General features: G+C 59.5%; 55 protein-coding genes. 41 read left to right on the top strand and 14 right to left on the bottom strand.

The window, feature by feature from the left end:
• From ACYVI2_RS28925 to rplQ, 30 genes are all read left to right on the top strand, one after another.
• Positions 1 to 66, top strand: a 66-nt coding sequence (locus ACYVI2_RS28925; protein WP_199734358.1) for an EF-Tu C-terminal domain-related protein, incomplete at its 5' end; no start/stop codon positions are given.
• A 71-nt stretch (positions 67 to 137) separates the two neighbouring features.
• Positions 138 to 449, top strand: coding sequence for a 30S ribosomal protein S10 (rpsJ, locus tag ACYVI2_RS28920; RefSeq protein WP_012251770.1), 312 nt, complete (start codon positions 138 to 140; stop codon positions 447 to 449).
• Between the two features lie 382 nt (positions 450 to 831).
• Positions 832 to 1,521: a 50S ribosomal protein L3 gene (gene rplC, locus ACYVI2_RS28915; RefSeq protein WP_415806903.1), complete on the top strand. Its 690-nt coding sequence runs from the start codon at positions 832 to 834 to the stop codon at positions 1,519 to 1,521.
• Between the two features lie 5 nt (positions 1,522 to 1,526).
• On the top strand, positions 1,527 to 2,144 hold the full coding sequence (gene rplD / locus ACYVI2_RS28910; RefSeq protein ID WP_415821050.1) for a 50S ribosomal protein L4: 618 nt from the start codon (positions 1,527 to 1,529) through the stop codon (positions 2,142 to 2,144).
• Entirely contained in the window at positions 2,141 to 2,437 is a 297-nt protein-coding gene (gene rplW / locus ACYVI2_RS28905; protein ID WP_094823931.1) for a 50S ribosomal protein L23, read from the top strand. Before rplD ends, rplW begins: the two co-directional genes overlap by 4 nt.
• Positions 2,438 to 3,265, top strand: a complete 828-nt coding sequence (rplB, locus tag ACYVI2_RS28900; RefSeq protein WP_094823930.1) for a 50S ribosomal protein L2 — start codon at positions 2,438 to 2,440, stop codon at positions 3,263 to 3,265.
• Between the two features lie 12 nt (positions 3,266 to 3,277).
• Entirely contained in the window at positions 3,278 to 3,553 is a 276-nt protein-coding gene (gene rpsS, locus ACYVI2_RS28895) for a 30S ribosomal protein S19 (protein WP_415821051.1), read from the top strand.
• A gap of 3 nt (positions 3,554 to 3,556) precedes the next feature.
• Entirely contained in the window at positions 3,557 to 3,886 is a 330-nt protein-coding gene (rplV, locus tag ACYVI2_RS28890; protein WP_066124713.1) for a 50S ribosomal protein L22, read from the top strand.
• A 9-nt stretch (positions 3,887 to 3,895) separates the two neighbouring features.
• Entirely contained in the window at positions 3,896 to 4,687 is a 792-nt protein-coding gene (rpsC, locus tag ACYVI2_RS28885) for a 30S ribosomal protein S3 (protein ID WP_415806904.1), read from the top strand.
• A gap of 2 nt (positions 4,688 to 4,689) precedes the next feature.
• Entirely contained in the window at positions 4,690 to 5,106 is a 417-nt protein-coding gene (gene rplP / locus ACYVI2_RS28880; protein ID WP_029579982.1) for a 50S ribosomal protein L16, read from the top strand.
• A 10-nt stretch (positions 5,107 to 5,116) separates the two neighbouring features.
• Positions 5,117 to 5,308, top strand: a complete 192-nt coding sequence (gene rpmC / locus ACYVI2_RS28875; RefSeq protein WP_094823927.1) for a 50S ribosomal protein L29 — start codon at positions 5,117 to 5,119, stop codon at positions 5,306 to 5,308.
• A 2-nt stretch (positions 5,309 to 5,310) separates the two neighbouring features.
• A complete protein-coding gene (gene rpsQ, locus ACYVI2_RS28870; RefSeq protein ID WP_094823926.1) occupies positions 5,311 to 5,592 on the top strand; it encodes a 30S ribosomal protein S17 in 282 nt (93 codons plus the stop codon).
• A gap of 468 nt (positions 5,593 to 6,060) precedes the next feature.
• On the top strand, positions 6,061 to 6,429 hold the full coding sequence (gene rplN, locus ACYVI2_RS28865; RefSeq protein ID WP_003806916.1) for a 50S ribosomal protein L14: 369 nt from the start codon (positions 6,061 to 6,063) through the stop codon (positions 6,427 to 6,429).
• A gap of 10 nt (positions 6,430 to 6,439) precedes the next feature.
• Complete coding sequence (rplX, locus tag ACYVI2_RS28860; protein ID WP_415821052.1) at positions 6,440 to 6,760, top strand: 50S ribosomal protein L24; 321 nt, start codon at positions 6,440 to 6,442, stop codon at positions 6,758 to 6,760.
• 12 nt (positions 6,761 to 6,772) lie between these two features.
• Entirely contained in the window at positions 6,773 to 7,312 is a 540-nt protein-coding gene (rplE, locus tag ACYVI2_RS28855; RefSeq protein ID WP_094823924.1) for a 50S ribosomal protein L5, read from the top strand.
• Between the two features lie 12 nt (positions 7,313 to 7,324).
• The gene (gene rpsN / locus ACYVI2_RS28850; protein WP_415806905.1) at positions 7,325 to 7,630 is read left to right on the top strand and encodes a 30S ribosomal protein S14; all 306 of its coding nucleotides are present in this window, start codon (positions 7,325 to 7,327) and stop codon (positions 7,628 to 7,630) included.
• Positions 7,631 to 7,640: 10 nt separating this feature from the next.
• On the top strand, positions 7,641 to 8,036 hold the full coding sequence (gene rpsH / locus ACYVI2_RS28845; protein ID WP_415821053.1) for a 30S ribosomal protein S8: 396 nt from the start codon (positions 7,641 to 7,643) through the stop codon (positions 8,034 to 8,036).
• Positions 8,037 to 8,048: 12 nt separating this feature from the next.
• Entirely contained in the window at positions 8,049 to 8,582 is a 534-nt protein-coding gene (gene rplF, locus ACYVI2_RS28840) for a 50S ribosomal protein L6 (protein ID WP_415821055.1), read from the top strand.
• Between the two features lie 21 nt (positions 8,583 to 8,603).
• The gene (gene rplR, locus ACYVI2_RS28835; protein WP_094823921.1) at positions 8,604 to 8,969 is read left to right on the top strand and encodes a 50S ribosomal protein L18; all 366 of its coding nucleotides are present in this window, start codon (positions 8,604 to 8,606) and stop codon (positions 8,967 to 8,969) included.
• A 15-nt stretch (positions 8,970 to 8,984) separates the two neighbouring features.
• Positions 8,985 to 9,506 (top strand): 30S ribosomal protein S5, encoded by a 522-nt coding sequence (gene rpsE / locus ACYVI2_RS28830; RefSeq protein ID WP_012251752.1) that lies wholly within the window; start codon positions 8,985 to 8,987, stop codon positions 9,504 to 9,506.
• A gap of 3 nt (positions 9,507 to 9,509) precedes the next feature.
• The gene (rpmD, locus tag ACYVI2_RS28825; RefSeq protein WP_094823920.1) at positions 9,510 to 9,695 is read left to right on the top strand and encodes a 50S ribosomal protein L30; all 186 of its coding nucleotides are present in this window, start codon (positions 9,510 to 9,512) and stop codon (positions 9,693 to 9,695) included.
• 9 nt (positions 9,696 to 9,704) lie between these two features.
• A complete protein-coding gene (gene rplO / locus ACYVI2_RS28820) occupies positions 9,705 to 10,145 on the top strand; it encodes a 50S ribosomal protein L15 (protein WP_415821057.1) in 441 nt (146 codons plus the stop codon).
• Positions 10,146 to 10,159: 14 nt separating this feature from the next.
• Entirely contained in the window at positions 10,160 to 11,488 is a 1,329-nt protein-coding gene (secY, locus tag ACYVI2_RS28815; RefSeq protein WP_094823918.1) for a preprotein translocase subunit SecY, read from the top strand.
• 8 nt (positions 11,489 to 11,496) lie between these two features.
• Positions 11,497 to 11,715, top strand: coding sequence for a translation initiation factor IF-1 (infA, locus tag ACYVI2_RS28810; protein WP_003806927.1), 219 nt, complete (start codon positions 11,497 to 11,499; stop codon positions 11,713 to 11,715).
• A gap of 33 nt (positions 11,716 to 11,748) precedes the next feature.
• On the top strand, positions 11,749 to 11,862 hold the full coding sequence (gene rpmJ, locus ACYVI2_RS28805) for a 50S ribosomal protein L36 (RefSeq protein WP_003806928.1): 114 nt from the start codon (positions 11,749 to 11,751) through the stop codon (positions 11,860 to 11,862).
• Positions 11,863 to 11,904: 42 nt separating this feature from the next.
• Entirely contained in the window at positions 11,905 to 12,270 is a 366-nt protein-coding gene (gene rpsM, locus ACYVI2_RS28800; RefSeq protein WP_012251748.1) for a 30S ribosomal protein S13, read from the top strand.
• 16 nt (positions 12,271 to 12,286) lie between these two features.
• Entirely contained in the window at positions 12,287 to 12,688 is a 402-nt protein-coding gene (rpsK, locus tag ACYVI2_RS28795) for a 30S ribosomal protein S11 (protein ID WP_006216516.1), read from the top strand.
• Between the two features lie 11 nt (positions 12,689 to 12,699).
• A complete protein-coding gene (gene rpsD, locus ACYVI2_RS28790; protein ID WP_415821058.1) occupies positions 12,700 to 13,323 on the top strand; it encodes a 30S ribosomal protein S4 in 624 nt (207 codons plus the stop codon).
• 231 nt (positions 13,324 to 13,554) lie between these two features.
• Positions 13,555 to 14,541, top strand: coding sequence for a DNA-directed RNA polymerase subunit alpha (locus ACYVI2_RS28785; RefSeq protein ID WP_094823916.1), 987 nt, complete (start codon positions 13,555 to 13,557; stop codon positions 14,539 to 14,541).
• 115 nt (positions 14,542 to 14,656) lie between these two features.
• The gene (gene rplQ / locus ACYVI2_RS28780) at positions 14,657 to 15,052 is read left to right on the top strand and encodes a 50S ribosomal protein L17 (protein WP_094823915.1); all 396 of its coding nucleotides are present in this window, start codon (positions 14,657 to 14,659) and stop codon (positions 15,050 to 15,052) included.
• A gap of 129 nt (positions 15,053 to 15,181) precedes the next feature.
• Here the strand turns inward: rplQ and ACYVI2_RS28775 are convergent, their stop codons facing one another.
• The gene (locus ACYVI2_RS28775) at positions 15,182 to 15,622 is read right to left on the bottom strand and encodes an HIT family protein (RefSeq protein WP_415821059.1); all 441 of its coding nucleotides are present in this window, start codon (positions 15,620 to 15,622) and stop codon (positions 15,182 to 15,184) included.
• A 156-nt stretch (positions 15,623 to 15,778) separates the two neighbouring features.
• Here ACYVI2_RS28775 and cutA point away from each other — a divergent pair, with 156 nt between their 5' ends.
• On the top strand, positions 15,779 to 16,120 hold the full coding sequence (cutA, locus tag ACYVI2_RS28770; protein WP_415821060.1) for a divalent-cation tolerance protein CutA: 342 nt from the start codon (positions 15,779 to 15,781) through the stop codon (positions 16,118 to 16,120).
• 90 nt (positions 16,121 to 16,210) lie between these two features.
• Complete coding sequence (dsbD, locus tag ACYVI2_RS28765) at positions 16,211 to 18,130, top strand: protein-disulfide reductase DsbD (RefSeq protein WP_415821061.1); 1,920 nt, start codon at positions 16,211 to 16,213, stop codon at positions 18,128 to 18,130.
• Between the two features lie 499 nt (positions 18,131 to 18,629).
• On the opposite strand, the gene hemB is transcribed toward dsbD, so the two are convergent.
• Together hemB and yihA are read right to left on the bottom strand one after the other, a co-directional pair.
• Positions 18,630 to 19,643: a porphobilinogen synthase gene (gene hemB / locus ACYVI2_RS28760; protein WP_415821062.1), complete on the bottom strand. Its 1,014-nt coding sequence runs from the start codon at positions 19,641 to 19,643 to the stop codon at positions 18,630 to 18,632.
• The gene (gene yihA, locus ACYVI2_RS28755) at positions 19,640 to 20,263 is read right to left on the bottom strand and encodes a ribosome biogenesis GTP-binding protein YihA/YsxC (protein ID WP_415821063.1); all 624 of its coding nucleotides are present in this window, start codon (positions 20,261 to 20,263) and stop codon (positions 19,640 to 19,642) included. The genes hemB and yihA overlap by 4 nt, the downstream gene beginning before the upstream one ends.
• Before the next feature lie 282 nt (positions 20,264 to 20,545).
• On the opposite strand from yihA, the gene ACYVI2_RS28750 reads away from it, so the two are divergent.
• The 3 genes from ACYVI2_RS28750 to ccsB all read left to right on the top strand — a co-directional run bounded on the left by ACYVI2_RS28750 (position 20,546) and on the right by ccsB (position 24,805).
• Positions 20,546 to 21,247, top strand: coding sequence for a c-type cytochrome (locus ACYVI2_RS28750; protein ID WP_415821064.1), 702 nt, complete (start codon positions 20,546 to 20,548; stop codon positions 21,245 to 21,247).
• A gap of 121 nt (positions 21,248 to 21,368) precedes the next feature.
• On the top strand, positions 21,369 to 23,456 hold the full coding sequence (locus ACYVI2_RS28745; RefSeq protein ID WP_415821065.1) for a cytochrome c biogenesis protein ResB: 2,088 nt from the start codon (positions 21,369 to 21,371) through the stop codon (positions 23,454 to 23,456).
• A gap of 8 nt (positions 23,457 to 23,464) precedes the next feature.
• A complete protein-coding gene (ccsB, locus tag ACYVI2_RS28740) occupies positions 23,465 to 24,805 on the top strand; it encodes a c-type cytochrome biogenesis protein CcsB (RefSeq protein WP_415821066.1) in 1,341 nt (446 codons plus the stop codon).
• Positions 24,806 to 24,837: 32 nt separating this feature from the next.
• Here ccsB and ACYVI2_RS28735 read toward each other — a convergent pair whose 3' ends face one another.
• From ACYVI2_RS28735 to lptM, 4 genes are all read right to left on the bottom strand, one after another.
• The gene (locus ACYVI2_RS28735) at positions 24,838 to 26,058 is read right to left on the bottom strand and encodes an acetate/propionate family kinase (protein WP_415821067.1); all 1,221 of its coding nucleotides are present in this window, start codon (positions 26,056 to 26,058) and stop codon (positions 24,838 to 24,840) included.
• Between the two features lie 48 nt (positions 26,059 to 26,106).
• The gene (locus tag ACYVI2_RS28730; RefSeq protein WP_415821068.1) at positions 26,107 to 27,525 is read right to left on the bottom strand and encodes a bifunctional enoyl-CoA hydratase/phosphate acetyltransferase; all 1,419 of its coding nucleotides are present in this window, start codon (positions 27,523 to 27,525) and stop codon (positions 26,107 to 26,109) included.
• A 198-nt stretch (positions 27,526 to 27,723) separates the two neighbouring features.
• Positions 27,724 to 29,016, bottom strand: a complete 1,293-nt coding sequence (gene lysA / locus ACYVI2_RS28725; RefSeq protein WP_415821069.1) for a diaminopimelate decarboxylase — start codon at positions 29,014 to 29,016, stop codon at positions 27,724 to 27,726.
• Positions 29,013 to 29,189 carry an LPS translocon maturation chaperone LptM gene (gene lptM / locus ACYVI2_RS28720; protein ID WP_141217731.1) on the bottom strand — a complete coding sequence of 59 codons (177 nt, stop codon included), beginning with the start codon at positions 29,187 to 29,189 and terminating at the stop codon, positions 29,013 to 29,015. Before lptM ends, lysA begins: the two co-directional genes overlap by 4 nt.
• Before the next feature lie 55 nt (positions 29,190 to 29,244).
• Here lptM and cyaY point away from each other — a divergent pair, with 55 nt between their 5' ends.
• Positions 29,245 to 29,574, top strand: a complete 330-nt coding sequence (gene cyaY, locus ACYVI2_RS28715; RefSeq protein WP_415806926.1) for an iron donor protein CyaY — start codon at positions 29,245 to 29,247, stop codon at positions 29,572 to 29,574.
• Positions 29,575 to 29,610: 36 nt separating this feature from the next.
• Here the strand turns inward: cyaY and ACYVI2_RS28710 are convergent, their stop codons facing one another.
• On the bottom strand, positions 29,611 to 32,070 hold the full coding sequence (locus ACYVI2_RS28710) for a penicillin-binding protein 1A (protein WP_415821070.1): 2,460 nt from the start codon (positions 32,068 to 32,070) through the stop codon (positions 29,611 to 29,613).
• Positions 32,071 to 32,184: 114 nt separating this feature from the next.
• Here ACYVI2_RS28710 and ACYVI2_RS28705 point away from each other — a divergent pair, with 114 nt between their 5' ends.
• The 3 genes from ACYVI2_RS28705 to ACYVI2_RS28695 are packed head-to-tail and all read left to right on the top strand — an operon-like array spanning position 32,185 to position 35,025.
• Positions 32,185 to 32,805 (top strand): shikimate kinase, encoded by a 621-nt coding sequence (locus ACYVI2_RS28705; protein ID WP_415821071.1) that lies wholly within the window; start codon positions 32,185 to 32,187, stop codon positions 32,803 to 32,805.
• Positions 32,802 to 33,878, top strand: coding sequence for a 3-dehydroquinate synthase (gene aroB, locus ACYVI2_RS28700; RefSeq protein ID WP_415821072.1), 1,077 nt, complete (start codon positions 32,802 to 32,804; stop codon positions 33,876 to 33,878). The genes ACYVI2_RS28705 and aroB overlap by 4 nt, the downstream gene beginning before the upstream one ends.
• Before the next feature lie 22 nt (positions 33,879 to 33,900).
• Complete coding sequence (locus ACYVI2_RS28695; protein ID WP_415821073.1) at positions 33,901 to 35,025, top strand: deoxyguanosinetriphosphate triphosphohydrolase; 1,125 nt, start codon at positions 33,901 to 33,903, stop codon at positions 35,023 to 35,025.
• Positions 35,026 to 35,079: 54 nt separating this feature from the next.
• On the opposite strand, the gene uvrA is transcribed toward ACYVI2_RS28695, so the two are convergent.
• Positions 35,080 to 37,932 (bottom strand): excinuclease ABC subunit UvrA, encoded by a 2,853-nt coding sequence (gene uvrA / locus ACYVI2_RS28690; RefSeq protein WP_415821082.1) that lies wholly within the window; start codon positions 37,930 to 37,932, stop codon positions 35,080 to 35,082.
• A gap of 70 nt (positions 37,933 to 38,002) precedes the next feature.
• On the opposite strand from uvrA, the gene ACYVI2_RS28685 reads away from it, so the two are divergent.
• Positions 38,003 to 39,187, top strand: coding sequence for an MFS transporter (locus tag ACYVI2_RS28685; protein WP_415821074.1), 1,185 nt, complete (start codon positions 38,003 to 38,005; stop codon positions 39,185 to 39,187).
• A gap of 210 nt (positions 39,188 to 39,397) precedes the next feature.
• On the opposite strand, the gene ACYVI2_RS28680 is transcribed toward ACYVI2_RS28685, so the two are convergent.
• The 5 genes from ACYVI2_RS28680 to cyoA all read right to left on the bottom strand — a co-directional run bounded on the left by ACYVI2_RS28680 (position 39,398) and on the right by cyoA (position 44,333).
• Positions 39,398 to 40,183, bottom strand: a complete 786-nt coding sequence (locus tag ACYVI2_RS28680; protein ID WP_415821075.1) for an SURF1 family protein — start codon at positions 40,181 to 40,183, stop codon at positions 39,398 to 39,400.
• Positions 40,183 to 40,590 (bottom strand): cytochrome o ubiquinol oxidase subunit IV, encoded by a 408-nt coding sequence (cyoD, locus tag ACYVI2_RS28675; protein ID WP_415821076.1) that lies wholly within the window; start codon positions 40,588 to 40,590, stop codon positions 40,183 to 40,185. Before cyoD ends, ACYVI2_RS28680 begins: the two co-directional genes overlap by 1 nt.
• Positions 40,587 to 41,228, bottom strand: coding sequence for a cytochrome o ubiquinol oxidase subunit III (gene cyoC, locus ACYVI2_RS28670; RefSeq protein ID WP_415821077.1), 642 nt, complete (start codon positions 41,226 to 41,228; stop codon positions 40,587 to 40,589). Before cyoC ends, cyoD begins: the two co-directional genes overlap by 4 nt.
• Positions 41,221 to 43,224, bottom strand: coding sequence for a cytochrome o ubiquinol oxidase subunit I (gene cyoB, locus ACYVI2_RS28665; protein WP_415821078.1), 2,004 nt, complete (start codon positions 43,222 to 43,224; stop codon positions 41,221 to 41,223). The genes cyoC and cyoB overlap by 8 nt, the downstream gene beginning before the upstream one ends.
• A 65-nt stretch (positions 43,225 to 43,289) precedes the next feature.
• Entirely contained in the window at positions 43,290 to 44,333 is a 1,044-nt protein-coding gene (cyoA, locus tag ACYVI2_RS28660; protein ID WP_415821079.1) for a ubiquinol oxidase subunit II, read from the bottom strand.
• A gap of 222 nt (positions 44,334 to 44,555) precedes the next feature.
• On the opposite strand from cyoA, the gene ACYVI2_RS28655 reads away from it, so the two are divergent.
• Positions 44,556 to 45,890 (top strand): MFS transporter, encoded by a 1,335-nt coding sequence (locus tag ACYVI2_RS28655; RefSeq protein ID WP_415821080.1) that lies wholly within the window; start codon positions 44,556 to 44,558, stop codon positions 45,888 to 45,890.
• Positions 45,891 to 46,088 lie beyond the last annotated feature (198 nt).

The raw sequence follows: 46,088 nt of genomic DNA, 5'->3' as shown, positions 1-46,088 counted from the left end.
CGCTTCGCTATCCGTGAAGGCGGCCGTACCGTCGGCGCTGGCGTCGTCGCCAAGATCATCGCCTAAGGCGACCCCCCACCAGCGAAGGCAGTACTATCCTCTGAACTGCCTTCGCTTTTCGTTCTTTAGGAAACACCATGAAAAACCAGAAGATCCGCATCCGCTTGAAAGCCTTTGACTACAAGCTGATCGATCAGTCTGCCGCCGAGATCGTCGACACCGCCAAGCGCACTGGCGCTGTGGTTCGTGGTCCGGTGCCCCTGCCCACGCGTATCCGTCGTTACGACGTGCTGCGTTCGCCTCACGTGAACAAGTCGTCGCGCGATCAGTTCGAAATCCGTACTCATCAGCGCCTGATGGACATCGTGGATCCCACCGACAAGACCGTGGACGCTCTGATGCGCCTGGATCTGCCGGCTGGTGTCGACGTGGAAATCGCACTGCAATAAGCTGTCTGGCCCTGTTGGGCTTGTGCCAGGTTTTCTACCTGGCATTGAAAATAGCCACATTCGTCGAGAGTGTGGCTTTTTTCTTTTGGGCATAGCGGTGATATGTGACCTTCGCCGCACAGCAATGCTGTTGCATAGATGCGCCAGAATTCCTCGCCTTCGCACGGCCATATGCGGCTAACTACTTGTGTTGCCAGGAAAAATCATGCTAATATGCGAAGCTTGCCATTTTGTGGCAACAGCAACCCTGGCCGCATGCTAGTGCAGTAGCAATAGCGCAGTAGTAAAGCACGCGGTTTTGGTTACTTGGCCCTGTAGGGTGAAAGCCTTTACCTTTCGCCTGATTAGCCCCGACCAATCGCAGTCGGGAATGGAGAAAACAATGTCGAATTCGACGCCCACGCCCGCCGCGCATCGGTTGGGTCTGGTGGGTCGCAAGGTCGGCATGACCCGCATTTTTACCGAGGAAGGTGAATCCATCCCGGTGACCGTGCTGGACGTGTCGAACAACCGTGTGACCCAGATCAAGTCTCTGGAAGCTGACGGCTACGCCGCAGTTCAAGTGGCTTATGGCACCCGTCGTGCCTCGCGTGTTGCCCAGCCTCAAACTGGTCACTACGCCAAAGCTGGCACCGAAGCCGGCAGCATCCTGAAAGAGTTCCGTCTGGATCCGGCCCGTCTGGCCGAGTTCACGCCGGGCGCCGTCATCGCTGTGGAATCGGTTTTCGAAGCCGGCCAGCAAGTCGATGTCACGGGTACCACCATCGGTAAGGGTTTCGCCGGTACGATCAAGCGCCACCACTTCGGTTCGCAGCGCGCGTCGCACGGTAACTCCCGTTCGCACCGTGTTCCGGGCTCGATCGGTCAGGCACAAGATCCGGGCCGTATTTTCCCGGGTAAGCGCATGTCTGGTCACTTGGGTGATGTTACCCGTACCGTTCAAAACCTCGACGTCGTGCGTGTTGACGCCGAACGCGGTCTGCTGTTGGTCAAGGGCGCTGTCCCCGGCCACGCTGGCGGCGATGTCGTCGTGCGTCCGGCCATCAAGGCGCCGGCCAAGAAGGGGGCGTAAGCAACATGGATCTCAAGCTCCTGAATGACCAAGGTGAAGCCGCGACGTTTAGCGCGCCTGACACCATTTTCGGTCGCGATTTCAACGAAGCGCTGGTTCACCAAGTCGTCGTGGCCTACCAGGCCAACGCTCGCAGCGGCAATCGTGCTCAGAAAGACCGTGCCGAAGTCAAGCACTCCACCAAGAAGCCCTGGCGTCAAAAGGGTACCGGCCGCGCTCGCGCTGGTATGACTTCGTCGCCGTTGTGGCGTGGGGGTGGTCGCACCTTCCCGAATTCGCCTGAAGAAAACTTCAGCCAAAAAGTCAACAAGAAGATGTATCGCGCGGGTATCCGTTCGATCCTGTCCCAGTTGGCTCGCGAAGACCGCATCGCTGTCGTCGATACGTTCGACCTCGAATCCCCCAAGACCAAGGTTGCAGTGTCCAAGCTGAAGACCCTGGGTCTGGATTCGGTGTTGATCATCACGGACAACGTTGATGAAAATGTTTACCTCGCCACCCGCAACCTGCCGCATGTTGCCGTGGTCGAGCCCCGTTATGCCGATCCGTTGTCGCTGATCCACTACAAAAAAGTGCTGATCACCAAGCCGGCCATCGCTCAACTCGAGGAGATGCTGGGATGAACGCCGAACGCTTGATGCAAGTCATCTTGGCTCCGGTGGTGACCGAAAAGGCCACCTTCGTTGCCGAAAAAAATCAGCAAGTCGCTTTCCGTGTCGTGGCTGACGCTACCAAACCGGAAATCAAGGCTGCCGTCGAACTGCTGTTCAAGGTGCAGGTCGAGTCCGTGCAGGTCCTCAACCGTAAGGGCAAAGTCAAGCGCTTTGGCCGTTTCATGGGCCGTCGTCGCACTGAGCGCAAGGCTTATGTTGCGCTCAAAGAAGGCCAGGAAATCGACTTTGCGGAGGTGAAGTAAATGGCCCTCGTCAAAGTAAAACCGACCTCGGCAGGCCGCCGTGGCATGGTGAAGGTTGTCAGCCCGAACCTGCACAAAGGCGCGCCGCACGCTGCGCTGCTCGAAAAGAAGACCCGTGGTTCTGGCCGTAACAACAACGGTCACATCACGATTCGTCATCGTGGCGGTGGTCACAAGCAGCACTACCGTATCGTCGACTTCCGTCGCAACAAAGATGGCATTCCGGCCAAGGTCGAACGCCTCGAGTACGACCCCAACCGTACGGCGCACATTGCTTTGCTGTGCTACGCCGACGGTGAGCGTCGCTACATCATTGCGCCGCGCGGTCTGGAAGTGGGTGCCACGCTGGTCTCGGGTATCGAAGCCCCGATCCGCGCCGGTAACACGCTGCCTATCCGTAACATCCCCGTGGGTACCACGATCCACTGCATCGAAATGATCCCCGGCAAGGGCGCCCAAATGGCGCGTTCGGCTGGCGCATCGGCGGTGTTGCTGGCCCGTGAAGGCACCTACGCTCAAGTGCGTCTGCGTTCGGGCGAAGTCCGTCGCGTTCACATTGAGTGCCGTGCCACCATCGGTGAAGTCGGTAACGAAGAACACAGCCTGCGCCAGATCGGCAAGGCCGGTGCAATGCGTTGGCGCGGTGTGCGTCCGACGGTTCGTGGTGTTGCCATGAACCCGGTGGATCACCCGCACGGTGGCGGCGAAGGCCGTACCGGCGAAGCACGCGAACCGGTCAGCCCGTGGGGCACGCCCTCGAAGGGTTTCAAGACCCGTCGCAACAAGCGGACGAACAATATGATCGTCCAACGGCGCAAGCGCAAGTAAGAGGCGAACACTATGTCACGTTCGATCAAGAAAGGCCCGTTTGTCGATGCTCACCTCGTCAAGAAGGTGGACAAGGCTATCGCGGGCAAAGACAAGAAGCCGATCAAGACCTGGTCGCGCCGTTCCACGATCCTGCCCGATTTCATCGGTCTCACGATCGCGGTGCACAACGGTCGCCAGCACGTTCCCGTTTATATCAACGAGAACATGGTCGGTCACAAGCTCGGCGAGTTCGCGCTGACCCGTACGTTCAAGGGCCACGCAGCGGACAAGAAGGCGAAGAGGTAAGCGATGGAAACTACTGCCATTATCCGTGGGGTTCACATCTCGGCCCAGAAAACCCGTCTGGTTGCGGACCTGATCCGCGGCAAGTCGGTTGCTCAGGCGCTGAATATCCTCACCTTTTCCCCCAAGAAGGCTGCCGGCATCCTGAAAAAGGCTGTCGAGTCTGCCATCGCCAATGCCGAACACAACGACGGCGCTGATATCGACGAATTGAAAGTCACCACGATTTTCGTCGACAAGGCGCAATCGATGAAGCGTTTCTCGGCTCGCGCCAAGGGCCGCGGTAACCGCATCGAGAAGCAGACCTGCCATATCACGGTCAAGGTCGGAGCCTAAGGAGTCACGATGGGTCAGAAAATTCACCCCACTGGGTTCCGTCTCGCGGTCACCCGTAATTGGTCTTCACGTTGGTTCGCAGACGACAAAGCTTTCGGCACTATGTTGGCCGAAGACATCCGCGTCCGCGAATACCTGAAGAAAAAGCTCAAGAGCGCTTCTGTTGGTCGCGTCATCATCGAGCGTCCCGCCAAGAATGCACGTATCACGGTTTACTCGGCTCGTCCGGGCGTCGTGATCGGCAAGCGCGGCGAAGACATCGAAAACCTGAAGGCTGATCTGCAGCGTCTGATGGGCGTGCCTGTGCACGTCAACATCGAGGAAATCCGCAAACCGGAAACCGACGCTCAGTTGATCGCTGATTCGATCTCGCAACAGCTCGAAAAGCGCATCATGTTCCGCCGTGCCATGAAGCGCGCCATGCAAAACGCCATGCGTTTGGGCGCCCAAGGCATCAAGATCATGAGCTCGGGCCGTCTGAACGGTATCGAAATCGCTCGCACCGAGTGGTACCGCGAAGGCCGTGTGCCGCTGCACACGCTGAAAGCCAATATCGACTACGGTACCTCCGAAGCCCACACCACCTACGGTGTGATCGGCATCAAGGTCTGGGTCTATAAGGGCGATATGCTGGCCAACGGCGAATTGCCGCCGGAAACCGCAGCCCCGCGTGAAGAAGAGCGCCGTCCGCGTCGCGCGCCGCGTGGCGATCGTCCTGGTGGCGATCGTCCGGGTCGTCCGGGTGGTCGTGGCCGTGGTCCCCGCAAGGCGGATGCGGCTCCGGCTCCTGAAGGAGAATAACCATGCTGCAACCCTCTCGCAGAAAGTATCGCAAAGAGCAGAAGGGCCGCAACACCGGTCTGGCCACGCGCGGCACGAACGTGTCGTTCGGCGAGTTCGGTCTGAAGGCCACCGGCCGTGGCCGTCTGACCGCCCGTCAGATCGAAGCCGCTCGTCGTGCTATCAACCGTCACATCAAGCGTGGCGGCCGTATCTGGATTCGTATTTTCCCGGATAAGCCGATCTCGCAAAAGCCTGCCGAAGTCCGGATGGGTAATGGTAAAGGTAACCCGGAGTACTGGGTTGCCGAGATCCAACCCGGCAAGGTGCTCTACGAAATGGAAGGGGTCAGCGAAGAGCTGGCGCGCGAGGCGTTCCGCCTGGCCGCTGCCAAGCTGCCGATCTCGACCACGTTCGTCGCGCGTCATATCGGTGCTTAAGGAGTACACAATGAAAGCTAGCGAACTCCGTTCGAAAGACGCCGCCGAGCTCACAACCGAGCTCGAGAGCCTGCTGAAGGCACAATTCGGTCTGCGCATGCAGAAAGCCACGCAGCAGCTTGGCAACACCACCCAGCTGCGCAATGTACGTCGCGACATCGCTCGCGTTCGTACCTTGCTGACCGAGAAGGCAGGGAAATAATTATGAGCGAAACTCAAACCACTCAAGTCGCCAAGCGCCAGCGTACGCTGGTCGGCAAGGTCGTCAGCAACAAGATGGACAAGACGGTCGTCGTTCTGGTCGAACGCCGCGTCAAGCACCCCATCTATGGCAAGATCGTCATGCGCTCTGCTAAATACAAAGCACACGACGAGTCGAACCAGTACAACGAAGGCGACACTGTCGAAATCGCTGAAGGTCGTCCGATCTCCCGCTCGAAGTCCTGGAGCGTGGTGCGCTTGATCGAAGCAGTCCGCATCATCTAATGATGCAAGCCAGGTGGGCGGGCAACCGGGACTCCCAGTTGTTCACCCTCATGGAAAAAAGCGGTGAGGATGCTTTTGTCCTTGCCGCTTTTTGTTGCAGGGCCGCCTCAAAAGAAAAACGCCCCCTCGGTGGCAGCAAGCCGAAGGCGCAGCGCCGGGGCTTTTTTTGCTGGTGTGGCGGTATTGCACACTTTTTACACAAAAGGCTTGCATCCAATCTGGGAGCGAGCTAGAATTACAGACTTTCCCGAGTTGCCTGTACCGGCGATGTGCTACAGCGTGATGGCTGAGGTAGGCCGATAAGGGTACCGGGGAAAGTATCCGCAGGATTTCAACCCAGGGTCGCTGCAGTGTTTTGAAGATGTCTTCAAGGCGTTCGGCGGACCTGACGGGACCAAAACTGGCAGGAATCGCGCTATCCCCTGGTCGGGAAATCGTAATTCCAGTTAAGTTGGAACAGGAAAAATCATGATCCAAATGCAGACCACGCTGGACGTGGCCGACAACACCGGTGCGCGCGCTGTTATGTGCATCAAGGTGCTCGGTGGCTCCAAGCGCCGTTATGCCGGTATCGGCGACATCATCAAGGTGAGCGTCAAAGATGCGGCTCCGCGCGGGCGCGTCAAAAAAGGCGAAATTTACAACGCCGTGGTGGTTCGCACCGCCAAGGGTGTGCGCCGCAAAGACGGTTCGCTGATCCGCTTCGGTGGCAATGCCGCCGTGTTGCTCAATGCCAAGCTGGAGCCCATCGGCACCCGCATCTTCGGACCCGTTACGCGCGAATTGCGTACCGAGCGTTTCATGAAGATCGTGTCGCTGGCCCCCGAAGTGCTGTAAGGAGCCCACGATGAACAACATCCGTAAAGGCGACGAAGTCATCGTCCTGACCGGCCGCGACAGAACCCGTCGTGGCACCGTGCTGGCTCGCGTTGATGCCGACCACGTTCTGGTCGAGGGCGTTAACGTCGTCAAAAAGCACGTCAAGGCCAATCCCATGGCCAACAACCCTGGCGGTATCGTCGAAAAGACCTTGCCGATCCATATTTCCAACGTGGCGCTGTTCAACCCGGCCACCGGCAAGGGCGATCGCGTCGGCGTGAAAGAAGTCGACGGCCGCAAGGTCCGCGTGTTCCGTTCCAATGGTGCCGTTGTCGGCGCCAAGGCGTAAGGGGCGACAGACATGTCTCGTTTGCAAGAACTCTACAAGAGCAAAGTTGCTCCTGACCTGAAAGAGAAATTTGGCTACAAGAGCCAAATGGAAGTGCCGCGCATCACCAAGGTCACCCTGAACATGGGTGTCTCGGAAGCGGTTGCTGACAAAAAGGTCATCGAGCACGCTGTTGCTGACCTCACGAAGATCGCCGGCCAAAAGCCCGTCATCACCAAGACCCGTAAGGCTATCGCCGGTTTCAAGATCCGCGAAAACTACCCGATCGGTTGCATGGTGACGTTGCGTGGCCAGCGCATGTACGAATTCCTGGATCGCCTGGTGGCGGTTGCGTTGCCTCGCGTGCGCGACTTCCGCGGTATTTCCGGTCGTGCATTCGACGGTCGCGGCAATTACAACATCGGGGTGAAAGAGCAGATCATTTTCCCCGAAATCGAGTACGACAAGATCGACGCGTTGCGTGGGCTGAACATCAGCATCACCACCACCGCCAAGACCGACGACGAAGCCAAGGCACTGTTGACCGCCTTCAGCTTCCCGTTCCGTAACTAAGGGGCTGATGACGTGGCTAAACTTTCCCTCATCAATCGCGATATCAAGCGCGCCAAGCTGGCTGACAAGTTCGCCGCTCGCCGTGTCGAATTGAAAGCGATCATCGACGACCAGTCGAAGACCGACGAAGAACGTTACCAAGCTCGGCTGAAGCTGCAACAACTGCCGCGCAATGCCAACCCGACTCGCCAGCGTAACCGCTGCGTGGTCACGGGTCGTCCGCGTGGTGTCTTCCGCAAGTTTGGGCTGACTCGCCACAAACTGCGTGAAATGGCGATGAAGGGTGAAATCCCCGGCATCACCAAGGCCAGCTGGTAGGAGAAAAAACATGAGCATGAGCGATCCCATCGCCGATATGCTGACTCGCATTCGCAATGCGCAGCAAGTTGACAAAATTACGGTGAGCATGCCCTCCTCGAAGCTGAAGGCGGCTATTGCCGCTGTGCTGCAGGATGAAGGCTACATCGACAGCTTTGAAGTCAAAGGCACGCAGGCTAAGCCTGAGTTGGAAATCACCCTGAAGTACTACGCTGGCCGTCCGGTTATCGAGCGCATCGAACGCGTTTCGCGCCCTGGTCTGCGTATCTACAAGGGCCGTAGCAGTATTCCTCAGGTCATGAACGGCCTGGGCGTGGCCATCGTTTCGACCTCGCGCGGCGTTATGACCGACCGCAAGGCCCGTGCAAACGGCGTCGGCGGCGAAGTCCTGTGCTACGTGGCCTAAGGAGAAATTCTAATGTCACGTATCGCTAAATATCCGGTAGACCTGCCCAAGGGTGTTGAAGCCAACATCCAACAGGATCAGATCACCGTCAAGGGCCCGTTGGGCACCTTGAGCCAAGAGCTGACCGGTCACGTTACGATTGGTCAAGACAACGGCAAGCTGACGTTCGTTGCTGCTGACGACTCGCGCCACGCTGGCGCCATGTCGGGCACCGTGCGCGCTCTGGTCGCCAACATGGTGACTGGCGTGAGCAAGGGCTTCGAGCGCAAGCTGACGCTGGTGGGTGTGGGTTATCGTGCCCAGATCCAAGGCGACGCTGTCAAGCTGCAGTTGGGCTTCTCGCACGACGTTGTGCATAAGCTGCCCGCTGGCATCAAGGCCGAGTGCCCCACCCAGACGGAAATCGTCATCAAGGGCTCCAACAAGCAAGTCGTCGGTCAAGTGGCCGCTGAAATCCGCGCTTATCGCGAACCCGAACCCTACAAGGGCAAGGGCGTGCGCTATGCGGACGAACGCGTCGTCATTAAAGAAACCAAGAAGAAATAACGGCGCACGCAAGGACGAATCATGGACAAAAAAGTTTCCCGTTTGCGTCGTGCGGTTCCGACCCGCCGGAAGATCACCGAGTTGCGCGTTCACCGCCTCTCGATTTTCCGCTCGAACCTGCACATCTACGCCAACATCATTTCGCCGGAAGGCGATCGCGTGCTGGTCAGCGCTTCGACGCTGGAACCCGAAGTGCGTGCGCAACTGGCCGGCCAAACCGGTCAGGGCGGCAACACCGCCGCTGCCACGCTGGTGGGCAAGCGCGTAGCCGAAAAGGCAAAGGCTGCCGGTATCGAACTGGTCGCTTTCGATCGCTCGGGCTTTCGTTACCATGGCCGCGTGAAAGCGCTGGCCGATGCCGCGCGTGAAGCCGGTCTGAAGTTCTAAGCGAGGATTTGTCAAATGGCTAAAGTACAAGGCAAAGGCGCCGCGGAAAAAGAGAACGACGACGGCCTGCGCGAAAAGATGATCGCGGTCAACCGCGTCAGCAAGGTGGTCAAGGGTGGTCGCACCATGAGCTTCGCCGCGCTGACCGTGGTGGGTGACGGCGATGGCCGTATCGGCATGGGCAAGGGCAAGGCGCGTGAAGTGCCGGTGTCCGTCCAGAAAGCCATGGAACAGGCCCGTCGCGGCATGTTCAAGGTTGCGCTGAAGAACGGCACGCTGCATCACACCGTCGTGGGCAAGCATGGTGCTTCCACCGTGCTGATTTCCCCGGCAGCCGAAGGTACCGGCGTGATCGCCGGCGGCCCGATGCGCGCTATCTTCGAAGTGATGGGTGTGCGTAACGTTGTTGCCAAGAGCCTCGGCTCGAGCAATCCCTACAACATGGTCCGTGCCACGCTGAATGGGCTACGCGCTTCCCTGACTCCGTCGGAAGTCGCTGCCAAGCGCGGCAAGACTGTCGAAGAGATCCTGGGGTAAATCATGTCTCAGAAGCAGATCAAAGTTACCCTCGTGCGCTCGGTCATCGGCACCAAGCAATCCCACCGCGACACCGTTCGTGGCCTGGGTCTGCGCCGTCTGAACAGCAGCAGCATTCTGGTCGACACGCCCGAGGTGCGCGGGATGATCCGTAAAGTGGATTATCTTGTCTCCGTCTCGGAAGCCTAAGGAATCACGATGTCGGATATTCAACTTAATTCGCTGAAGCCCGCTGAGGGCGCCAAGCACGCCAAGCGCCGCGTTGGCCGTGGTATCGGTTCGGGTCTGGGTAAAACCGCCGGCCGTGGCCACAAGGGTCAAAAATCGCGTTCGGGCGGTTTCCACAAAGTCGGCTTCGAAGGCGGTCAAATGCCGCTGCAGCGTCGTCTGCCCAAGCGTGGTTTCACGCCCCTGGGTCAGCACCTGTACGCCGAAGTCCGCTTGTCGGAACTGCAAGCCCTGCCCATCGACGAAATCGATGTGCAAGCGCTGAAGGCTGCTGGAGTCGTGGGCCAACAGGTCCGCTACGCCAAGGTCATCAAGTCGGGTGAACTCTCGCGCAAAGTGACGCTCAAGGGCCTCACCGCGACGGCTGGCGCTCGCGCCGCCATCGAAGCCGCGGGCGGCTCGCTTGCTTGATTGCGAGGTAATACGTGGCTAACGCACAGGCACTGGGCAAAACCGGACCGAAGTACGGCGATTTGAAACGCCGTCTCGTGTTCCTGGTCCTGGCCTTGGTGGTTTACCGGCTGGGGACTCACATCCCCGTGCCGGGTATTAATCCGGACGCACTGGCGGACCTGTTCCGCCAGAACCAGGGCGGTATCCTGGGCCTGTTCAACATGTTCTCGGGCGGCGCGTTGTCGCGCTTTTCGATCTTCGCCTTGGGGATCATGCCGTACATCTCTGCATCGATCATCATGCAGTTGATGTCTGTCGTGGTTCCGTCGCTGGAAGCCCTCAAAAAAGAGGGCGAGGCCGGCCGCCGCAAGATCACCCAATACACCCGCTACGGCACGGTCGTGCTGGCGCTGGTGCAGGCGGTGGGTATTTCGGTGGCGTTGGAGTCGCAGCCTGGCCTGGTCATTGATCCAGGTATGCTGTTCCGCTTCACGACGGTCGTGACGTTGCTGACTGGCACCATGTTCGTCATGTGGCTGGGTGAGCAAATCACCGAGCGTGGCCTGGGTAACGGTATCTCGATCTTGATTTTCTCGGGTATTGTTGCTGGGCTGCCTTCGGCGCTGGCTGGATTGCTGGATCTGGTTCGTACCAACGCAATGTCGGTGGTGTCGGCTTTGTTTATCGTGGCCTTGGTGGTGTTGGTCACTGCTTTTGTGGTGTTCGTGGAACGCGGACAACGCAAGATCACAGTGAATTACGCCAAGCGTCAGGTGGGCAACAAGATCTACGGTGGTCAAAGCTCGCACTTGCCGTTGAAGCTGAACATGGCTGGGGTGATTCCGCCGATCTTTGCGTCGTCGATCATTCTGTTCCCGGCCACGATTACCAGCTGGTTCTCGACGGGTGACAGCATGTTGTGGTTGCGTGACCTGGCGGCGGCTCTTGAGCCTCGTCAACCGCTCTACATCACGTTGTACTCGGCTGCGATTATTTTCTTCTGCTTTTTCTACACGGCGTTGGTGTTTAACAGCCGCGAAACGGCAGATAACCTGAAGAAAAGTGGTGCGTTCGTTCCTGGCATCCGCCCGGGCGAGCAAACAGCGCGCTACATCGACAAGATCCTGATGCGCTTGACGCTGGTGGGTGCGCTGTATATCACCCTCGTGTGTCTGCTCCCAGAGTTCTTGGTGATGCGTTGGAATGTACCGTTTTATTTTGGTGGCACGTCCTTGTTGATCATCGTAGTGGTGACGATGGATTTCATGTCCCAGGTTCAGGCCTACATGATGTCGCACCAGTATGATTCGCTCCTTAAAAAGGCGAACTTCAAGGGCTCCTCAGGTTTGCCGATGCGGTAGCAAAGAGAATGTCTAAGGACGACGTCATCCAGATGCAAGGCGAGGTTCTAGAGAACCTCCCCAACGCGACTTTTCGCGTCAAGCTCGAAAACGGCCACGTGGTGTTAGGCCATATTTCCGGCAAGATGCGTATGCATTACATCCGGATTCTGCCGGGCGACAAGGTCACTGTGGAGCTCACGCCCTATGACCTGACAAGGGCAAGAATTGTGTTCCGCTCGAAATGAGCAACCCGGATTACGGAAAATTAGGAGTCAACCATGAAAGTAATGGCATCGGTTAAGCGGATTTGCCGCAACTGCAAAGTTATTAAACGTCACGGCGTGGTGCGAGTGATCTGCACCGACCCGCGTCACAAGCAGCGTCAAGGCTAACCCTGGTTAGCGACACGCAACGGATTTATTCAAGGAACAGTCATGGCCCGTATTGCTGGCATTAACATTCCGCCGCAACAGCACGCCGAGATCGGCCTGACCGCCATTTTTGGCATCGGTCGTACGCGCGCTCGCAAGATCTGCGAAGCTGCAAATGTACCCCTTTCCAAAAAGGTCAAGGATCTGACCGACGCTGAACTGGAACGCATCCGCGAACACGTTGGTGTGTTCACGGTCGAAGGTGACCTGCGTCGCGAAGTGCAACTCTCGATCAAGCGTTTGATCGATTTGGGCACCTACCGCGGCATGCGTCATAAGCGCGGTTTGCCCGTGCGCGGCCAGCGCACTCGCACCAACGCTCGCACCCGCAAGGGACCGCGTCGTGCTGCTGCGTCCCTGAAGAAATAATCGAGGAACTTAGATTATGGCGAAAGCTTCTACCAGCGGCGCCTCGCGCGTACGCAAAAAGGTCAAGAAGAACGTCTCGGACGGCATTGCGCACGTTCACGCGTCGTTCAACAACACCATCATCACCATCACCGACCGTCAGGGCAATGCCCTGTCGTGGGCGACTTCGGGTGGCGCGGGCTTCAAGGGCTCGCGTAAATCGACGCCGTTCGCCGCTCAGGTGGCTGCCGAAACGGCAGGCCGCGTGGCGCTGGAATACGGCATCAAGACTCTCGAAGTGCGTATCAAGGGCCCCGGTCCTGGTCGCGAATCGTCCGTGCGTGCGCTGAATGCGCTGGGCATCAAGATCTCGAGCATCGCCGATATCACGCCCGTGCCGCATAACGGCTGCCGTCCGCCGAAGCGTCGTCGTATCTAAAGGGAATCCACATGGCTCGTTATACTGGACCCAAATGCAAACTCTCGCGTCGCGAGGGTACCGATCTGTTCCTGAAGAGCGCCCGTCGCTCGCTGGATTCCAAGTGCAAGCTGGATTCCAAGCCCGGTCAACATGGCCGCACTTCGGGTGCCCGCACCTCTGACTACGGTCTGCAGCTGCGTGAAAAGCAAAAGCTCAAGCGCATGTACGGCGTGCTGGAAAAGCAATTCCGCAAGTACTTCGCTGAAGCCGAACGCCGCCGTGGCAACACCGGCGAAACGCTGATCCAATTGCTGGAATCGCGCTTGGACAACGTGGTGTATCGCATGGGCTTCGGCTCGACGCGTGCCGAGGCTCGCCAATTGGTCAGCCACCGCGCTATCGAACTGAACGGCCACACCGCTGACATCGCTTCGCTGATCGTCAAGGCTGGTGACGTGATCACCGTTCGTGAAAAAGCCAAGAAACAAGGCCGCATTCGCGAATCGCTGGATCTGGCTTCGAGCATCGGCATCCCCCAATGGGTGGAAGTCGACGCCAGCAAGATGGCCGGTACCTTCAAGGCGATGCCCGATCGCGCTGATGTCGCTCGCGATATCAACGAATCGATGGTCGTCGAACTGTACTCGCGTTAATCATAGCCAGCGCGGCTATCTTGCTGCGCTGCTTGCTGTGATCATCGATGGCAAGTCCCGCAGCAGCCCGCTTGGCGTGAAATTCACGCAAGCGGGTTTTGCGGTTGTTATAAACAGCTTTTTTGCTGCCTCTTTCAAGACACGCCGGGTCATCCGACGTTGCTTGATGTTGTTGTTTCCATCAGCCTTATCGGTGTAACGAGCCGAGGGTATTGAAAAGGAATACTGTACATGTCCACTCAAGGTTTTCTGAAGCCGCGTTCCATTGAAGTTCAACCGGTCGGCACTCACCATGCCAAGATCGTGATGGAGCCCTTCGAGCGTGGCTACGGCCACACGCTGGGTAACGCCCTGCGCCGTATTTTGCTGTCTTCGATGACGGGCTATGCGCCTACCGAAGTCCAAATGACCGGTGTTGTGCACGAATATTCCACCATCCCTGGTGTGCGCGAAGATGTCGTCGACATCCTGCTGAACCTGAAGGGCGTGGTGTTCAAGCTGCATAATCGTGACGAAGTCACCTTGGTGCTACGCAAGAACGGTGTTGGCGCCGTATTGGCCAGCGACATCGAGCTGCCCCATGACGTCGAAATCATCAACCCTGATCACCTCATCTGCAACCTGACCGACGCCGGTAAAGTGGAAATGCAGATCAAGGTCGAAAAGGGCCGTGGCTATGTGCCGGGTAACGTGCGCGCGCTGTCCGAAGACCGCACGCACACCATCGGCCGTATCGTGTTGGACGCCTCGTTCAGCCCCGTGCGCCGCGTCAGCTATGCCGTCGAGAGCGCTCGTGTCGAACAGCGTACCGACCTGGACAAGCTGGTGCTGGACATCGAAACCAACGGCGTGATTTCGCCCGAGGAAGCCGTCCGTCAATCGGCCCGCATCCTGATGGATCAGATCTCCGTGTTTGCCGCACTGGAAGGCGCTGGCGATTCGTACGAAGCCCCGGTCCGCGGCACGCCGCAGATCGACCCGGTGCTGTTGCGCCCGGTCGACGATCTGGAGCTGACCGTGCGTTCGGCCAACTGCCTGAAGGCCGAAAACATCTACTACATCGGCGACCTGATCCAGCGTACCGAAAACGAGTTGCTCAAGACCCCGAACCTGGGTCGCAAGTCGCTCAACGAAATCAAGGAAGTCCTGGCTGCACGTGGCTTGACCTTGGGCATGAAGCTCGAGAACTGGCCGCCCTTGGGTCTGGAACGTCCCTAAGCCGTTCATTTAATTCATCGATTTTCCACCGGACCGCGGCCTGGCGACAGACCGATAGAAGATTCGGATAACCTGGCGGTGCATGCGCCGCCTTTAGATTCAAAAGGAACTTATCATGCGTCACGGTAATGGTTTGCGTAAGCTCAATCGTACTAGCAGCCACCGTCTTGCCATGTTTCGCAACATGGCCGTTTCGTTGTTGACCCACGAAGCGATCAAGACCACGCTGCCCAAGGCGAAAGAACTGCGCCGCGTCGTTGAGCCCCTGATCACCCTGGGCAAGGAACCCACTCTGGCGAACAAGCGTCTGGCTTTTGCCCGTCTGCGCGATCGCGATGCTGTGGTGAAACTGTTCGCTGAAATCGGTCCCCGCTTTGCGGCCCGTAACGGCGGCTACACCCGCATCCTGAAAATGGGTTTCCGCCAAGGCGATAACGCTCCCATGGCTTACATGGAATTGGTTGATCGTCCTGAAGTCGAGGAAACTGAGGCTGACAACGCTGCCGAATAATCCGGTCAGTGGATAAGCGCAAAGGCGAGCTTTCGGGCTCGCCTTTGTTTTTTACCGTCCATCTCACCTCTACCCGGCGCAGGCGCAATCCGACGATGCCACGGCCCCCGGCAGGCTTTGCAGCTTTCGTCAGGGATTTGCCTTGAGAGCCTCACGTAATTGAGCTGCCGTCGCCACCAATTGCTCGGCCGGCGGTTGTGGCGGCATGATGAACTCCAGATCCTTCTGGGCGATGTACTGTGTGGAGGTAACGTCCTGCAGTTCGTGCATGGGGATGAGGTGTGCATGAGCATGCGCGACATGGATCCCGGTAAACACAAAGCCCACGCGTTCTACCTGATACAAGGCCTTCATCACCCGTGACAGGGATTGGCCCAAGCCCAGGATATGGTTGGCCTGTTGTTGCGGGATATCCTCAAAATACGGGTAATGTTGCTTGGGAATGATGAGCACATGGCCGGGCCGGACAGGGTGAATGTCCAGAAATGCCAGCGTGTGCTCGTCTTCGTGCACAACGTGAGCGGGGATTTGACCTTGTGCGATGCGGCAAAACAGGCATGAGTCTGACATGGCGATACGGTCTCTCAGGATAAGGGATGCCGCGCCACGCACCATTCGGTGCCACCGGTTGGGTCAGGCGAGATTCGATCACGGCGTCGCACAGCATGGCATACAAAGTAAGATACCTGATCGACACTGCGGTGCAAGCCGTTTTCAGGAGCCGTCATGTTGCGTGAAGACGATATCGTGTTGGTCATCAGTAACGCCCCGGATCTGTTGCTGGCGAAACGTATTGCCCATGTACTCGTCGAAGATGGCTTGGCAGCCTGTGTGAACCTCGGCGCTCCCATTTTGTCCATCTATCGCTGGCAAGGCCAGATCGAGGGGGCCGATGAGATTCCGATGTGGATCAAGACGACTGCAGGCCAACAGCATGCCGTCGTACAGGCGTTGGCTAAACTACATCCCTATGAGGTGCCTGAAATCATCGTCGTGCCTGTGATTGGCGGCAGCGCCCCCTATCTGGATTGGGTACGCGAGCAGGCTAACGGCACGCCCTTGGAATGATGAGCCTACTTGGGCCGTTGTTATTCCGATGGATGGTCATCCCGGTTTGTAGATGAGCGGTCTCGCGGATTGGGTAACAAAGAGAATGTGATGCATCAGTTTATGGTTCGTGCACCGTCGGCAGGGCGGTATGGGTGGAGTGCCTTGATCGCGCTGGCGATCTGGGTTTTGCTTGCTTGGCGCCCGGCTGCTGCGTTGTCGGAGGATGACTTCCTGCCGCCTGAGCAAGCATTTGCATTCACGGCCGCCATGACGAGCCCGGAAACGCTGCAACTGCAATATCGCATTGCGCCGGGGTATTACATGTATCGCGAGCGGTTCGAGCTGTCGGCCGACCCCTCGGGGGCTGTGACGTTGGGGGCGCCGGTTTATCCCCAAGGGGAAGTCAAATACGACCCGACATTCGAAAAGAACATGGAGGTCTACCACCGTCAGGTGACGATCTCCGTGCCGGTTGCCGGAGATCAGCCCTTTGTTTTGAAAGTCACCAGCCAGGGGTGCGCCGATGCGGGGCTGTGCTATCCCCCGGCAGATCATACGGTCAAGCTCGAGCCGGTGGCTGGAGGATATGCGCTGGATGGCGTGGATGCACGTGCATCGGGGTCAGGCCTGGCCCTAGGCAGAGCGGCTACGGTTGACACGTCGACCGGCGTCCAGGGCCGCTCAGAGCCGCCCGGCGGCTTCGGTGCGCTGTTGTCGGCGGGTGATACCGGATTGGCTGATGCCATCAGTGGACTGGGATGGTTGAAGACGGCAGGAGTGTTCTGGGTACTCGGATTGCTGTTGGCGTTGACGCCATGCGTATTGCCCATGATCCCCATTCTGTCCTCGATTGTGGTCGGGGGAACGAGCGATGAGCGTCCAGGGCGCTGGCGTGGGCTGGGTCTGGCAGCGGCCTATGTGTTGGGCATGTCGGTGGTTTATACGGCGCTCGGCGTAGCGGCAGGCCTGAGCGGCGCCGGTCTGGCTGCGTGGCTGCAGACGCCCTGGATCCTGGCGGTGTTCGCTGCAGTGCTGGTTCTGCTGGCTGTCGCGACGTTTGGAGCTTTTGATTTTCAGGTGCCGGGGGCGGTGCAAAGCTGGCTGACGGCCCGCTCGGCGCGTATCCCTGGAGGGCGCGTGACCGGCGCTCTGGGAATGGGGGCGATATCGGCATTGATTGTGGGGCCTTGCGTGGCGGCGCCGCTGGCTGGAGCCTTGCTGTATATCTCGCAGACGGGTGACGTGGTGTTGGGGGCGGCAGCGTTGTTTGCGCTCGCATGGGGGATGGGGGTGCCGTTGCTCGTTGTCGGGGCTTCATCGGGAGCGTTATTGCCCAAGGCCGGTCCGTGGATGGATGGGGTCAAGCGCTTGTTTGGCATGCTGCTGTTGGCGACGGCATGGTGGATGTTGATTCCTGTCACGCCGACGTGGCTGCAGATGACGGGCTGGGCTTTCCTGGCTATCGTGGGCGCGGTGATGTTGCGCGCTTTTGACGCACTGCCGAGCACTGCCGGGGCTCCCCGTATGTTCGCAAAGGGCATCGGCTTGCTGCTGGCGTTGGCGGCTGCGGCATGGCTCGTGGGGGCTGCCAGTGGTGGCCGTGATGTGCTTCAGCCCCTGTCGCATTTGGTGCAGCGTGAGGCGTCAGGCCAGGCGGTCGCCGCTGCGGATCATGTGGAATTCAGGCGGGTACGCAACACCGCTGAGCTGGATGCGTTGTTGGCGCAAAGTACGCGGCCGGTGATGTTGGATTTTTACGCGGATTGGTGTGTGTCGTGCCGGGAAATGGAGCGGTTTACGTTTTCTGATCCGGCTGTGGCCAGCAAGATGTCGCGGATGTTGCTGCTGCAGGCTGATGTGACGCAGAACAATGCGGACGATCGGGAGTTGCTGAAGCGGTTCAGGTTGTTTGGGCCGCCGGGGATTTTGTTCTTTGAGCCGGGTGGGGCGCCGGTTGCTGATGCCCGCGTTGTGGGGTTTCAGGATGCGGCGCGGTTTGGGGCGGTGCTGGATCGGGTGCTGCGGTAGTTGAGCCGTGCTTGCCCTGGCCTAAAAGCGCATCTAGAGAGATCTTCCGCCAAAGGCCATCGCCCACACAGTCTACGCCTGCCCTGCTTAAACGCGATAACTGGGCGCGCCCGTAGGCGCCCAGTTATCGCAACCCCGCAAAATCTTCGTCCCTTCACAAACAGCCCAAAAAACGCCAAGCAAACCGCCCATCCCAGCATCGCAGGGAACCAGAGAAATTGCGAGTCGCTGCGGGGCGGCTGCCGTGTCAGGGCGCCTCGTGGGCGAGCGAGCGGATACCGAAGGAGGCCCGAACGGGCCGACGAGGTGAGCGAAGCGGTGTCGGACGCGCAGGCGGCCGACCGATCACGTGAAGCCCTGACACGGCAGCCGCCCCGCAGCGACGTCCACAAGAACCTGCTATCTCTATCGAGACGTCCCCACGGCTTACATGCGAACGGCTGAGCTCACAGTGGTGGCATGCCTGACGTTCCCGTGCGCTGTTTGCTCACCGCCCGTATTACTGCTGTTTCAGCAGCTTTGCTGCATCGATGGCGAAGTAGGTCAGGATGCCGTCGGCGCCGGCGCGCTTGAAGGCCAGAAGAGCTTCCATCATGACTTTGTCGTGATCCAGCCAACCGTTGGCGGAGGCGGCTTTGATCATGGCATATTCACCACTGACCTGGTAGGCAAAGGTCGGAACGCGGAAGGCGTCTTTGACTCGGCGTAATACGTCGAGGTAGGGCATGCCGGGTTTGACCATGACCATGTCGGCGCCTTCCTGGAGGTCGGCGGCGACTTCGCGCAGGGCTTCGTCGATGTTGCCCGGGTCCATTTGGTAGGCCATTTTGTTGGACTTGCCCAGGTTGCTGGCTGAGCCTACTGCATCGCGGAAGGGACCATAGAACGCGCTGGCGTATTTGGCGGAGTACGCCATGATGCGGGTATGGATGTGCTGCCTGGATTCCAAGGCCTCGCGGATGGCGCCGATGCGGCCGTCCATCATGTCGCTGGGGGCCACGATGTCGACGCCGGCGTCGGCCTGGACCAGCGCCTGGCGAATCAGGATTTCAACGGTGGGCTCGTTGATGACGTAGCCGTTTTCGTCGATGACGCCGTCCTGGCCGTGGCTGGTGTAGGGGTCGAGAGCGACGTCGGTCAGGATGCCTAACTCAGGGAAGCGCTGTTTCAGCGCTGCGACGACGCGGGGAATCAGGCCATCGGGATTGGTGGCTTCGATACCGTCGGGGGTCTTTAGTGCCGGGTCGATGGCGGGAAAGAGCGAGAGGACGGGAATGCCGAGTTCTACGCATTCTTCAGCCGCGGTGAGCAGGGTGTCGGGCGAATAGCGTACGACACCGGGCAGCGAAGCCACGGGCTCGCGCAGGCCTTTGCCTTCGGCGACGAAAACGGGATAGATCAGGTCGTCGACGGTCAGGGTGTTTTCACGTACCAGACGACGGGTAAAGTCATCGCGGCGCAGGCGGCGTGGGCGCGAGGTCGGAAAGGGAGGGGTGATGATTTTGGGGTTCATGGTACGACCTTGGGAGATATCCAGTTCTCGATGTATTGTGCGGCCTCTTCCAAGCCGATGCGTTCGGTTGCCGAGAACGGCACGGTGTATAGCGCACCGATGTCGGCCAGCTGTTTGCGCACGGCGAAGACGGCGCGCTGGCGTTGACCGTAGGGCAGCTTGTCAGCCTTGGTCAGCAGGGCCAGCACTGGCCGCCCCGTGGGGGCAATGAAATCAGCCAGGCGTCGATCAAGCTCGGTGACGCCACGGCGAATATCGATCAACAGCACGATGCCAGCCAAGGAAGGACGATCGCGCAGGTATCCGCCCAGGATGTCCGACCATTTTTCTTTTTCTTTGTAGGCGACGGAGGCATAGCCATAGCCGGGCAAGTCGACGAGAAAGCCGAGTGGCTCATCCGGTGCCAACGGGTCCGGCAGGCCAAACAGGTTGATCAATCGCGTGCGGCCGGGTGTCTTGCTGGAGTAGGCCAGTCGACGCTGATTGCACAGCACATTGATGGCCGAAGATTTGCCCGCGTTGGAGCGGCCGACAAAACAGACCTCGGGCGCGCCGGGGTCTGGCAGCTGGTCGAGGCGGGCTGCCGAAATAAAGAAAGAGGCACGGTGGAGGAGGGACACGAGAGAAGTCCGATATAGTTGGTTATGGGCGCCCAAGAGGCATGAGCAGAGCGTCGCTCGCCTCGCGAGGGAGCCAAGGAACGGGGTGGTCCAACGTCCCTTGAAAACCCTATTGTATAATCGTGCGTTTGCAGCAGTGGTACCCCCTGCATTAGCCGGGTCTTTCCGCCTGTTAAAAAGATGGAAATTCCGGGGCGGATGTACATTCGGTCCGGCACGGCATGGGGCAGGCATGAGGCGCGTGATGGCGCCTTGATCGCAGTCCGATCGTCGAGGTATTCAATGATGCGTGTGCTGTCCCGGATGTTGCTAGCTAGCGGGCTGATGCTCGGTGTAGTTGTAGTCTGTCCCAGTATTGCCGCAGAGAGCGCGGCAGGACCGGCCAAGCCGGACGCCGCCAAAGGCGCCCAGCTTTATGACCAAGGTGATGCCTCCAGAGGCATCGTTGCCTGTGCGTCCTGTCATGGTCCGGGAGGGAATAGCAGTATTCCTGCTAATCCTAATTTGGCTGCCCATCCTCACGAATATCTGGCGAAACAGCTCGCCGATTTTCAGACCAAACAAGGTGCCGACAAGCCCACGCGTAATGGCGCGGGCGGTAATCCCACACCGATGACCGCGATGGCGCAAAACCTCACACCCGAGGATATGCAAAACGTGGCGCTTTATCTGGCGCAGCAGCCGCTGGCACAGCCGGCGACCGCGGGGTACAAAGATCTGGTCGACCATGGGCAGAAAATTTGGCGCGGTGGTTTGCCGGACCGCAATGTTCCTGCCTGTGCGTCTTGCCACTCTGCGAATGGTGCTGGATTACCAGGGCAATATCCCCGTCTGGCGGGGCAGTTCCCTTCGTATATCGAAGAGCAATTGAAACTTTTCCGTAGTAAAGACCGGGCGAACAACGCAGTGATGAACGACATTGCCGACCGTATGTCGGATGCCGATATCAAAGCGGTGTCGGATTACGCCGCAGGCCTGCGCTAAGCTACGCGCTTGGCCCCATCCTCGCGCGGCCGGTCCGCGCAGCAATACGGGTATCTCTGGAACCAGGTTCCAGAGATACTGTCCATAAGGGGGTAGCCGGTTATGCGGCCCCCTTTTTTTCATGAACTCAAGCACCCAGCCCTCTCGTTATCCCCTTCGCAATCTGCCCCGCGATGTCTTCGAACTGCTCGGTTCGATGCGCTTTGCGGTGAGCCTGTTGATGTTCATCTGTATCGCCAGCCTGCTGGGCACGGTGCTGGCGCAAAATCGTCCATCGAACACGTATATCGACCAATTTGGGCCTTTCTGGTTCGAAGTGTTCGATAAATTCTCGATTTGGCATGTGTATAACAGTTGGTGGTTCTTAACCATCATGGGTTTTCTGGTCGTCTCCACGTCGGTGTGCTTGATCCGCAATACGCCGAAGATGCTGCGCGATGCACGGTCGTTCCGTGAACATGTGCGCGCGAGCAGCCTGCGAGCGTTTCCCCACCGTGTCGAAATCCGTGATGGGGCTGCGGTGGATGAGGCAGCCGGGGGCGTAAAGGGGCTGCTGGCCCAGCAAGGCTATGCAGTGCGCGAGCGCCGGGACGGTGAAGGCGTGATGTTGGCTGCCAAGAAAGGCAGCGCCAATCGTCTCGGATATATCTGCGCCCATTCCGCCATGGTGATTATCTGTATTGGGGGGCTGTTGGACAGCGAGTTAGGGGTGCGTTTGCAGGTGATGCTGGCAGGTAAGCAGCCGATTGTGGAAAACATGCTGATTTCGCAAGTACCAACCAGCGGGCGGCTCTCGGTGGCGAATCCCAGCTTTCGTGCCAGCGTGCTGATTCCCGAAGGCGGACAAGCCAGCACGGCAGTGGTGATGGTGGGGGATGGTGCGCTGGTCCAGCCTTTGCCGTTTACCCTGAAGCTCAAGAAATTCCTGGTGGACTATTACTCTACCGGCATGCCCAGCCGTTTTGCCAGCGAGGTCGAGGTCACCGATCCCGATACGGGCAAGACCTTTGATTCGACCATCGAGGTCAACGAGCCGCTGCGCTACAAGGGGGTGACGGTTTATCAGTCCAGTTTTGATGATGGTGGCAGCACTGTGAAGCTGAAAGGCTACCCTCTGGTGGGGGCTAGCAATGCGCCATTCGAAGTCGATAGCACAGTGGGCAAGGCAGCCGAAATTACCGCCCGTAGCGGTGATGGCAGTGCGCGGGAGATGCAGGTCGATATCACGGCGCTGCGCCCCATCAATGTCGAGGATCTCACCAGAGGTGCGCCGACTGGCAAACCCATGACGCTGGGAGAGCACGTCGCCTCGGTGTCCGGCAGTGCAGCGGGCAAGAAAAACGAGCATCTGCGCAATGTGGGTCCCAGCGTGGAATACCGTTTGATTGACCAGGCGGGACAAGCGCATGAGTTCATGAACTACATGTTGCCGGTCGAGCTGGATGGTGCGGCGGTCTTTTTGGCCGGTGTGCGCAACAACGCCTCGGAAAACTACCGCTATTTACGTATCCCGGCAGATGCGGACAGCTCGCTCGTCGAATTCATGCAGTTACGCGCCGCCTTGGCTGATCCTGCAGCGCGTCGTGAGGCGGCTCGCCGTTTCGCTGAGCGCAATAGCCCATCGCCCGCTGAGCGGTCATCGCTGCAGGCGGCAGCCGAGCGTGCTCTGGATACGTTCTCGAGCGGCGGGTTGCAGGCCATCGCGGGCTTTTTGCAGGCCAACACACCGCAAGCCGATCTGGAACGTGCGGCAGACGTAGTGATCCGCTTGATCGGCGTGTCCATGGCGGAATTGCGCGCCGTGGCCCGTGAGCGCGCGGGCTTGCCGGCGTTGCCCGAAACGGGCCCCGAAGCCGAACAAGCCGCGCAATGGTCGCGCCTGGCCGTGGCTGCATTGTCCGATCTGAATGTGTACCCCGCACCGGTTTTCTTGACACTGAGCGATTTCAAACACGTGCAGGCCAGTGTGTTCCAGGTCAGCCGAACCCCGGGCAAGACCGCCGTCTATATTGGCTGCCTGTTGTTGGTGTTGGGGGTTTTCTCGATGTTTTATATCCGCGACCGGCGTGTGTGGGTGTGGATCAAGCCCGCCGCCGATGGCGCGGGCAGTGATGTCCAGGCCGCCATGACGTCGCAGAAGCGTACACTGGACTTCAATCAGGAGTTCGAACGCTTCAAACAGGCGTTGTTGCGCCGGAACAGGTCTTGAGGTTTTCCATGTCCGTCAGTACTTCTTCCCAATCGGCCGATGCCTTGTGGCAGCCGGCCTTGTCCGCCACCGGAGATGCCCGTGCGCTGCGCGGTAGACCGGACTGGACCGACATTGTTTTCTTTCTGCTGCTGGCGGTCGGGGCTGGCTACGCGCTGACCACCTACGGCAGCGCCATGGATTATTACGAGAAAATCATCCTGTGCGGTACGGTGTTCGCACTGACCTGGCTAGGGTGGCTCTGGCGTCCGTTGCGGCGTTTGATGATCGCCTGTGCGCTCGCGGCCGGATTCGCTTTGCTGCTCTACCAGCAGGATCTGGCGCGTGCCGAGCAGGTGTTTTTCCTGAAATATCTGTTCTCGTCACAATCGGCCATCTTGTGGATGAGCGCCCTGTTCATCCTGGCTACGATTTGCTATTGGATCGGCATTCTCAGCCCGACGGCCGCGTGGTTGGGGACGGCGCTGACGTGGGGCGCGGTGTTTGCAGGCCTGACGGGTTTGCTGGTGCGTTGGCGCGAGGGGCATTTGATGGGGCCCGACCTGGGCCATATCCCGGTGAGCAATCTGTACGAGGTTTTCGTACTGTTTTCACTGATTACCGCGCTGTTTTATCTGTATTACGAACGCAAATACGCGACGCGTGCGTTAGGCGGCTTTGTGTTGTTGGTGATCTCGTCGGCCACCGTATTTTTGCTCTGGTACGCCTTTACGCGTGATGCCGGCCAGATTCAGCCGCTGGTGCCCGCGCTCAAGAGCTGGTGGATGAAATTGCACGTCCCCGCCAACTTTATTGGCTATGGCACGTTTTCGTTGGCGGCTATGGTGGGCTTTGCTTATCTGGTGAAGCAGCACGGTACGACGACATCGTGGGCCAAGCTGGCGCCCTTGTTTGTGTTGGGCGTGTTGTTGTGCGCGGAACCCATGGTGTTTCGCACCGATGGTTTGTCGGCCACCTGGATGATTTATTTCGGCGTGGGCGCCGTGATCGTGGGCGGTATTCTGCTGGGGCGGCGCCGTATTGCACAGGCCTTGCCGTCATTGGAAGTGCTGGACGACATCATGTATCGCGCCATCGCGATCGGTTTTGCGTTCTTTACCGTAGCGACGATTTTGGGGGCGTTGTGGGCCGCGGATGCATGGGGAGCCTACTGGCAGTGGGATCCCAAAGAAACCTGGGCGCTGATCGTGTGGCTGAATTACGCCGCCTGGCTGCATATGCGTTTGATGAAGGGGCTGCGAGGCCATCTCGCGGCGTATTGGGCGCTTGTAGGGCTGTTGATCACCGGTTTTGCGTTCCTGGGTGTGAATATGTTCCTGTCGGGGCTGCATTCCTACGGCGAACTGTAATGCGCGCCAACGTGCGTGCTGGAGGCAGCTCATCAGGAGGTTTGCGCATCCAGGAGCGAGCGGGCGCAATCCGCGGCAATCCATTCTTCGTTGGTCGGTTCCACCGCTACGGTGATCAGGCTGTCGTTGGCGGATATGACTGGTGCATTACCCGCATTGGACTCCTCGTCCAATTTCACGCCTAGAAAAGCGAGGTCGGTGCAGACACGGCGACGCAGATACGCGCTGTGTTCGCCGATGCCGGCAGTAAAGGCCAAGAGATCCAGGCCACCCAATACCGCAACCAATGCACCGATTTCCCGCACGATGCGTCGCACATACAGGTCAAGTGCGATGCGTGCCCGCTCGCCGCGTTCATCGGTATCTTGCTCGTGTTCGATGATGGCGCGCGGATCAGCGGAAATGCCTGACACGCCCAAAAGGCCGGACTGCCGATAGAGGACTTGGCCGACTTCTTCCAGAGACAGCTTTTCGATTTCCATCAAATAGATCACTGCGCCGGGATCGAGCGAGCCCGTGCGGGTGCCCATCATCAGGCCGTCAAGCGCCGAGAATCCCATTGTGGTCGCGATGCTTTGCAGGTCGCGCATGGCGCACAGACTGGCCCCACTGCCCAAGTGCGCCACGATGGTGTGGCCTCGGGCGATATTGCCGTGGCGCTCGGGCAGTGCAGCGGCCATATAGGCGTACGACAGACCATGGAAGCCATAACGGCGCAGACCTCTCTCCCAGGCGGCGTATGGCAACGGCAGCATTTGCTCGACCTTGGGAATCGTGTGATGAAAGCTGGTATCAAAACACGCAACTTGCACAATGTCTGGCCGCTCGCGTAACAGGATCTCGATGGCCTCCAGCGCAAAAGGTTGGTGCAGCGGCGCCAGCGGGACGTAGCTTTTGAGATCGGCCAATACGTGGTGATCGAGGCGAGTCGCTTCAAAATACTTGCTGCCGCCATGAACGACGCGATGCGCCACCGCGACGATCTCCCGCCCATTCAGCCTGGCGACGATCCGCTCGCGGATGACTTGCAGTGCGGCCCGGTAGGGATGCTCCGGATCAAGCGTCACAGGCTCTGGAGCCGATCCTGTTTCCCCGAAATCCGGCTCGGGGCCACCTATCCCTTCCACTTTGCCGTTCCACAAGGGCTTACGCGGCAGGGGGACGGCCTCGGCGTCGAATACCGCGAATTTGATGCTCGATGAGCCGCAGTTCAATGCCAGAATGAGGCGGTGGCGTGTAGCAGGGGAAGGCATGAGGCACGATCTCCAAGAGCGAAGCACTGCAGCTGTGTGAGCAATGGATTACGGAGGCGTTGACCGGTAATGGTGTGCGAGCATTGCCGCGATCGCGCATGAAGCGATGCGTGATTGGCGGGAGTCGGCGCGGCTGGTCAGGATGATCGGCACTCGGGCGCCCAGCACGATGCCGGCGCTATTGGCGCCGCCCAAGTAGATCAATTGCTTGGCCAGCATGTTGCCGCTCTCGAGATCAGGCACGACCAGAATGTCGGCCTGACCGGCGACTGGTGAGGCGATCCCCTTGATATGCGCCGCGGCAATCGAGACGGCGTTGTCGAAGGCCAGAGGGCCATCCAACAGGCCACCGGTGATCTGGCCGCGATCGGCCATTTTGCACAGGGCGGCAGCATCCAGTGTGGCAGGCATGCTGCCGTTGATGGTCTCTACAGCGGCAAGAATCGCTACCTTCGGCTCGGCCACACCGATCACCTGAGCCAACTCGATCGCATTGCGGACGATATCGGCTTTTTCGTTGAGTGTAGGGGCGATATTGATGGCTGCATCAGTCACGATGAAAGGCCGCGGGTAGGCCGGTGTGTGCAGTAGAAAGCAATGGCTGATACGGCGCTTGGTGCGCAGTCCCGCGGCCGACGACACCACAGCTGCCATCAGTTCGTCAGTATGCAAGCTGCCCTTCATCAGGGCCTCGACGTCGCCTTTGCCGGCCAGGGCGGCGGCTTCTGCGGCCGCCGCGTGGCTGTGAGGCACATCGACGATCGTTAATCCGTCCAGGCTCAGTCCTTGTTCGGCAGCTACCGCGGTCAGCTTGGGCCGCGGTCCGACCAGTACAGGATCGATCAGACCGGCATCCCGTGCCTCCAGCGCCGCAGAAAGGCTCACATCGTCGCAGGGATGCACGACGGCGACACGGATTCGTCCGGTACTCGCAACGCGCGCGAGCAGCTTCTGCAGCCCGTCACGTCCATGAGCATCCAAGCGGATCTCCGGTAAAGCGGTGCGGGGGCGCTCGATGTGGTGTTCTGGAGCGCTGACTTCGGCCTCTCCCTCGATCACCGTCGTGCCATGCTGGTTCACGCAGGTGCAAGCCAGTGTGACGCAGTGGGTCGCGGCGTCTTTGGCGATGACGGTTACTTGTACAGTCAGGCGGTCACCCACCCGGATCGGCGCCAGAAACCGCAATGTCTGGCTTCGGTAGACGGTTCCTGGCCCAGGGAGTTGGTTACCCAGGACTGCCGATAGCAGGGATGCCCCCCACATGCCATGCGCGACAATGTCCTGGAACGGCGTGGTTGCGGCAAATTCGGGATCCAGGTGTTGTGGATTGAGGTCGCCGCTCTGCAAAGCGAATAACTGAATGTCTTGCAGCATGAGCACGCGCTCGGTGCAAGCGCTGTCGCCGACTGCAATCTCGTCAAACGTGCGATTGCGCAGCATGGGGATATTGCTGTTCGATGTGCTCATTTTGGGGCCTTCTGCAGCAAGGGACGTTTCAGTCTATCAAAACATCGTTACCGTAAAACCAAAAAAAAAGCCCCCACGCTGCGCCTTCGGCTTGCTGCCCCCCGCGGGGGCGTTTTTTGTTTTGGGACGGCCCGGCAACAAAAAACCCGCCCCATTCATCACGAGGCGGGTTCGGCCGATATATAGGACTATGCGGCGTCAATCAGGCAGCATGGATTCGCCGCGCAGCAGATCGTCCAGCGTTTCGCGTTGGCGCACGACATGGTACTGGTTGCCATCGACCATGATCTCGGCGGCGCGCGCGCGCGTGTTGTAGTTGCTGGCCATGACCATGGCGTAGGCGCCGGCGGACTCCAGCGCCAGCACGTCGCCTGCCTGCAGGGCCAACTGCCGTTGGCGCGCCAACCAGTCTGCGCTCTCGCAGACGGGGCCGACAATATCGTATTCATCGGTCTGGCCGTCGCGCGGCACGACGGGCTGTACGCCATGATAGGCATCGTACAGGGCCGGGCGCAGCAGATCGTTCATGGCAGCATCCACGATCGCGAAATTGCGTGCCGGCGCATGTTTCAGATACTGAACCGTGGTCAAGAGCACACCTGCATTGCCTACCAGTGAACGGCCCGGCTCCAGGACTAGGTGTAGGTGGGCGAGGCCGCGCGCCTGCAGACGCTCGAATACCTGGTCCAGGAGCGCCTTGGGTGAGGGCGGGATTTCGTCGGTATAGCGGATACCCAGGCCACCGCCCAGGTCCAGATGCTTGATGGAAATACCCGCGGCGTCCAATTTCTGAATCAGATCCAGCAGCTTTTCCAGCGCATCAAAATACGGACTGATATCGGTGAGTTGCGAGCCGATATGGCAATCCACCCCTACGACTTCGAGGCCGGGCAGGGCGGCTGCGGTGCGATAGGCGTCCAGCGCCGACTCGATCGCGATGCCAAATTTGTTTTCTTTCAACCCGGTGGAAATATAGGGATGGGTCTGCGCGTCCACGTCAGGATTGACGCGCAGCGATACTCGTGCACGCCGCCCCATGGACTGCGCGACATCCGACAGGCATTGCAATTCGGCTTGCGATTCGACGTTAAAGCATTTGACGTCAGCTTCGAGTGCGGCGCGCATTTCCCAGACCTGTTTGCCCACGCCGGAAAACACGACTTTTGCTGGATCGCCGCCCGCGGCCAGGACGCGCTGCAGCTCGCCGCCCGATACGATGTCAAATCCCGAGCCCAATCGCGCAAATTCTTTCAGGACAGCCAAATTGGAGTTGGCCTTCATGCCGTAGCAGACGAGCACCGGGCGGTCGCCGATGGCGTCGCGGTACGAGCGCCAGGCCTGGCCCAGTGCCGCACGCGAGTACACGTACAGCGGTGTGCCGAATTGGCTGGCCAGAGCGGCCAGCGAGACGTTTTCGGCGTGCAGAACGCCGTCCTGATAGTGGAAATGCGGATGTCCGGCCAAGCCGGACTGCGCTGAAAGGGAAGTCATGGAGGTGAGGTAGCTGGAGAGGTATTGTTTCGCTCGGACGGTTGGGTCTGCGTCTGGGGCGGGGGCGGCGCCTCGTCCTGCGCCGGCTCTGGCGGCAGATAAAGCGGGCCCTTGAAGCCGCAGGCCGCGGTCAGGCTGACTGCGGCGAGCGTGGCTACAATGCGTAAGACCATGCGGCCATGTGCCATGTGGGACACTCGAAACTCCGTAATTCTTGCAGGCTCGATTATGACTGAAACCGAATTCCTTGCGTTGGTTGACCAAGTGCTCAACAGTATCGAAAGTCAGGCAGATGACTGGGCGGCGTCGCAGGATGTCGATATCGAGACCAGCCGCAGCGGTAATGTGCTGACGCTGGTTTTCGAGGACGGCACCCATGTCGTCGTCAATAGCCAGGCGGCGATGCAAGAGATCTGGGTCGCTGCTCGTAGCGGCGGATTTCATTACCGCTACGAGGGTGGAAACTGGATCAACACGCGCGGCGGCCCGCAATTGCCCGACGCCTTGTCCCAGATTTGTTCCGAGGCTGCCGGAATTCCGGTGGCCGTACGCCTGTAATCACAAGAGTACGGCCGGCCAGGATCGTCCCGGACCTCAGAAGGGTATCTTCTCGTTCCAGGGCATGGCCTGCTGGCCGGAGCTCATGTTGGGCGAGACACGGATGCTGTTGTCTCTGCCACCCGTCAGATCGTTCAAGAAATCGCCCAATTGGTCAGACTCCACGGGAGTGGGCTCAGACAAGCCCAGTCGCGCAACGGCCTGACCTGGTGGGAATTCCGAGAAGTAATACTCGCCGCGATCCACGATCAGTCCCTCGGGGCGTTGGCGCGCTTTCTGCTCGGGTACGCCCTTGAGCGCTTCGCTCATGTATTCCACCCAGATAGGCATGGAGATACCACCGCCTGTTTCGCGCGAGCCCAGCGATTTCGGTTGATCGAAGCCCATCCACGCGGTCGCCACCAATGAGGGGGTGTAGCCCGAGAACCAGGCATCGACCGATTCGTTGGTGGTGCCGGTTTTGCCGGCCACATCCGAACGCTTCAGCATGACGCGTGCACGAGCCGCTGTGCCGCTGGTGGCCACGCCGCGCAGCATGTCATCCATGACGAAGGCGGTACGGGGATCAATGGCGCGTGCCCCCTCGTCGCCTGCCACGATGGGCTTGGATTGCATGAGGACTTTGCCGCTGCTGTCGGTCACCCGTTCGATCAGATAGGGCGCGATGCGGTAGCCGCCGTTGGCAAAGACGGCGTAAGCGCCTGCCAGTTGCAGCGGCGTCACCGAGCCTGCGCCCAGCGCCAACGGCAAGACGGCAGGCTGACGTGCCTTGTCAAAGCCAAAGCGCGTCAGGTAGTCCTGTGCGTACTGCGGGCCGATGGCCTGCAGGATACGGATCGACACCATGTTCTTGGATTTATACAGGCCCTGGCGCATCGTCAGCATGGGCTCGTAGGTGTTCCCATAGTTCTTCGGGTTCCAGGGCTTGGAGCCGGTTTGCGACGCGGTCAATTGGAACGGCTGATCAGAAATCTGCGTCGCGGGCGTCAAGCCGCGCTCCAGCGAGGCGGCGTAGACGAAGGGCTTGATATTTGAACCGGGCTGGCGCCACGCCTGCGTGACACGATTGAATTTGCCGCGATAGAAATCAAACCCGCCCACCATGGCGCGAATTGCGCCGTCTTGGGGCGACAACGCCACAAAAGCTGCCTGTACCGCGGGCATATTGATGACTTCCCAGCCATCACCGAATTTGTGGATATACACCACCGAGCCGCGCTTGAGGCGTTTGTCTTCGGGCGCCTTGGCGCTCAGCGACCGTGCCACGACGTTCAGCACCTTTTTGTCGGTGATCGAGATGATCTCGCTGGCACTGCGCATGACCTTGATTTCGGTGGGGCCGGCCGACAGGATGACGCCGGTCAGCAGATCGCCGCTGTCAGGGTATTTTTCGAATGCCGCATCCAGAAAATCATCCAGCGCCTGCGGATCGTTTTCGATACCGTCGGGCATCTGGAGCTGTTCTTCGGGACCCGGATAGACGGCTCGGCGCGTGTATTGCAGGACACCGTCGCGTACGGCGTTATATGCCGCCTCTTGGTCTTTTGAGCTGACCGTCGTGTAGATATTGATCCCGCGCGAATACAGCTCGTCCTGGTACACGCCGTAAAGCAATTGGCGTGCAAGCTCGGCCACATATTCACCGTGGATGGCGTAACCGCCGGCGGGCGTGCCTTCGGCAGCCTTCATCACGATTTGCTGCGACTTGGCCTGCTGGTACTCGGCATCGGTCAGATAGCCCAGCGAATGCATGCGGCCCAATACGTAGTGCTGCCGTATTTCCGAGCGCTTGAAATTGGCGATGGGATTGAAACGCGACGGGGCCTTCGGGATGCCGGCGAGCATGGCTGCCTCGGCTGCCGTCACCTCGGACAGGGGCTTGCCGAAATAAGTGCGCGATGCGGCCGCAAAGCCGTAAGCCCGATGGCCCAGATAGATCTGGTTCATGTAGAGCTCAAGAATTTGATTCTTGGTGAGCTCGGACTCGATCTTGAACGTCAGTAGCAGCTCGTAAAACTTACGCGAGTAAGTCTTTTCCGATGACAGATAGAAATTACGCGCCACCTGCATGGTGATGGTACTGGCGCCCTGCGACTTGGACATGCTGACCAAGTTCGTCAGGCCGGCACGGGCCACGCCCATCCAGTCGATACCGCCGTGTTCGTAAAACCGGTCATCCTCGGCCGCCAGTACGGCGGATTTCATGACGTCGGGAATTTCATCAAAACGCAGCACATTGCGGCGTTCTTCGCCAAATTCGCCGATCAGGACATGATCGTTGGTGTAAATGCGCAGCGGCACGCGTGGCCGGTAGTCGGTCATGGCATGCAGGTCTGGCAGGTTGGGCCATGCCAACGCCAGCGCCATCCCGCCCAGCAGGATGCCGCACAGGGCGATGCCGCCACAGAAGATGCCCAATTTCACGAAAAACCGCAAAATAGGCGATCCGCTTTTTTGGGGAGGGGCTTTTTTGGAGGAGTTTTGCGACTTGCTCATCGCGGCGATTTTACGGGTAACAGTGGCGCCGCTTGATGGCCGTTACTGGGTTTCTGTAACAAATTCGTTCAGTGTGGTAAGCGAGCAACCGGCTGGCAATGGGATAATGCCAGCATGAACGTCCCTGCCAATATAGCATCCGCCGCCAGTGCGGAACCAGCCGAGAGCGTCTGCGCTGCCCCAGAGGCAGGCCCTTTTGCGAGTCTGCCGCACGATCTGCCCATTTTTCTGGTGGGGATGATGGGGGCGGGCAAGACGACCATTGGCCGTGGGCTGGCCCGTGCACTAGGGCGCGAATTCCTCGATCTGGACCACGAGCTCGAGGCACGTTGCGGGGTACGCGTGCCGATCATCTTTGAGATCGAAGGCGAAGACGGGTTTCGCAAGCGCGAAGCCGCGGCGCTGGATCATTGCTCCAGCCGGCGCGGTATTGTCCTGGCCACGGGCGGCGGGGCCATTTTGGCAGCCGATAACCGCCGCATGCTGAGCGAACGCGGCGTAGTCCTGTATTTGCGGGCCAGTCTCGACGAGTTGGTCCGGCGCACCAGCCGCGATCGCAATCGTCCGTTGCTGGCCAATGCCGACCCGCGCGGCACCCTGCGTGATCTGATGGTCAAACGGGCGCCGTTATACGAAGAAGTGGCTGATTTAGTGATCGATACCGGTACAGTGCCGGTATCTCAGTTGGTGAAATCGATACTGCCGTTGCTGCAAGCCTACGAGAAGAATTTATGACTGTTGTTGATGTCGATACCCCGGGTGGACGCTATCCCATTCATATCGGGCCGGGCCGGCTGGACGTGCTGGATCAGTCCATTCCTGCCGATGCCACGGCGATTGCCGTTGTGACCAATCCCACCGTGTCCGCCTTGTATGGCGAACGTGTCGAGGCGGCGTTGGCTCGCACGGGCCGCCGCGTGTTGCGCATCGAGTTGCCGGACGGCGAGGTGCACAAAGACTGGCAGACATTGAATCTGATTTTCGATGCATTGTTGACGCATCGCCTGGATCGCCGTGCCGTGCTGGTAGCTTTGGGCGGCGGCGTGATTGGCGACATGACGGGTTTTGCCGCGGCCGTGTATATGCGTGGGATTCGCTTCCTTCAGGTGCCTACGACCTTGTTGGCGCAAGTCGATTCATCGGTTGGCGGCAAGACCGCGGTCAATCATCCCTTGGGCAAGAACATGATCGGCGCTTTTTATCAGCCGATCGCCGTCGAGATCGACACGGACGTTTTGGCTACCTTGCCTGCGCGCGAGGTATCGGCGGGCTTGGCCGAGGTCATCAAATACGGCTTGATTCTGGATGCAGAGTTTTGGCGCTGGTGCGAAGACAACGTGGCCGCCCTGCGTGCTCTGGATCCGGCGGCGTTGGCTTATGCGATTCGCCGCTCGTGCGAGCTAAAGGCGCTCGTTGTCGGCAAGGACGAACGCGAATCCGGTCTGCGTGCCATTCTGAATCTGGGCCATACCTTTGGTCATGCCATCGAGTCCGGTCTGGGATATGGTGAATGGCTGCACGGCGAAGCCGTGGGTTGCGGCATGGTGCAGGCGGCCGAGTTGTCGGCCGAGGTGGCCGGTTTCCCGCAGGCGGACGTGGCGCGTGTGCGAGACCTGGTGCAGGCCATCGGCTGCCCTGTCGTGGCGCCCGATCTGGGGGCCGACCGATGGCTCGCACTGATGCAGGTCGACAAAAAGACCGAGGGCGGCGAGATACGCTTTGTGCTGATGCCTGGTATTGGCCAAGCCATCACGCGGACGGCGCCGCTGGAGGCCGTGCACCGCGTACTGGCTCGCACCGTCCAGTAAATCACCAGGGAGGATGCTCACGATGACCGAATTGGCCCGCTACGCATCTGACCCTTTGACAACGCGGGGGCGGCGACACGCCGAGCCGCCGCCGCAGAATCGGACTGAGTTCCAACGCGATCGCGATCGCATCATTCATTGCACGGCCTTTCGTCGTCTCGAATACAAGACGCAGGTCTTTGTGAATCACGAGGGCGATCTTTTTCGGACTCGTCTCACGCATAGCCTGGAAGTCGCGCAGATTGCACGTACGCTGGCGCGCAGCTTGGGGCTTTCCGAGGATTTGACCGAAGCGATTGCGTTGGCGCATGACTTGGGCCATACGCCATTCGGCCACGCCGGGCAGGATGAGTTGAATGCCTGCATGCGTGAACTGGCGCCGCAGGCGGGCGGCTTTGAACACAATCTGCAGAGCCTGCGCGTGGTTGACGAGCTCGAGGAGCGTTACGCCGACTTCAGTGGCCTGAATCTCTGCTTCGAAACGCGCGAAGGCATTTTGAAGCATTGTTCTGTGGTGCACGCCCGCCAATTAGGCGATGTGGGCGAACGGTTTCTGAATCGTACTCAGCCGTCGCTGGAAGCGCAGTTGGCGAACTTGGCCGATGAGATTGCTTACAACAATCACGACATCGATGATGGTTTGCGCTCGGGTCTGATCACGATCGAACAAATGCAAGACGTGACTATCTTTGCACGTCATCATCGAGAGGTGCTCGAACGTTATCCGCAGTTGGCATCGCGCCGTGCCATTGCCGAGACGGTGCGTCGCATGATCAATACGCTGATTGTCGATTTGACGGCGACCTCATTGGCCCGCATTGCCGACACGGCCCCAATCGATAGCGATGCGGTGCGTCGATCGCCGCCCTTGGCGGGATTTTCCGATGAGGTACGCCGCGAGGCCGACGAACTCAAGCGCTTTCTATTCGACAATCTGTATCGTCACTATCGCGTGATGCGCATGACCACAAAAGCGCGCCGCATCGTTCGAGAGCTATTCGAGGCGTTTTTGTCCGACCCGCGTTTGCTGCCGCCCGATCATCGGCGAGACGAACCACAGCAGGCACGCGCTATCGCAGACTACATTGCCGGCATGACGGACCGCTATGCGATCCGCGAGCACCGGCGTTTGTTTGACATGCGTTGATCGGCCAGAGCGTGGTCGATGTCCGCATAGAACATCGGCCACCCCGTGCCGGAATTACTTGCCACGTTGCAGGACTCGTCCGAGATAGTGTCCGGTATGGCTCTTCGGATTCGCCGCAACGTCTTCCGGTGTGCCGGTGGCGACAACCATGCCACCGCCATCGCCTCCTTCGGGGCCCATGTCGACCAGCCAATCGGCCGTTTTGATCACGTCCAGATTGTGTTCGATGATCAGCACGGTGTTGCCGCTGTCCACCAATTGATTCAACACTTGCAGCAGCATTTCGATATCGCGGAAATGCAGGCCGGTGGTGGGTTCGTCCAGGATATAAAGCGTGCGTCCCGTGCTGCGGCGAGACAGTTCCAGTGACAGTTTGACCCGTTGGGCTTCACCGCCCGACAGCGTTGTCGCGCTTTGTCCCAGGCGGATGTATGACAGTCCCACGTCCATCAGCGTGTGGAGTTTGCGGGCAATCGCGGGCACGGATTCAAAGTATTCCAGCGCCTGAGCGACCGTCAGATCCAGGACCTCGCTGATATTGCGGCCCCGGTAGCGGATCTCCAGTGTTTCGCGGTTATAGCGTTTGCCATGACACACATCGCACGGCACATACATGTCCGGCAGAAAGTGCATTTCGACCTTGACCACGCCGTCGCCCTGGCAAGCTTCGCACCGCCCGCCCTTGACGTTAAAGCTGAATCGTCCGGGATCGTAGCCGCGTGTGCGCGCCTCGGGTACGCCTGCGAACAATTCGCGGATTGGCGTGAACAGCCCCGTATACGTGGCAGGATTGCTGCGAGGCGTGCGGCCGATGGGGCTTTGATCGACGCTGATGATCTTGTCGAAATGCTCCAGGCCGGTGAGCGAGACATAGGGTGCGGGTTCGCTTTGCGCGTGATGTAATTGGCGCGACACCGCCACTGCCAGTGTGTCATTGACCACGGTGGACTTGCCGGACCCTGATACACCCGTCACGCAAACCAGGCGGCCCGCAGGAATACGCAAATCGACGGTCTTGAGATTGTTGCCGCTGGCACCTTCCAGCACTAGCCATGGCTGCTCATCGTTGACCGGACGCCGTTTGGGAATGTCGATCGCGCGTGTGCCGCTCAGATATTGGCCGGTAAGCGAGGCAGGGTCTGCCTGGACTGCTTCGGGCGTACCCTGCGCCACCACTTGGCCGCCATGTTCACCTGCGCCCGGGCCCATATCCACAACCCAGTCGGCCAGGCGGATCATGTCCTCGTCGTGCTCGACCACGATGACGCTATTACCCAGGTCGCGCAAGTGCTGCAGTGTACCGATCAGACGATCGTTATCGCGCTGATGCAGACCGATAGAGGGCTCGTCGAGCACATACATCACCCCGGTCAAACCCGAGCCGATCTGGCTGGCCAGACGGATACGCTGCGCCTCGCCGCCAGAGATCGTATCGGCGCTGCGGTCTAGCGACAGATAATTCAACCCCACGTTGTTCAGAAAGCTCAGCCGGGCCTCGATCTCGCGCACAATGCGCTGCGCGATTTCCTGTTTGGCGCCCGTCAATGTCAGCGCGCGGAACCACGCCAGGCAATCCGATAGCGGCATCGCCTCGACTTCGTATATCGCCTGGCCGTGGCGTTCGCCTCCTCGCGGATCGGTGCCGATCAGCACGTGGCGCGCCTCGGCGCGCAACCGCGAGCCGCCGCAATCGGGGCAGGTTTTGATATTGCGATATTTGCCGAGTTCCTCGCGCACCGTGGGCGAGTCGGTTTCGAGCCAACGGCGTTCGAGGTTGGGGATGATGCCTTCGAACGCGTGCCGCTTGACCGTGCTGCGGCCTTTTTCATTCAGGTAGAGAAAGGCGATTTCTTCTTCGCCCGAGCCGTACAGGACCTTGTGGCGCACGTCCTCCGGCAGTTCTTCGAAAGGCGTCTCAATGTCGAACTCAAAATGCGCCGCCAGGCTGGTCAATAGTGAATGCGTAAAGGCATTGCGGCGGTCCCAGCCGCGCACCGCACCCGCCGCGAGGCTGAGCTCCGGAAATGCCACCACGCGCTTGGGGTCAAAAAAGCCGACCTGCCCAATCCCGTCACAGGAAGGGCAGGCGCCCATCGGATTGTTGAAACTGAACAGGCGCGGCTCTAGTTCAGGCAGGCTGTGGCTGCATACGGGACAGGCATAGCGGCTGGAAAACACCTGTTCACGGCCGCTGTCCATATCCAGTGCCACCGTGCGGCCGTCGGCCAGCTGCATGGCGGTTTCGAAGCTTTCCGCCAGCCGCTGTTTGCTTTCGGGCCGGATGCGCAGCCGATCGATCACCACATCGATGTCGTGTTTCTCGTTTTTCTTCAGCGGGGCCATCTCGCTGATTTCCTGCATTTGTCCGTCCACGCGCAGCCGCACATAGCCTTGGGCCTGCAAGCTGGCGCATTCGTCCTCGAAGCTGCCCTTGCGTGCCCGGGCGATGGGGGCCAGGACAGCCAGACGCGTTTCATCGGGCCAGGCCAGGACGGCATCCACCATTTGGCTCACACTCTGCGCCTGCAAAGGCAGGCCGTGATCCGGGCAATACGGGGTACCCACCCGCGCATAGAGCAGGCGCAGGTAGTCGTGAATCTCGGTAATGGTGCCGACGGTCGAGCGGGGGTTATGGCCGGCGGCTTTCTGCTCGATGGAAATCGCCGGGGACAGGCCCTCGATCAGATCGACATCGGGTTTATCCATCAACTGCAGAAACTGCCGGGCATAGGCTGACAGGCTCTCCACGTAGCGGCGTTGCCCCTCGGCGTACAAGGTGTCAAAGGCCAACGATGATTTGCCCGAGCCGGACAGGCCCGTGACCACCACCAGCTTGTGGCGAGGCAAGTCCAGCGAGACGTTTTTGAGGTTGTGGGTGCGAGCACCCCGGATGCGTATCGCGTTCATCGGCAGATTCAGCAGTTTCAAAGGCCAACTTGGTACTATAGCGCGCTGAGGCTTTTTCCATCCCTGTTGCATGCCGGCCGAACCCAAACTGAAGTTGACCCCGTCTGAAAGACGCGCCAGCGTGGCGCTCGCTGGCCTGTTCGCGTGCCGGATGCTGGGCCTGTTCCTATTGCTGCCGGTATTCGCTGTCGCGGCCCGCGGCTTGCCGGGGGGCGACGACCCCATGAAAGTAGGGCTGGCACTGGGCATGTACGGGCTGACCCAGGCGTTCATGCAGATTCCCTTTGGCCTGGCGTCCGACCGTTGGGGACGGCGTCCCGTCGTGATCGCCGGCCTGGTGCTGTTCATCATCGGCAGTATCGTGTGCGCCCAGGCGCAGGACGTGTTCTGGATCACCATAGGCCGTGCCATTCAGGGCGCCGGCGCCATTTCCGCCGCCGTTACCGCCTGGCTGGCCGATGCGACACGCGATGAGGTGCGTACGCGCGCCATGGCTATGGTGGGCGGCTCTATCGGGCTGTCGTTTGCCGTGTCGCTGGTGCTCTCGCCCTTGCTGGTAGGGTGGTGGGGCTTGTCCGGCTTGTTCTGGACGATCGCCTGTCTGGGCGTGGCCAGCCTGGCCGTTGCGCGCTGGGTCGTGCCGGTTGTCCCTCGGACTGACGCGCGCAGCATGAATAATGCCGGCCCGCATGCGGTCCTGGCCCATACCGATTTGCTGCGCCTGAATTTTGGCGTGTTTGTCCTGCACTGTACGCAAGTCGCGCTCTTTGTCGTGGTGCCCGCCTTGTTGGCGCATACCGGGGGGCTGGACGCGCAAGCACTATGGAAGGTCTATCTTCCCATCATCGTGGTGTCATTCATTCTGATGGTGCCCGTGATCTTTATCGCTGAACGCCGCCGGGCGCACCGGGGCGCGCTGCGCGCTGCCGTAGCCGGGTTGATTGTGGTGTGCGCGCTGCTGCCCATGGCCAGTCAGGGTTTTTATACCCTGGCGCTCGTGATGACGGCCTTTTTCGTGGCGTTCAACGTGCTGGAGGCCTTGCAGCCGTCCTTGGTGTCGCGCGTGGCACCTGCCCAGTACAAGGGTCTGGCGCTCGGGTTTTACAACACCGCCCAGGCCGCTGGCCTGTTTTGCGGTGGTGCGCTGGGCGGATGGCTGGCCGCGAATGTGGGCACGAATGCCGTATTCCTGGGGGCGGCAGGCCTGTCGGTGCTATGGTTGGCCGTGACGTGGGCATTAAAGCCGTTGCCCTGAGGCGGACGCCGGCAGAGCGTGCGGGGACCATGTACGCCTCTGAGCATGGCTGTTGATCGATGGCAGCCGCTATGGGCGGGCGTCTTTTTTAGCCTAGGGCTGTTCGGTTGCACGGCGCCATTGCAGTAGGCTGCGCTTAGCCCACTGTTGAGCGGCCCGCTGAGATGCTCCCGACGGGAAATTAGCGCTTGAAGTCGCGCCCGGACACGCCTAGGACGGTATGCCTTTGCGCCGGCGTTTTTCCTCGCGCACCACAATCCAGACTCCTACCAGCAGCATCGCGGCCAGGGCATACCACGTAATGGCATAGCTCAGGTGGCTGTTGGCAAACGTGAGCACAGTCAATCCGCCCACGGGCGCACGCGCGGGATCCCGATTATTGCCATTGCTGGCGGCATCCGCATCAATGAAATACGGGGCGACATTGGTCAACTGGCGCGCCGTTGCAATGGCCTGCAGGTCACGCGTGTACCAGCGATCGGCAGCCGGGTCATTAGTCCGCAAAAAGGCCTCGCCGGACTCCCCCATACGCAACAGGCCCGTGACCTGCACCGGTTCTGCGGGGGCGGTCTCCGCAGGCGGGTTTTTGCGCCATTCGGGCAAAACAAAGCCGCGGTTGATCAAAATCGTGCTGCCGTCGGCCAGACGCAGAGGGGTCATGACCCAGTAGCCGCCGCCCAGGTCAGTGACCGCCTGGACCAGAATCTGCCGATCAAACTCATACTGACCGGCCACTGTGACGTGACGGTACTCCGCATTGTCATAGGTCAAGGCCGGCCATTCGGCCTCGGGCGGGGCAGGCACGGCAGGCAAGTGTACGCGCGCGTTGACACTGGCGATGAGGGCTTCTTTCCAGGCAAGACGATGGACTTGCCACGTGCCCAGTGCACACAGCGCGGCAAAAATGGCGAGCGCAATCACCCCGAATACGATCAGGGTGAGGGTACTGCGGGGACGAGGAGCGGGGGATTGGGTTTCTACTTTTCCTGGAGTCATCAGGGCATATTTCGCATGTCGTGAACGGACATGGGCATCATATTCGAATCCAGGTGATACATGATCCAGATCGACCCGCTAAGCGTGATGACAACGAGTACCAGGGTAAAGATGAATGCCAACATATTCCAGCCGCTTTCGGCCTTGGTATCCAGGTGCAGAAAATAGACGATATGCACCACGATCTGCACCACGGCAAAGGCCATCAGCACCAAGGCCGTGACGCGCGAGGATTCCAGCACCTTGCCCATCACCAGCCAGAATGGAATGGCCGTCAGGATGGCGGCCAGGACAAAGCCCGTGACGTAACTTTTGAAGGTACCGTGGCCGACGTCTTCGTCCTCGTCGTGGTGGCCATGTCCATGATCGGAGCCGTGGTGCGGCAGATGATCGGTATGCGCGGTCATGGCAGCACTCCTATCAGATAGACAAAGGTAAACACACCGACCCAGATCAGATCCAGGAAATGCCAGAACAGCGACAGGCACATCAGGCGGCGACGGTTTTCAGGAATGAGGCCATGCTTTTTCACCTGGACCATCAGCGTCACCAGCCACACGATACCGAAGGTCACGTGCAGCCCGTGCGTGCCGACCAGCGTAAAGAACGATGACAGGAAAGCGCTGCGTTGCGGACCCGCGCCATGTTCGATCAGGTGCACGAACTCGTACATTTCCAGCGATAAAAAGCCCAGGCCGAGGATTCCTGTGATGCCCAACCATAACTGCACCATGCCCACTCGTTTATTGCGCATCTCCAGCATGGCAAAGCCATACGTGATGGACGATAGCAACAGCAGCGAGGTGTTGACTGCGACCAGCGGCAGATCGAACAGATCCGCGCCTGATGGGCCTGCCGCGTAGTTGCGGCCCAATACGCCATACGTGGCAAACAGGCAGGCAAAGATGAGGCAGTCGCTCATCAGGTACACCCAGAACCCCAGCAGGGTGCCGTTCTTCGGGTGGTGTTCGACCGGGACGTAGAACACGGGCTCGGATGGCGGCGCGGCGCTGCCAGTCAGGGGAGGGGCCAAGGTATCAGACATGTTGTTCCAGCAACCGGGTGCGCGCGGCTTCGGTCTGCACGACGTCTTGCGCCGGCACGTAGTAGTCGCGCTTGTAGTTGAAGGTATGGATGATCGCCACCACGATCAGGGCCGCAAACGACAGGATCGCCAACGGCCACATGTGCCAGATCAGCGCAAATCCCATTACTACGCTGATGCCCGCCAGCACAATGCCGGCCCACGTGTTTTTAGGCATATGGATGGGAATAAAGCCCTGTTGCGGCCGTTGATAGCCATGCTGTTTCATTTGCGCCCAGGCGTCTTGATCGTGGACACGAGGCGTAAAGGCAAAGTTGTAGCTTGGCGGCGGCGATGATGTGGACCATTCCAGCGTACGGCCGTCCCAGGGGTCGCCCGTGAAATCGCGCAACGATTCCCGGCGCCGGTAGCTCACGACAAGTTGAATCAAGAAACTGGCGATCCCCAGTGCAATCAGGAATGCACCGAATGCAGCGACCTGGAACCATATCTGCAACGACCCATCGTCGAAATGATTCACGCGGCGTGTGACGCCCATCAAGCCCAACGCATAGAGTGGCATGAAGGCGATATAGAAACCGACCAGCCAGAACCAGAACGAACACTTGCCCCAGAACGGATCCAGTTTGTAGCCAAAGGCCTTGGGGAACCAGTACGTGATACCGGCCATCAGGCCGAACAACACCCCGCCGATGATGACGTTATGGAAGTGCGCGATCAGGAACAGACTATTGTGCAGTACGAAATCGGCGGGCGGCACCGCCAGCAGCACGCCTGTCATGCCCCCGATGACAAAGGTGACCATGAAGCCCATCGTCCACAGCATGGGGACTTCGAATCGGATGCGCCCACGGTACATCGTGAACAGCCAGTTGAAAATCTTGGCACCCGTCGGGATCGAGATGATCATCGTCGTGATCCCGAAAAACGAATTGACGCTGGCCCCTGACCCCATGGTGAAGAAATGGTGCAGCCAGACCAGATAAGACAACACCGTGATGACGACCGTGGCATACACCATGGATGCATAACCGAACAAGCGTTTGCGGCAGAACGTCGCCACGACCTCGGAGAAAATGCCAAAGGCGGGCAGGATCAGGATGTAGACCTCCGGGTGGCCCCAGATCCAGATCAGGTTCACATACATCATCGCGTTGCCGCCGAAGTCTGCTGTGAAAAAATTGGTGCCCACATAGCGGTCCATCGTCAGGAGCGCCAACACGGCCGTCAAGACCGGAAAGGCCGCCACGATCAGGACGTTGGTGCACAGTGCAGTCCACGTAAAGATCGGCATGCGCATCATCGTCATGCCCGGCGCACGCATTTTGACGATGGTGACCAGCAAATTGACGCCCGACAGCAGTGTGCCTACCCCCGCTATCTGTAATGCCCAGATGTAGTAATCGACCCCCACATCCGGACTATGCGCAATCCCTGACAAGGGTGGATACGCCAGCCATCCCGTCTTGGCGAATTCACCGACAAACAGCGACAGCATGACCAGTATCACGCCGCCCGTGGTCATCCAGAAACTGAAGTTGTTCAAGAAGGGAAATGCGACATCGCGCGCACCGATCTGCAAGGGCACGATGTAATTCATCAGCCCGGTGACCAAGGGCATGGCCACAAAGAAAATCATGATCACGCCGTGCGCGGTGAAGATCTGGTCATAGTGATGGGGCGGCAAATACCCGGCGGAGTCGCCGAACGCGATGGCCTGCTGCGCCCGCATCATGATGGCATCGGAAAATCCACGCAGCAGCATGATGATGCCCAGGATCATGTACATGATCCCGATTTTCTTGTGGTCGATGCTGGTGAACCACTCGCGCCAGAGATAACCCCATTTGCCGAAATACGTGATGCCGCCCAGCACCGCGATGCCGCCGATGGCGACGACGATAAAGGTCACGAGCAGGATAGGCTCGTGATACGGAATGGATTCCCAGGTCAGTCGACCGAAGATCAGGCGGGTAAGGTCTGTTTGATCTGTCATCTCGATCTCAGGCTAAAGACCATCAATTCACGACACTGTCAGCACATGCCCGACAGCTCGCCCCATCAGAGCAGTAATTGCGCCGGCGACGTACACATTGAGCCCACGTATTGACGCGGGGGCGTTTGCGTCAGGCCGAGGCGCTCGCGCACGGCAGGATCCAGGCTTGTCACGTTGTAGACACCGGGGATGCCCAAGCCGCCTTGAGCGTCAATGGCCATGACTTCTCTCATGCACATGCGATTGGGTTCTACGCAGCGGTTGACGATCGCGTCAAACAGGCCCGGCGCGACGCTCGCGTAGCGAGTCACCGGATTGCGCTCGCTAGGCTGCTCCAGTTGCAGATAGGTTTCGCGACTGAGCGTGCTGCCCGCAGCTCGTGCGTCCGCCACCCATTTGTCGAATCCGGCCTGATCGACGCCATGGAATGCAAATCGCATGCCGGAGAACCCCGCGCCGCTGTAATTCGCGGACAGGCCTTCGTATGTGCCGGGGTGATTGATCACTGCATGCAGGGTAGTCTGCATACCCGGCATGGCATAGATCTGGCCCGCCAAGGCTGGCACAAAGAAGGAGTTCATGACCGACGACGATGTGATCTTGAACTGGATGGGGCGGTCAACGGGCGCAGTCATTTCGTTGACCGTGGCGATGCCTTGCTCTGGATAGAGGAACAGCCATTTCCAGTCCAGTGCGACGACTTCCACCACCAGGGGCTTTGTGTCCGGCGGAACCGTCCGGCCCTCCGATAACCTGACCAACGGGCGATAGGGGTCGAGCTGATGCGTACTGACCCAGGTCACTGCGCCCAGCGCGATGATGATGAGCAGTGGTGCCGCCCAGATGAGCAGCTCGAGCACGGTGGAGTGATTCCACTCGGGATCGTAATGCGCAGTCTTGTTGGTTTCTCGATAGCGCCACGCGAATAAAAATGTCAGCGCGATGACCGGTACGATGATCAACAGCATCAGTACGGTCGAGATGATGATCAGATTACGCTGCTGCAGAGCAATATCGCCGGAGGGCGATAGCAGTACCGCGTTGCACCCGCCCAGCAAGGGCACAAGGGCAAACAAAATAAATCCGCGGAGCCTTGGGAAAGACGGCATGGCCAAACCCCGAAACGTAACCGTGGGAAGTAAGCGCAACACTACGCTGGATATCGAGAAAAATCTAGCGTTCGGCGCGTTTCTGTCTGTGAATCGACGTGTATGACACACAGAGCCGTACCAAGACGCTTGCAGCCGTCCCGGACATGAGCGTACCCTACTAGCGTATGTCGCAAGATCGTAGACAAGGTGTACCCAGCCCTTCTTTTTGCGAGCTAGCTCATGTCGACCACTACGCAATATCCTGGTCATATTCCCCCTGCGCCTGGCGCGCCCTTGCCTAGCGGACAGGGGAGTCATGCCAAGGTCGCGCCCAGCGAAATCGCGGTGGGCGTCGTGGTGGGCAGAGCCTCCGAGTATTTCGATTTCTTTGTTTTTGGCATTGCCTGCGTACTGGTTTTCCCCAGGGTATTTTTCCCTTTTGAGGGGCCGCTTCAGGGCACGATTTGGTCGTTTGTGATCTTTTCGTTCGCCTTCATCATGCGCCCCGTCGGCACCGTCGTGTCGATGGCGATCCAGCGATACTGGGGGCGTGCTACCAAGCTGACCGTGGCGCTGTTCGTGCTGGGCACGGCAACCGTAGGCATGGCGTTTTTGCCCAGCTACGAAGTGATCGGGCCGTATGCCATCGTGTTGCTGGCCATCTTTCGCTGTATGCAGGGCTTGGCATTTGGCGGATCATGGGATGGGCTGCCCTCGCTGCTGGCACTCAATGCACCCTCCAATCGCCGCGGCTGGTATGCGATGATGGGACAGCTGGGTGCGCCTGTGGGCTTCATGGTCGCCAGCGCCCTGTTTCTCTTTTTGCATGTCACCCTGACCGAGGCAGATTTTCTAGCCTGGGGCTGGCGCTATCCGTTCTTTGTGGCGTTCGCGATCAACGTCGTGGCGCTCTTTGCGCGTCTGCGCCTGGTGGTCACAGAGGAATATACGCAGCTGCTCGAAGAAGGCGAGCTCGAGCCCATCCCGGTAGGCGAGATGGTCCGGGAGCAGGGCTACAACATGTTCATTGGCGCTTTTGCCGCGCTGGCCAGCTATGCGCTGTTCCACTTGGTGACGGTGTTTCCGTTGTCGTGGATCGCAATTCGCGAGTCGCAAGAAATTCCCCAGGTGTTGATCGTACAAATCATTGGCGCCGTACTGTGTATCGTGGGCGTTATCGCTTCGGGCATGGTGGCCGATCGCATTGGACGCCGTACTACGTTGGGTTTGCTGGCGGTATTGATCAGCATTTATGCGTTGTTCACGCCGTGGTTATTGGGTGGTGGGCCCAGCGCACAGAACGCGTTCATTCTGATCGGTTTTGTGCTGTTGGGTTTGTCTTATGGCCAGGCCTCGGGCACCGTGACGGCCAACTTCATTCGGCGTTATCGCTACACGGGCGCGGCTCTGACCACGGACATGGCGTGGCTGATCGGCGCGGCTTTTGCACCACTGGTCGCATTGGGATTGTCGGCACGGTTTGGATTGGTAGCCGTGAGTGTTTATCTGCTGTCGGGCACGGTGTGTACCTTGCTGGCACTGCGCATTAACAAAGTCCTCGAAACACGCGACTGATGCGTTGCTGATCAGCGCTTGTCGTTCTCTTTTTATCGCTGTTGGTGTTGTGGGCGTTTGCTGCTCTTGATTGTCTCTCTGAAGGCGTCCCTGCCGCGTGCCTGGGCGTGGCGCCGGGCCTATCGCACGGACTCGGCCCATGAGCTGTCCTGGTCTAATGTAAGTGGACACGTAGATAGGGTCATTGACCCTAGCCAG

Source organism: Bordetella tumbae (assembly GCF_054780995.1).
Note: the sequence above shows the minus strand (reverse complement) of the source record. Positions and strands in the feature narration are given on the sequence as shown.

Coding starts and splice junctions, on each gene's coding strand:
- rplV (WP_066124713.1), top strand. CDS start 3,557: ATGGAAACTACTGCCATTATCCGTGGGGTTCACATCTCGGCCCAGAAA.
- cyaY (WP_415806926.1), top strand. CDS start 29,245: ATGACTGAAACCGAATTCCTTGCGTTGGTTGACCAAGTGCTCAACAGT.
- ACYVI2_RS28750 (WP_415821064.1), top strand. CDS start 20,546: ATGATGCGTGTGCTGTCCCGGATGTTGCTAGCTAGCGGGCTGATGCTC.
- aroB (WP_415821072.1), top strand. CDS start 32,802: ATGACTGTTGTTGATGTCGATACCCCGGGTGGACGCTATCCCATTCAT.
- ACYVI2_RS28785 (WP_094823916.1), top strand. CDS start 13,555: ATGTCCACTCAAGGTTTTCTGAAGCCGCGTTCCATTGAAGTTCAACCG.
- ACYVI2_RS28685 (WP_415821074.1), top strand. CDS start 38,003: ATGCCGGCCGAACCCAAACTGAAGTTGACCCCGTCTGAAAGACGCGCC.
- rpsK (WP_006216516.1), top strand. CDS start 12,287: ATGGCGAAAGCTTCTACCAGCGGCGCCTCGCGCGTACGCAAAAAGGTC.
- ACYVI2_RS28730 (WP_415821068.1), bottom strand. CDS start 27,525: ATGAGCACATCGAACAGCAATATCCCCATGCTGCGCAATCGCACGTTT.
- rpmJ (WP_003806928.1), top strand. CDS start 11,749: ATGAAAGTAATGGCATCGGTTAAGCGGATTTGCCGCAACTGCAAAGTT.
- cyoB (WP_415821078.1), bottom strand. CDS start 43,224: ATGACAGATCAAACAGACCTTACCCGCCTGATCTTCGGTCGACTGACC.
- rpsE (WP_012251752.1), top strand. CDS start 8,985: ATGGCTAAAGTACAAGGCAAAGGCGCCGCGGAAAAAGAGAACGACGAC.
- lysA (WP_415821069.1), bottom strand. CDS start 29,016: ATGACTTCCCTTTCAGCGCAGTCCGGCTTGGCCGGACATCCGCATTTC.
- rplF (WP_415821055.1), top strand. CDS start 8,049: ATGTCACGTATCGCTAAATATCCGGTAGACCTGCCCAAGGGTGTTGAA.
- ACYVI2_RS28655 (WP_415821080.1), top strand. CDS start 44,556: ATGTCGACCACTACGCAATATCCTGGTCATATTCCCCCTGCGCCTGGC.
- infA (WP_003806927.1), top strand. CDS start 11,497: ATGTCTAAGGACGACGTCATCCAGATGCAAGGCGAGGTTCTAGAGAAC.
- cyoC (WP_415821077.1), bottom strand. CDS start 41,228: ATGTCTGATACCTTGGCCCCTCCCCTGACTGGCAGCGCCGCGCCGCCA.
- rpsQ (WP_094823926.1), top strand. CDS start 5,311: ATGAGCGAAACTCAAACCACTCAAGTCGCCAAGCGCCAGCGTACGCTG.
- rplB (WP_094823930.1), top strand. CDS start 2,438: ATGGCCCTCGTCAAAGTAAAACCGACCTCGGCAGGCCGCCGTGGCATG.
- ACYVI2_RS28775 (WP_415821059.1), bottom strand. CDS start 15,622: ATGTCAGACTCATGCCTGTTTTGCCGCATCGCACAAGGTCAAATCCCC.
- ccsB (WP_415821066.1), top strand. CDS start 23,465: ATGTCCGTCAGTACTTCTTCCCAATCGGCCGATGCCTTGTGGCAGCCG.
- hemB (WP_415821062.1), bottom strand. CDS start 19,643: ATGAACCCCAAAATCATCACCCCTCCCTTTCCGACCTCGCGCCCACGC.
- cutA (WP_415821060.1), top strand. CDS start 15,779: ATGTTGCGTGAAGACGATATCGTGTTGGTCATCAGTAACGCCCCGGAT.
- cyoD (WP_415821076.1), bottom strand. CDS start 40,590: ATGACCGCGCATACCGATCATCTGCCGCACCACGGCTCCGATCATGGA.
- rpsJ (WP_012251770.1), top strand. CDS start 138: ATGAAAAACCAGAAGATCCGCATCCGCTTGAAAGCCTTTGACTACAAG.
- rplX (WP_415821052.1), top strand. CDS start 6,440: ATGAACAACATCCGTAAAGGCGACGAAGTCATCGTCCTGACCGGCCGC.
- rplR (WP_094823921.1), top strand. CDS start 8,604: ATGGACAAAAAAGTTTCCCGTTTGCGTCGTGCGGTTCCGACCCGCCGG.
- rpmD (WP_094823920.1), top strand. CDS start 9,510: ATGTCTCAGAAGCAGATCAAAGTTACCCTCGTGCGCTCGGTCATCGGC.
- rplD (WP_415821050.1), top strand. CDS start 1,527: ATGGATCTCAAGCTCCTGAATGACCAAGGTGAAGCCGCGACGTTTAGC.
- rplN (WP_003806916.1), top strand. CDS start 6,061: ATGATCCAAATGCAGACCACGCTGGACGTGGCCGACAACACCGGTGCG.
- rplP (WP_029579982.1), top strand. CDS start 4,690: ATGCTGCAACCCTCTCGCAGAAAGTATCGCAAAGAGCAGAAGGGCCGC.
- rplQ (WP_094823915.1), top strand. CDS start 14,657: ATGCGTCACGGTAATGGTTTGCGTAAGCTCAATCGTACTAGCAGCCAC.
- rpsM (WP_012251748.1), top strand. CDS start 11,905: ATGGCCCGTATTGCTGGCATTAACATTCCGCCGCAACAGCACGCCGAG.
- ACYVI2_RS28710 (WP_415821070.1), bottom strand. CDS start 32,070: ATGAGCAAGTCGCAAAACTCCTCCAAAAAAGCCCCTCCCCAAAAAAGC.
- cyoA (WP_415821079.1), bottom strand. CDS start 44,333: ATGCCGTCTTTCCCAAGGCTCCGCGGATTTATTTTGTTTGCCCTTGTG.
- lptM (WP_141217731.1), bottom strand. CDS start 29,189: ATGGTCTTACGCATTGTAGCCACGCTCGCCGCAGTCAGCCTGACCGCG.
- dsbD (WP_415821061.1), top strand. CDS start 16,211: ATGCATCAGTTTATGGTTCGTGCACCGTCGGCAGGGCGGTATGGGTGG.
- rplC (WP_415806903.1), top strand. CDS start 832: ATGTCGAATTCGACGCCCACGCCCGCCGCGCATCGGTTGGGTCTGGTG.
- rpsH (WP_415821053.1), top strand. CDS start 7,641: ATGAGCATGAGCGATCCCATCGCCGATATGCTGACTCGCATTCGCAAT.
- rpsD (WP_415821058.1), top strand. CDS start 12,700: ATGGCTCGTTATACTGGACCCAAATGCAAACTCTCGCGTCGCGAGGGT.
- rplO (WP_415821057.1), top strand. CDS start 9,705: ATGTCGGATATTCAACTTAATTCGCTGAAGCCCGCTGAGGGCGCCAAG.
- ACYVI2_RS28680 (WP_415821075.1), bottom strand. CDS start 40,183: ATGACTCCAGGAAAAGTAGAAACCCAATCCCCCGCTCCTCGTCCCCGC.
- ACYVI2_RS28705 (WP_415821071.1), top strand. CDS start 32,185: ATGAACGTCCCTGCCAATATAGCATCCGCCGCCAGTGCGGAACCAGCC.
- rplW (WP_094823931.1), top strand. CDS start 2,141: ATGAACGCCGAACGCTTGATGCAAGTCATCTTGGCTCCGGTGGTGACC.
- rpmC (WP_094823927.1), top strand. CDS start 5,117: ATGAAAGCTAGCGAACTCCGTTCGAAAGACGCCGCCGAGCTCACAACC.
- rpsC (WP_415806904.1), top strand. CDS start 3,896: ATGGGTCAGAAAATTCACCCCACTGGGTTCCGTCTCGCGGTCACCCGT.
- rplE (WP_094823924.1), top strand. CDS start 6,773: ATGTCTCGTTTGCAAGAACTCTACAAGAGCAAAGTTGCTCCTGACCTG.
- ACYVI2_RS28735 (WP_415821067.1), bottom strand. CDS start 26,058: ATGCCTTCCCCTGCTACACGCCACCGCCTCATTCTGGCATTGAACTGC.
- rpsS (WP_415821051.1), top strand. CDS start 3,278: ATGTCACGTTCGATCAAGAAAGGCCCGTTTGTCGATGCTCACCTCGTC.
- ACYVI2_RS28745 (WP_415821065.1), top strand. CDS start 21,369: ATGAACTCAAGCACCCAGCCCTCTCGTTATCCCCTTCGCAATCTGCCC.
- ACYVI2_RS28695 (WP_415821073.1), top strand. CDS start 33,901: ATGACCGAATTGGCCCGCTACGCATCTGACCCTTTGACAACGCGGGGG.
- uvrA (WP_415821082.1), bottom strand. CDS start 37,932: ATGAACGCGATACGCATCCGGGGTGCTCGCACCCACAACCTCAAAAAC.